We start from the raw sequence: 40,466 nt of genomic DNA on the forward strand, positions 1-40,466 counted from the left end.
TCATCAAGTGCAAGCACTCATGTTACCGTTCGACTTGCATGTGTTAAGCCTGCCGCCAGCGTTCAATCTGAGCCATGATCAAACTCTTCAATTTAAAGTTTGATGCTCAATAACTGTCTCTGACATATTCAAATGAATCTTCAGTGTCACTTATCAAGACTTAATTTTTTAGTCCGTAGACTTTTAATTTTTCGTCTCGCAAGTGCCCACACAGATTGTCTGTTTCTTCTTTTTAAAGAGCTGACAGCTTTTTAATTTACTTCACAATTTCTTGCTTCAGTTTGCTGTCTCAAGGGCTGCGTATACTACGCTACACCTTTTCATTCGTCAAGATCTTTTTTTAAAATTTTTGACCTTGCTTACTAACACTACTTTTGTCTGCTTATCGCTGACGCCGTGTCAGTGGATGCGCATTATAGGGCGTTAAAAAAAACGTGCAAGTGATTATTGCAATATTTTCTACTGTTTGTCTTTTTTTTACACAAGATGAGCTAAAAACAATCTAAAATTGACATTTTATAGTAATTTTTCCTTTGGAGCATTTAATCTGTTGGTAATATTTTCTACTATATAAAGTGACCAAATTGGGTAATTTCAGCAAAATTTACTCAATGCTTTTTACTTTTGCACATCCAACTATAATCTTACCTTGTTATAAACAAGCCCATTTATTCCTAATGACGGTCTTCATTATTGCTAGCATGTCCCCAATTTTTGAATATTTTATTAGAATGGCAGTCGAAAGCGATGTGAGTCATCATATAATTGGTATACTTTTATTTGGATTTGCTATTAACTCTCTATATTGCTTTTCTCTTATACTCCATTATTCGCGATCGCTTAATTAACAATGTGCCAAACTTCTTTTATAAAAGATTTGTTACTTATATTGTTTTTAATTGGCGTCAAAACTTTTATTGACACTGATTAGTGGTTTTGACCTCCACTTTTATCGGTATTGTTTCTTATATATATTGGGATGGATTTATTCTGATATCGGGTTATTTAGTTAATCTGTCTGGTTTTCTAAAAATGATATTCATTAAGCTCAATGCTGATTCCAATCTATCAGCTACGACAACATAGTAGCACATTGATTAGTTTGACTATTATAGTGATACTTATTTTACGGTTACCGATAATTATCCCCAAAATATCAAATCAGTGTGCAATACTGGCGTTTTGTAATAATTATTACCGCCACTATTTTTGTCATTTTCGGATATTGTTTTTACTTAAATCAAATAGACAACATAGTTGTCATTTTAATTAGTGCAGCATTTTTAGGTTTAATGTTTACGCCACTTATAATCAAAAAAACAACAGCGTTTAAAATAAACGCTGTTGTTTTGTTATGCTTCTGCTTTAATCTTTTGCGGTAAATCCGCTAAACTATCAATTAACCAATCAGCCTGAGCTAAAGCCTCTTCGGTTATTACATCACCGGTTTTAACTAATACGGTTTTTTTAACCCCTGCTCGTTTACCGGATAATAAATCAGAAACTCGGTCACCAACCATATAGGAATTTGCAATATCAATATTTAGCTCTTTAGCGGCGGTTTGGATCATGCCTGGACTTGGTTTTCGACATTCACAATCATCAACTAACGGATCATGTGGACAATAATAAATACCATCTAAATCCACACCACGGTCTTGTAGTGACCAATCCATCCATTCGGTTAACGTATTGAATTGCTCATCAGTAAATATATTTCTGGCAATACCTGATTGGTTAGTGGTGATAACAAGTAAAAAACCCATCTTTTTGAGCTCTTGCATCGCTTCAATAACACCATCAATAAAGTGAAACTTATCAATCGTGTGCACATAATTATAATCTATATTAATGGTACCATCACGATCTAAAAATATAGCTGGTTTCATGTTTAATTATCTTCCTTTTATAGGCGTGTCTATCTTACTTTATATAGGATATTATTGATTGACTTAGATGTCTAGACGTCTTAATATTTAACTATTCATATTTTTTAGTTTATATCATGATAAAACTCGAACACATCTCAAAAACTTTTGAGCATAATAATACCACGATTCATGCTTTAAAGGACATCTCACTATATGTTCCTAAAGGTAAAATTTATGGTGTTATCGGCAAGTCAGGGGCTGGTAAAAGTACATTAATACGCTGTGTAAACCTGTTAGAAAATCCAACCAGTGGGAAAATATTTTTTGATAACCAAGAGATCACTCATCTCTCTAATCGAAAATTGATTGAAGTACGTCGCAAAATCAGCATGATCTTTCAGCATTTTAATCTATTATCGTCAAGAACGGTATTTGATAACATCGCTTTTCCACTTGAATTAAATAAAACCCCTAAAGCGGTAATTAAACAAAAGGTAAAAGCGCTTATTGAGCTGGTTGGTTTAAGTGATAAGGCTGATGTCTACCCAGCTAATTTATCTGGCGGACAAAAACAGCGTGTTGCCATTGCCAGAGCGTTAGCCAGTGATCCGAAAGTATTATTATGTGATGAAGCCACCAGCGCACTTGATCCGGAAACAACACGCTCTATTTTGGCATTATTAAAAGATATCAATCAAAAATTGGGGTTAACCATTTTATTAATCACGCATGAAATGGATGTGGTTAAACAGATATGTGACCAAGTGGCAGTAATTAGTAACGGCGAATTAGTTGAGCAATCTTCAGTCGGTGAAATGTTTTCACATGCAAAAACCGATATTGCAAGACAATTTATTCAATCAACCTTACACCTTACTATTCCTGATGACTATTTGGTAAGACTTACGCCTGAACATAAAGAAGGACTCAATCCACTGGTTCGTTTGGAATTTTCCGGCGTATCGGTTGATTTACCTTTATTGTCGCAAATAGCAAAAGAATTCCAAGTTGATAGTAATATTATTAGTGCTCAGATGGATTATGCCGGTGGTGTTAAGTTTGGTTTAATGTTAACAGAAATGAAAGGAACACAGAAAAGTACAGCAGCTGCAATTGCGTTTTTAGAAAATAATAATACCAAAGTTGAGGTTTTAGGCTATGTTTGATTTTATTCCTTCATTTAAACCATTTGAATCACTATTTCGCTATTTAGCTCAACATGGCTTCTGGGCAGATTTTGTTGCTTTTTGTTCTTCATTTAATGGCTTTAACGAAGCAATGCTATTTAAAATGGCTCAAGCGACAGATGAAACTATTTATATGGTCATCTTATCGGGTTTTTGGGGTACTGTAATCGGATTACCCATCGGTATATTGCTTTATACTACCCGAAAAGGGCAAATATTAGATTCTTATATAGCAAATAGTCTTATTTCATTTATAACCAATGTTTTCCGTTCTATACCTTTTATTATATTAATTGTATGGATTATTCCTTTTACAACAATTTTAATGGGAACATTTATAGGTAAACAAGCGGCTATTGTTCCACTAAGTATAGGTGTTTCGCCATTGATTGCTCGAATGATTGAAAATGCTTTACTTGATGTACCCAAAGGATTAATTGAAGCCTCTCGTTCTATGGGCGCAACACCATTACAAATAGTCTATAAAGTTTTATTGCCTGAAGCATTACCGGTGATTGTAAATAGTATGACCATTACACTCATTACATTAACTGGTTATATTGCTATGGCCGGAGCAGTCGGAGCTGGAGGATTAGGTCAACTTGCTATTCAATATGGTTATAACGGTTATAAACCTGCTATAATGAATACCGTTTTGATTATCTTAATTATGATTGTCTTTATAATACAATTTATTGGCAATAATATTGTTAAACGCGTTACCCATCATTAATTTTGGAGAAAATTTATGTCTATAAAAAAATTGGCACTGATCACTACATTGGCAAGTGCATTTTTCCTAACTGGTTGTGATAATAACAAAACGACTGTAACTGAGAATAAACCTGAAGAACCCGCGAAAGTAACTACGCTTAAAGTTGGTGTAATTTCAGGTCCAGAACAAGAAGTGGCAGAGGTTGTTAAACAACAAGCTAAAGATCTCTATAATCTTGATGTTGAACTTGTCATTTTTAATGATTATGTTACGCCAAACCAAGCATTAAATGATGGATTAATTGATGTTAACGCTTTTCAACATAAACCTTATCTAGATGAACAAATCAAAGAAAGAGGCTATAAATTATCTGTTGTTGGTAACTCATTTGTTTATCCAATTGCCAGTTATTCACACAAGTTAAAACCAATTGATGAGAGCAGTGAAACAGGCGAAGGGGTAAAAGTGACTTCACCTCGTGGCGAAACATTCTTTATTCCTGCTAAATCAACAATTGCTATCCCTAATGATCCTACCAATTTAGGTCGAGCATTACTTTTATTACAACATGAAGGTTTAATTACTGTTGATAAAGAGAAAGGCTTATTACCAACTGTACTTGATATTACTAGTAACCCATATGAGTATAAAATTGTAGAACTTGAAGCACCAATGCTTCCTCGTTCACTTGATGATGCACAGATCGATCTTGCCATTATTAATAATGCATTTGCTGGACAAGCAAATTTAACACCAAGTAAAGATGGTGTTTTTGTTGAAGATAAAGAGTCTCCATATGTTAACATCATCGTATCGCGTGAAGCTGATAAAGATAATGAAAACGTGAAAAACTTTGTTAAAGCTTACCAAACTGATGCCGTAGCACAAAAAGCTGACCAAATTTTTAATGGTGGCGCCATTCGTGGTTGGTAATACAATACTAACAAACTAAAATTTACCCCATTCCGTCGACACTGGTCGACGGAAACCCTTAAAGTAATTAACTAATGAATCAAAAATGACATATCAATTTGAACCAATTGCTGTCATCCGCTCACCTTACCGAGAAAAATTTGCTGTGCCACGACAAGCCAATTTGGTCAAGGCTGCCCAAGGTGAATTACATTTACTTGCACCCTATAACGATCCACTTAGTGTCAAAGGATTAGAACAGTTTTCTCACTTATGGCTTCTGTTTCATTTCCATCATATTGACCCCAGCAAAAAGCGATTAACGGTACGTCCGCCACGTTTAGGCGGAAATAAAAGTTTAGGGGTATTTGCAACAAGATCTCCATTTAGACCTAATAATATTGGTCTTTCAGTTGTCGAATTGCTTGATATCGTTATTAAAAAAAATCAGGTGATTTTGACAGTAAGCGGATTAGATCTGGTAGATGGTACCCCAATAATTGATATAAAACCCTACTTACCTTACTGTGACAGTCTTCCTGATGCAAAAGCGGGCTACGCGCAAATGACTCCCGAACAGAAGCTTAAGGTTTCATTCTCAACCCAAGCTAGCTTATTTTTGCAATCCCAACAACAAGACTATCCACAACTAACCGAACTTATTGAACAAGTCATATCTCAAGATCCTAGGCCAGCCTATAAACAAAAAAATAGTTATGAACAAACCTATGCTATCTCATTATATGATTTTAATATTAAATGGAAGGTAACCGGTTGCTTAGCTAGCATTGAAGAGATACAAATTGTTAGTCGCTAAAATTTATTTATTAGAACAACAAAATTAGCCAATAATCTGTTTTTTCACTATATTTTTAATTAAAAAAAACTTTACAAATTATCTACGCGAGACCGATAATTTTAGTTGGTAAATTGTTTCGATTCTGTTAAATTGATTACGGGTTTAATTCCCTATATTTCACTTAGCCACTAAAATCTTAATAATTTTAGTGGCATTTTTATTTAGTTCAATGATAATTGGAATGTTTCTTATTTCGCAATTGTCCAATATCTATCGCATCAAACAGATAATGTTTGCCACAATAATCACAATGAATATCAATCTTGCCACCATCTTCATTTAAGATCTCATCGATTTCAGTGGCCGGTAAAGTCATTAAACTATCTTCACAACGTTGTCGTGAACAACCACATTTAAAGATAATTTGATGCGTTTCAAACAGACGAACATCTTCTTGATTATAAAGACGATACAAAATTTCATCCGTAGGGAGTTGAAATAACTCATCACCGGTGATAGTTTCAGTTAAAGCACTTAAGTGCTCAAATGAGGCTTGAATATTCTCATTTGCTGGCAACACTTGCAATAAAATTCCAGCAGCCATGGGCTGATTGTTATACACGCCAGTTTTAACAAATAAACGAGTTGGCAGTTGTTCAGACTGCATAAAATAATTTTCAATACAGCCAATTAACGTCTCTTTTTCTAATCCAACAATACCTTGATAACGCTCACCTTTTTTAGGTGTTATGGTAATGACAATATAACCGTTGCCAACCATTTGTTTAAGTGTGGCATTATCGGCTATTTCACCATTTACACGCGCGACTCCACGTAATTCTTGTTGGTTGTTGCCATTGACGACCGCTAACGTTAATGGGCCATCACCTTGTAACTGCACAGCAATATCACCGTCAAATTTCAACGTCGCGGTTAATAAGCTAGTTGCGACTAATAATTCACCTAATAAATTCTGTACCGCAATAGGATAATTATGGTTTTCTAAAATAGATTGGTATGTTTTTTCAAGTCGGGTAATTTCTCCACGAACGGGATGATTATCAAATAAAAACCGATTTAAGGTATCCATATTAATTGCCTTGTTGTCTATCATATTTAAATTTAATTAGTGTACGCCGCTCTTTTTTATCTGGACGTCGATCCGGATGCGGCATGGTTAGTGCATTAAGTTTTCGTGCCTGAGCAATATTTTCACGCTTGGTGATACTTTCTAGGGTCTCTTGGTAAAGGTATTCCGCCTCCCTTGCCGTTCGACGTTGATCACTAATGGCTAAAACGCGAATTGTCTTTTGTTCATTGCCCTGTCGCAGTGTTATCATTGCGCCAACCTCAACAATTTTGCTTGGCTTTGCTCGTTGACCATTATAATGGACTTTTCCACCATCAATCATATCGCGAGCAATAGAACGCGTTTTATAAAACCTTGCACCCCATAACCATTTATCTAATCTTACTAGATACATCGTTTCCTCATTTAAAACTTAATACATTTCATAACTGATATAAGGATAGATTTATTAAAATCAATGTAATGAATAGATCAATCATCGTCATTAGTCAACAAAGTTCTTAATAACCTAAATGTTGCAATTTTAACACATTAATCAGTATGACAATTTACTGATTCGAAAAAATTAGGTTAATTCTGCATTGATTAACTCATTAAGTTGTTTTTCAATAATCGACTAGTCCACATTTAAGATAAAACGACAGCAATTGGCGATAATTGTCTACTTGATAACTCAAATGGTTTAAAGCTGCCACTATTTTCTGCTAGCCGTAGGCAATTTGGCCAGTCATAAAATAAAAAATTGATTACTGAGTTATAAAAATGCTACCTATTGGCCAAAACCAGAGCGGATAATTCACTGTCATTAATTTAATCATTCATTATAGTAATTTAATTAACATAATAAAGTTATCATAAATTTGCCTAACAAAGCCAATAATTAATTGAGCAGCATTAATCACGACTTGTTTATCAGTGATTACCCATCAATTATCAATTCATAACTTATGAAATTAACCAACGGATGATTTATTTTGCCAATTGAAATAGAATAGAACTTAGTTTTGATAGCCTAACTGATTTGTAACACAAAATAGCTGATAGCAGTTAACAACCAAAAAATCGAAATGGATAAAATTAGATAAGGTTTTTGTCGCCTCACGAATAAGCGATATAGAGATAGATGATGGATTAGAATTGCTATTTCCATCCCTGATTTTGAATAAAATCACTCTTCATTTTGATATAAATAATTTGTTGTTAAACCAATTTTAACGTTAATATATAATCAAAACTAATTGTAACATCAGAATAACAAACTATCTAAATTATTCCTCATTTGTTGACTAGAGTGAACATGTGTTATTCTTTTTTATTGACTATATAAATAGGAAAAAATCGAGATGAAACAGATCCCAATGACTGTAAAGGGAGCCGAATTATTACGTGCAGAACTTGAAGAACTTAAAAATGTCAAAAGACCTCAAATTACTGCTGCCATTGCTGAAGCTAGAGCTCACGGCGATTTAAAAGAAAACGCCGAATACCACGCTGCCAGAGAACAACAAGGTTTTTGTGAAGGTCGTATTCAAGAAATCGAAGGCAAATTATCTCAAGCGCAAATTATTGATATTACCAAAGTCAAAAATACTGGACGCATTATCTTTGGCGCAACCGTAACCGTAATCAATATCGATACCGATGAAGAAACAACTTATCGCATTGTTGGTGACGATGAAGCAGATTATAAGCAGAATTTAATTTCGGTTAACTCACCTATCGCTCGAGGGCTTATTGGTAAAGAAGATGGTGATACCGTACAAATTAAAACGCCGGGCGGTGATGTTGAATTTGATATTGTTAAAGTTGAATATATCTAATAAAACTCACGACTAAAACAGGGCTATTGCCCTGTTTTTATTTTGGTAAAGTGATTTTTTTCTCATCACTCGGTCTAAATATGGTAAAAATAGATCCGACTTGTTGAACGGCTAACGCTTTTGTTTCGCGGATGATAGCTTCACAAATTAGCTTTTTGGTCTCACGATCTTCGGCAGATATTTTAACTTTAATTAGTTCATGGAAATTTAAGGCATTTTCAATTTCAGCTAAAACGCCTTCGGTAAATCCATTAGCACCAATCATCACTATCGGTTTTAAATGATGAGCTTCACTTTTTAAGTACTGTTTTTGTTTATTTGATAAATTCATTAATTTTTTATCACATTAAGTTGTAATTTTGCTATTCTACCCTTATATATATTTGTAATCAATTGAAGTGACCTCTATACACTAAGGATTTATTCGCTGTGAGTAACAAAAAACGCTCAGCAAGCTCTACTCGTTGGCTAAATGAACATTTTAAAGATCGTTTTGTGCAACAAGCACAAAAAAAAGGCCTGCGTTCTCGAGCATGGTTTAAATTAGAAGAGATACAAAAAAGTGACAAACTATTCAAACCGGGCATTACTGTCGTCGATCTCGGGGCTGCACCGGGCGGATGGTCACAATATGTTGCATCACTCATTGGTAATAAAGGACGAATTATTGCTTGTGACCTATTACCAATGGATCCCATTGTTGGCGTTGACTTCTTGCAAGGTGATTTTCGGGATGAAGCGGTACTAAATGCCTTACTTGAACGGGTTGGCGAAGAAAAAGTACAAGTCGTCATGTCTGACATGGCTCCCAATATGAGTGGGCAACCTGCCGTTGACATACCAAGAGCAATGTATTTAGTTGAACTTGCATTAGATATGTGTAAAGACGTTCTTGCACCTAATGGGAGTTTTATCGTCAAAGTATTTCAAGGCGAAGGCTTTGAAGAGTATTTAAAAACGGTGAGATCACTGTTTAAAACAGTCAAAATTCGCAAGCCTGAAGCTTCTCGAGCAAGGTCTCGAGAAGTATATATAGTCGCAATGGGGATGAAGTAGCCAGCCGGACAATTTTGTAGTACCATACTTGGTTAATTTTAGTCGTAACTGTTAATTTTATGAGAGGTTTTTCTTTTGAACGACATGGTAAAGAATTTACTGATCTGGGGTGTTATCGCGGTTGTATTGATTGCTGTATTTAACCAATTCAGCACGCTATCCAATAGCGGACCTCAAGTCGATTATACCAAATTTAATTCGGATGTAACGAGCGGTAAGCTTAAAGAAGTACGTATTAACGGCCGCGAAATTGTTGCCACAACGAAAGGTAATGGTAATTATATTACTTACATCCCTTATCTGGATGAAAAGCTAGTTGATAATTTGGTGCTTAATGATATAGCTGTATATGGCAGCCCTGATGAAAAACCAAGCTTATTAGTGAGCATTCTGATTTCTTGGTTCCCGATTATCTTGCTACTTGGTTTTTGGTTCTTTGTCATGCGCCAAATGCAAGGTGGTGGTAAAGGTGGTCCAATGTCAGTGGGCAAAAGTAAAGCCAAAATGCTAACCCCAGACCAAGTTAAGACTAAATTTACCGATGTAGCTGGCAGTGAAGAAGCCAAACAAGAAGTTACCGAAGTTGTCGATTTTTTACGTGATCCAGGTAAATACCAAAAATTAGGTGGTCGCATTCCAAAAGGTATTTTAATGGTAGGACCTCCGGGTACTGGTAAAACATTACTTGCTAAAGCTATCGCAGGTGAGGCGAATGTGCCTTTCTTTAGCATTTCAGGTTCTGATTTTGTTGAAATGTTTGTTGGTGTGGGTGCCTCTCGTGTCCGTGACCTATTTGAACAAGCTCGCAAACATTCACCATGTATAATCTTTATCGATGAGATTGATGCTGTCGGCCGTAAACGTGGTGCAGGTTCAATGGGTGGTCATGACGAACGAGAGCAAACTCTTAACCAAATGTTAGTTGAAATGGATGGTTTTGAAGCAAATAGTGGTATCATCATTATTGCCGCAACCAACCGTGTTGATATCTTAGATCCTGCATTACTTCGACCTGGTCGTTTTGATCGCCAAGTCCAAATTGGCTTACCTGATATGAAAGGTCGTGAACAAATTTTAGCCGTTCACGTGCGCAAAGTGCCACTTGGTACTGATGTCAATTTATCTGTTCTTGCTCGTGGTACACCGGGTTATTCTGGTGCTGAGCTGGCAAACTTAGTGAATGAAGCCGCACTATTTGCCGCACGTCGTAATAAGCGTGTTGTCACAATGGACGAATTTGAAGAAGCCAAAGATAAGATCAACATGGGTACAGAACGACGTTCTTTAACCATGACTCAAGAACAACTTATTTCAACTGCTTATCATGAAGCTGGGCATGCAATTGTTGGTTATTTGATGCCAGATCACGATCCAATCCATAAAGTCACTATCATCCCACGTGGGCGAGCATTAGGGGTTACCTTCTTCTTACCTGAAGGAGATCGTGTTAGCGAAAGCCGAGAAAAATTAGAAGGGGATATTGCCACTCTATATGGTGGACGTCTTGCCGAAGAGCTTATTTATGGTGTTGATAAAATATCAACTGGTGCATCTAACGATATCAAAGTTGCCACCCAATATGCCAGAGCGATGGTCACTCAATGGGGCTTTTCTGATCGTTTAGGTCCACTTTTTTATGAGATGGATGATAATGCATCTTATGGTCGACCGAAAGATATTTCAGATGAAACTGCCCGAATCATTGATGAAGAAGTGAAAAAAATTATCGATCGTAATTTTGAACGTGCACGCAAAATTTTAACTGACAATATGGACGTACTTCATGCCATGAAAGATGCATTAATGAAATACGAAACCATCGGAGCAAAACAAGTTGCTGATTTAATCGCTCGTAGACCAATTAGCGCACCAGATGATTGGACTGAAAGTGATGAACAAGCAGCCAAAGAGATTCCAAATGAGGGAAGTGATATACCAACTCAATCAGAAGATTAATGATGACTAAATCTTAAACGCGCTACGGCGCGTTTTTTATCATCAAAAATCAATTAATTTTCAAAAGAAAATCAAATAGCAACAGCAATACGTCATCATCTCAATAGCGTACTTAGCAAGAACAATATAGATAAAATAAGGCCTAAAATCATGGAAATTCGTTTTCAAAATCACGTAATGGATCTCTCATTTCCGCAAGTAATGGGAATTGTTAATATGACCCCGGATTCTTTTTCTGACGGCGGTAATTACAACAATCTTGATGATGCAATGCGCCGGGTTGATCATATGATTCAAGCCGGCGCAACCTTTATTGATGTAGGTGGGGAATCAACTCGCCCCGGCGCTGCAGAAGTATCAACCAACGAAGAGCTTGACCGAGTAATTCCGTTAGTTGAAAAAATCGCTCGCTACTTTGATGTCTGGATCTCAGTTGACACGTCAAAACCGGAAGTTATTACTGAATCGGCCAAAGCTGGAGCACATTTAATTAATGATATCCGTGCATTAACTTTACCAGGCGCACTACAAGCAGCGCAAAAAACGGAATTACCGGTAGGTATCATGCATATGCAAGGTGATCCGAAAACCATGCAAAATGCGCCCCATTATCAGCAAGATATCTATCAAGAAGTCGATTCATTTTTTGCAGAACATATCAAACGATGTGTGGCAGCTGGTATTGCTCGTGAAAAAATCATCCTCGATCCAGGTTTTGGCTTTGGTAAAACTTTAGCCCACAACTATCGTCTATTGGCTACACTGGAAAAATTCCATCACTTCAATTTGCCTATTTTGGTTGGCATGTCAAGAAAATCGATGGTAGGACAAGTGCTAAATGTACCACCAAAAGAGCGTGTACTAGGCAGTGTTTCTTGTGCGGTCATTGCAGCAATGAAAGGAGCGCAAATTATCCGTGTTCATGATGTCAAAGAAACCTTTGATGCTATGCGAATAGTCCAAGCAACCTTAGCAGAGCAAGGTTAATTTTTGGCGGGGTTAACTTCATTTTTTACTATTATTAAATCAATAATTTAGCCGTTAAAGATTAACTAAAAACGGCTAAATATCTAGATTGATTCAACTACTCAGAAGAAACTATGTTTAAAAAAGGAACTATGTTTAAAAATAGTTTTATCATTCAAGTGTTGCAATATACTCCTCTAAGTGTGATTTAATTACAGTTACATGAGGACCATAAATAACTTGAACACCTTGTCCATTAATAATTACGCCTTTTGCTCCGGTTGATTTTAAGATTTCTTTGTCCACCAATTGATTATCTTGTACCGAAATTCTTAATCTTGTTGCGCAACAATCAACATAAGTAATGTTTTCTTTACCACCTAATCCTTCTAAGATAACACTTGAGAGATCACCGTTATTTTTATTTTTCTTGGCATTTTCAACATCTTTTCTAGTATATAATTTGGTTTCTTCACTATCATCTTCTCGACCAGGGGTTTTAAAATTGAATTTTTTGATCAAGAATCTAAAGGTGAAGTAATAGATTGGGAATAATGGAAGACCAATGAGAATAACATTAATCCAATGCGTTTTACTATTTCCTTGTAAAACACCAAATAATACGAAATCAATTAAACTACCAGAGAAGGTTTGTCCCACGCCAACATCAAAAATGTGACACAACATGAAAGATAAACCAGCATAAATACAATGAATAACATAAAGTAAAGGACCAGCAAAGAGGAAAGAAAACTCAATTGGTTCAGTGATCCCGGTCAAAATGGCAGTTAAGGTTGCTGAAACAAGAAGACCTAACACCATTTTACGATTTTGTGGTTTAGCGGTATGGTAAATAGCTAATGCTGCACCCGGAATACCAAATAAATAAAATGGAAACTTACCTGCCATAAAACGAGTTGCTTCAACTGAAAATTCGGTAGTATTTGGACTAGCGAGTTGAGCAAAGAAAATATTTTGCGCACCAGCAACAAGAGTGCCATCAATCATCGCTGTACCACCAACCCCTGTTTGCCAGAATGGCATATAAAATACATGATGCAAACCAAATGGAATTAGAGCACGTTCAATAAATCCATAAATAAAGGTACCTGCATAACCTGATTCATTAACTAAGCGGCCTAATAACAAAATTCCATGTTGGATTGATGGCCAAATATAAAACATGACAATACCGACAAATAAATACACGAACGCGGTAATAATAGGCACAAAACGAGAGCCGCCAAAGAATGATAATATAGCAGGTAATTCAATTCGATAATAACGGTTATGTAAAGCAGCTACGCCTAACCCGACTATAACACCACCAAAAACGCCCATTTGTAACGTCTGGATGCCAACCGCATCGCCTAAAGAACCGTCAGGCAGTGCACCTTCTTTTAACAGTCCTTTTAACTCTAATAGTGCATGAATAGTTGAATGCATAATAAAGAAGCCAACAGCACCAGATATTGCAGCAACTTCTTTTTCTTGTTTGGCCATTCCCATCGCAACGCCAATAGCGAACAAAATAGGAAGATTAGAAAATACAACACTACCAGCATTTTTCATTATGGTTAAAAATGCATGAAGCAGGGTTCCTTCACCTAAAATGCCCTGTAACCCATAAGAGACAATGGTTGTTTCATTAGTAAATGAAGCTCCTATGCCCAACATTAATCCAGCCACGGGAAGGAGTGCAATGGGTAACATAAAAGAGCGTCCAACCCGTTGCAATACACTAAAAAAAGTACTTTTCATTGTAGTTAATCCTATTTTTTTTATTAAAAGACAACGTGAACAACTTAAATAATTCACAAAATTAATTTTATATGTAAAGTGATTTTAATTAAAGAGATCTAGTTCACATAATTTTAATAAAAAATTAATTTTTAGCGCTTTATTAACGGCAGATATCGTGAAAAATGAATTATAAATTATCTTGTTTGATATATTTTGTGAATTAAGACCTTTATCACATTATTGCAATAAAGGTCTTATAAACTAGGATAGGTTTCGTAACTCATTGATGGTCTGCTTATAAGATTTATCTTTATTAAACAATCCAGCAGTTCCAAGTATGAAATATTCAACGTAAGGAGATAATTGTTTGATAATATCAGGGCTTATCGCGCCATCAATAGCGATAGTCGTATTTAGATTTCTATCTTTAATCATAGAATTTAAGCGCTTAATTCTATTGATAGAATTAGCGATAAAAGGTTGTCCAGCAAACCCTGGATTAACTGACATTATCAATACAACATCAATGAGATCTAAAACATCTTCTAATACTACTAATGGCGTACCGGGATTAATGGCAACACCAACCTTTTTACCTGTTGATTTAATTTGATTTAGTGTGCGATGTACATGCATTAATGTTTCCACATGCACATAAATAATATCACAGCCAAGTTGGGCAAATTTTTCAATGTATGGCGTTGGATTGGTTACCATCAAATGCACATCATAAGGAATTTTGCTTAATTTGCTTACCGCTTTAATATCTTCTATACCTAATGCGAAATTTGGCACGAAATTACCATCCATCACATCAATGTGAAACATATCGACGCCAGCTTCCTCTAACGAGTTTAGTTCGGACTCCAACTTAGAAAAGTCAACGCACATAAGCGAAGGACAAAATTTACTCATGAAACTCTCCTTTTTGAATAGCATCGATTTGATCTATTCTAGTTTGATGACGTCCACCTTCGAATTTTGCCATTAACCACTGATCAACAATCATTTTGGCTAACTCACTACCTACCACACGAGAACCAAATGCAAGAATGTTGGTATTATTATGTTCACGAGATAATTTTGCCGAATATGGATCGCTACAAACAACAGCTCTTATTCCTTGGCATTTATTTGCTGCAATAGAAATACCAATGCCGGTTCCACATATTAAGATGCCTAAATCAGCTTCCTTTGAATTAATGGCTTTTGCCACTCGGTTAGCATAAATCGGATAATCGGTTCTTTCTGTGGATGGTGCGCCAAGATCAATCACTGTAATATTTTTACTTTCCAAATATTCAATAATATCCTTCTTCAAAATATATCCTACATGATCATAACCAATTGCAATTTTCATATATTTTCTCTCCATTGACTAAAAATAAATCGATTTACTTCACTTTTCATGATATTAACGTTAATTTATTTTTTTGTAAAGTTTGCGAAAAATAAAAAATTTGCTTTTTACCATGTGCTTAAATTGAAATTGGGTTAAAATTACACCAAAAATGTTACGGAGTAAAAATGTGAAACAGCTAAATGATCCTGAAAATTCTAATGCATTAGCAATAGGAGCAATGATTCGTATTTCACTTTCAAGTTTGAGTAATACAGAACAACGAATTATTGAATGGATGATGACTAAAGGTAATTTAAAGCCAAGAACTAGTATTAAAGAAGTGGCCGAAGCATTATCTGTTTCAGAACCATTATTGGTAAAAGTTTCCAAAAAGTTAGGCTATTCAGGTTTTAGAGAAATTCGAAGTGCATTGCTTTCCTATTTTGATGCCTTACCTTTTGATAAAGAACAAGAACTATCCGAAAAAGATAATGTCGAAAATATTATTGAGAAAGTGTTTAATAACTCTGTGCAAGCATTAAAAGAGGCTCAATCTATTGTTGATGCTAAAATTATTTCCAAAGCTGCAGAATGGATTTTTCATGCTAATCGGATCGTTATTCTGGGTGTAGGTGGTTCAGCAATTGTTGGTGAAGATTTTGAGCATAAATTATTGAGAATAGGAATTCACAGCCATACTTATAGTGATAATCATTTGATGGTGATGGTAGCGAGCCAATTAAAAGAAAACGATGTGGTTATTGCTATCTCTCAATCAGGAAACACCGCAGAAATATGTAATGCAATATTGGTTGCTAAAAAGAATCAGGCGAAGATTATTTGTATTACCAATAATCACCAATCAGAATTGGCTGAAATTTCTGACTTATCTATCTTTAGCCCAGCTAAAAATGGACCGTTACTCGGCCAAAATGCTGCCGCTCGAATTATCCAACTCACTTTGTTAGATACACTATTTATCGCAATTGTGGTTTTGGATCATGAAAAATCCAAAGTCCATTTGGAGCGGAGTATTGATGTCGTTAAGCCATTACATAAAAAAACGCTATCTAATGAATGAGATAATTTTTAAATAATTAAATATGAAAATTTTGTTAGTTTACCCTTTCCTCAATATTTTTAATTGTGATTAGCCTGCATAAAAAATATTGAGGGATCTATACCATCACGATTGCTAATCACCGATTCTTTACCATAAATAACTAATTCTAACCCACAAGATAAACTTAGGTCTACCAAGGTGAATTCGACAATTTCTAATAACTAGCAGATTAGCTCGTCAGATTTTATCATTTAATAAATTAAAACCACTAAAGCCAAGCAGTACGGTTTTAGTGGTTTTTTTAATAAAGATGGTAAAATTTTATTCAATAAAGAGCGCGATAAATATAAACAGGCCGATATAGTTATTATTCATAAAGGCTTTAAAACAATTGGTTCTATCTCGATCTTTGATTAACCATTGTTGATAAATAAATAGCAATAAGGCGATGATTAAACCAATATAATAAAATTGATGGAAATGGTTGTTTATGCCGATAAATGTTAGGCAAATTAAAGTTAAAGTTTGTAATAATCCAATAATAAACTTGTCGTAACGACCAAATAGGATGGCTGTAGATTTTATACCAATTTTCAAATCATCATCCCGATCAACCATGGCATATTCGGTGTCGTAGGCGATTGTCCAACAAATATTAGCAAAACAGAGTAACCAACAAGTTAAAGGAAATTGTGCAATCGTGGCCGCATACGCCATAGGTATTCCCCAACTAAAGGCGATGCCTAGCGTCACTTGCGGTAAATGGGTATAACGTTTCATAAATGGGTAGGTCATTGCGGTAATTAAGGCAAATCCAGCAATTAACCACGTTAATTTATCTAAAGTAAGCAATAAACCCAGTGCAATTACTAGTAACACAAATAAGGTGTATAAGGCATTTTTTTCGCTCAATGCACCACGAGCGAGAGGACGATTTTTAGTGCGTTCGACTTTTCCATCAAAATGCCGGTCAGCATAATCATTAATCACACAACCAGCAGAGCGCATAACAATCACGCCAAGTACAAATACGCTAACGACATGAACCGATGGAGTCGCGGTAGCAAGCCAAATCGCCCACAATGTTGGCCAAAGTAGTAATAAGGAACCAATTGGCTTGTCTAATCGCATCAGTTGTACATAAGCTAGCATAGGTAGTCATTATTATGAATCATAATAGACGAATTATACCTGTTCCCTTAAAAGCTGCAATCCACAGCGTTCTCTGAGCATATTACGTTATCAAATAAATGAGCTATTAATTTGCTATGCAACAAAGTTTATAGTATTTGCAAATAATGTTCGGCAATTATTGCCAATGCTTGGTAAAACGGGCTGATTTGGTTTTGTTTTAGACTATCTAAATAAACTGGCGCCCAAGTTAGTAGATGTTCGGTCAGTAATTGTTTAGCTGCTTGAAATTGATGTTTTTCAAGCAGTATTGCATAAGCCATTAACATTAAACCGAACTGATCTTCCGGCTCATTCATCCCTGTATTAAGGATTAAACCTTGTTGTTGTAAGAATGCCCGGTAGCGTTCTTGTGATTCACCCATGAGTAATTTATCTTGATCCAAATAGACCGATCCCCATGGTGGGGCGATCATACTTCCTTGACCTTCAAATAGTAGCGAGAATTGATATTCTATTTCAGGATGAGCTATCTGATTTTTTAATATTTGGCACTGTTCTGTCATTAAGGGCTGATTTGACCAATTGGTTAACTTATCGACTTGTAATAACCCTTCAAGCAAGGAATTTATCTGCTCACTTTTGGGAGGATAATAAAAAAAAGCACCTAATAGTTTCGCCAAAGTGATAGATGTCAGATTATCCAAATTATTCAATTCATTATTCGTCATTGCATTAATATTGTATAAAGTATTACACCATTAAATGGTTATCATCCACAAATTATAAAAGGTAATACGTTCACAAATTTCGGCAACAAATACGCCAATAAACACCAATAGATAAAGTATTTTTGGATGGCGTCTGCACAAAATCGTTAATAAAAGTAATACCATAGCGGCAATCAACAATCCACATTGGGTAACGCTCAAGTCATGTTGGTTGTTCGCCAGTTCTGGTGCGATGTTAGTCATTAATTCTAAGTAAGGTCTTTTTACTAGCAGGATCACCGAGCTACCCATAAAAAAAGCACAATAACCAATTCGATATAGACCTAACCAAGTGACCGCAATACCGCCTAGCACTAACATTGCAGTATACATTTGTATTGCAGTATAGTAGGTATTCCATGTTTTGATCGTTGGTAACATATAGGTTTGTACGATTGACCACACAAGTAAAAGGCTTAATATGACCAATATAGTGGCTAATAAAGCGTTTAAACCAGGAATGCGGTTAATTTTTTGACATAATGGTTTGATGATTTTTAATTTTGTACTTTCCGGGTATAGAACAAAATGGTTAAGTATGACAAAGGCAAAAGCGATACCAAATGATAAGCAAAAGGTAAATATTTCGTTACTCATTGGTGAACGCCCTATGCCAAAAATGACATTCAATGCGCGTAATGGTTGCCCTAAATGTAATGAGGCAACGCCCATGCCAATCATCATAAAGATGAGCGATACTGCATAGATTTTTCGCGTAATGGCTAATTTAGTTGGCGAACGAGAAACAAGATAAAATAATCCGCTTAATAGGATCATTCCTGCTGATAGTTGGCCAATTACCGTGAAAAATACCAGTGGTAGTTCCTGCATTTTAGACCTCCTCTGGGTTAAGTATGGAACCAAGCGATTCAGCGGTTACTTTAGCTTGTGCATGTGGTTTTATCACAATACTTGGTTTGGTTAATTCTGAGCTTGGTAACGGTGCAATATCACACTCATGGCCATAAAGCTCACGCAATTTACCAATTTCATCAAAATCCAAAGCTCGCTGAGGACAAGACTCAACACAGACTGGTTTTAAACCTTGCGAGACACGTTCATAACAACCATCACATTTGGACATAACCCGTTTTTGATGATCATAATGTGGTGCACCATAAGGGCAACGCATTTCACAATAGCGGCAACCGATACAGATATCTTGATTGACAACGACTAAGCCATCTTCTTGACGTTTATGCATGGCACCGGTTGGGCAACCTTGTACACAGGTTGGTTCTTGGCAATGGTTGCATGAGACCGATAAATAATAGATAAAAGTATCATTTTGCCAACATCCATCGACTTGTTGCCAAGTGCCGCCACCATATTCATAGACACGCCGGAAATTAATCCCTAGCGCATTATCTTTTTCATCTTTACAGCTTACTTGGCAAGTTTTACAACCGGTACATTTGGCTGAATTAATATAGAATCCATATTGCATTTTAATCATCTCCCTTACGATGCCGACGGCATTACCGCTAATGGTTTCATTTCAACCAAATTGGTGTGCTGAGGATTAGATTTGGCTAGTACTGATGGTCGCAACGAGGTTAAACGATTAATACAGCCTCCAATATCAATACCTGCCGCATTGGTTTTGGCCCATAATCCCTGTGGAATGGCAATAATCCCGGGTAATATACGTGGCGTGACTTTAGCTGGAATATAAAGCCGCCCACGATCGTTAAAAACTTCAACCAGTTGACCATGTTTTATTTGCCTTTTTTCAGCATCTAATGGATTAATCCAGATACTACTTGCCACCGCTTCTTTAAGTTGCGGAAGATTACTATAACTGGAGTGACAATGCCCTTTGATATGAAAACCAATCAATTGTAATGGATATTTTTGCTGTTTTTGGATATTTTCACTACCCTCTATCGCGGGCAAATAAGCCGGTATCGGGTAAAGAATATCACCTTCATCAAACTCCCACTGCTCGGCAATTTGGGCTAATGCTGCTGAATAGATTTCAATTTTGCCAGAAGGTGTATTTAGTCGATTTTTTTGAGGATCATCTCGAAATGCTTTTAAACCAATATGGGCATCACTATTAGCTAATTTACGATCTACAACTCCCATACCATCAGTATCAGCAAAAGTTGGTAAATTTGGATCGAGTTTTCGCATTTTTTCATAGCTATAGGCGATCCAATCATCTTGGCTTCGCCCTTCGGTAAATTTGTCTTTAACACCCATTTTTGCAGATAGTTCCGTCAATACCTCATAAGCAGGGCGATTTTCCCAAAGTGGTTTAATGGCACGTTGCATACGGATAACATAATGATAAGCACCCGATGCATATGAGTTATTGATTAAATCGTTACTCTCCACTGATGAGACATCTGGTAACAATAAATCGGCATATTTTGCCGAAGCAGTCATATGCGTATCCCATACTAAAATAAATTCACACTTTGATTCATCCTGTAGAATTTGATGAGTTCGGTTGAGATCGGAATGTTGATTACCAATGACGTTGCTAGCATAACTCCAAAGGAATTTGATACCAACATCTAATTTATCTTTACCTTTTATATAAGCATTTTTGGCGGTCATGCTGAGCGGTTCTTCGATCGCTTTAGTCCATAAAAAGAAGGGAATACTAGTTTTAATTGGGTTAACCATATTTAAGCCAGGTACTGGATAGATAATACTTTCCCCCCAAGTTCCAATATTGGTCCCTTGCTTACCAAATTGACCGGTAATGATAGGTAAGATCATAATCGCTCTTGTAGTATGCTCACCATTTTGCCAACGTTGTGGTCCCCAACCTTGGGAAATCCATGCTGCTTTGGCATTGACAATATCTAACGCCAATTTTCGAATCTGATCGGCCGCAATCCCAGTTTTTTTACTCGCCCACTCTGGGGTTTTAGGTATTCCATCATCACCCAATCCTAATATATAAGATTTATAGTCACTAAAAAGTGGCGCTTCATCAGGTAAAGTTTCGGCACTCCAACCAACACAATATTTGCTTAACATCGCCTCATCAATACGATCTTTTTCAAATAAAGCATAAATAATTCCAGCGACCAATGCAGCATCTGTTCCTGGGATAATCGGCATCCATTCAGCATTAAATCCTACCACACTTTCACTACGGCGTGGATCGATAATGATGACTCTAGCTTTACTTTGCGCTAACGCATTAAACATTTCGTTAACTTGGCCACCACCAGACATGCGGGTTTCTGCAATATTGTGGCCAAACATGACAACCAAATCGGAGTGCTTAATTTGATCTAGCAACGAAGCTTTAGCATTACCATAAATAAATGGTTGCATCGCGGTAATCTGCCCACTGGAATAATCACCATGATAATTTAGATGACCGCCGATTGTGCTTAAAAAGCGCTTACAAGCACTACGCCCCGAGATATTTGCACCAGTAGTACCTGTACCATATTGATAATAAATGGCCTCATTACCATATTTATCAATTGTGTATTTAAGTTTATCAGCTAATAAATTAATCGCCTCTTCCCATGAAATTCGCTTAAATTTACCTTCACCGCGTTTACCAATTCTCAGCATTGGATATTTTAATCGTTCAGGATCATAAGTACGCCAGCGAACAGCACGTCCACGGAGACAAGGACGAATTTGATGTTTTCCAAAAACAGCATCATTAATTCCATCTTCAGATGATATTTTGGTGATAATGTCGTTTTTAACATGTACTTTTAATGGGCAACGACTGCCACAATTGACTAAACAAGCACTATAAAAAATCTTTTCTTCGTTAGTCGAATTAGCTAGCGGCACTTTATTATCATCTGTCTCAGGCGTTGCATAAGCAAAAGGTAATTGTACATTACTGGCTAATGCTGCCACCCCACTTATTGCTAATGATTTTTGTAAAAAATCACGTCGAGTTATCTTATTTCCTGAACTGCTCATCCTATTCCATTATCTCTATCTGGGAGGTGTTTATCATAATACTAAAGTTAAGATTATAATACAGAAATACGATTAAAATCGAACTTAACTTAAAATAAATTAACCAAATAAGAATTATTATCAATTACAAATTTATTTTGCTTGCTATTATAAATTTAATTTCATGCATCTTAAAGAAAGACTGGTATAATACGACCATTTATTCGAATAAATAGAAAAGTTATGTCACAATCCACTTATAATGCTGTTGATATTGAAGTCTTAAAAGGACTCGATCCTGTTCGCCATCGACCAGGTATGTATACTGATACTGCTCGCCCAAATCATTTGGGGCAAGAGGTTATTGATAACAGTGTCGATGAAGCTATTGCGGGACATGCTCGCCAAGTTAAAGTCACCCTTTATGAAGATAATTCACTTGAGGTTATTGACGATGGGCGTGGTATGCCAGTTGATATTCATCCTGAAGAGGGTGTACCGGCTATTGAGCTTTTGCTTTGTCGTTTACATGCTGGCGGTAAGTTTTCTAATAAAAATTATCAATTTTCTGGCGGTTTGCATGGCGTGGGTATCTCAGTGGTTAATGCGTTATCCAAACGAGTGGAAGTTACCGTAAACCGTGATGGACAAGTTTATCAAATTGCTTTTGAAAACGGTTATAAAGTAGAGGATTTGCAGGTAATTGGTACCTGTGGTCGTCGTAATACCGGTACCAAAGTACGTTTTTGGCCGGATGAAAAGTATTTTGATTCACCACGATTTTCTGTGCCACGCCTAACTCATTTGCTCAAAGCGAAAGCAGTACTCTGTCCTGGATTGGAAATTATTTTCAAAGACAAAATTAATAACACTGAGCAACGCTGGTGTTATCAAGATGGCTTAAAAGATTATTTAATGGAGTCAGTTAGTGGATATACTCTATTACCAGAAGAGCCATTTACCGGTAATCATACCGGCGAAACAGAAGCGGTCGAATGGGCATTACTTTGGTTACCGGAAGGTGGCGAACTGTTAACCGAAAGTTACGTTAACTTGATTCCAACGGTGCAAGGTGGTACTCATGTGAATGGTTTACGCCAAGGCCTACTTGATGCGATGCGGGAGTTTTGTGAGTTCCGTAATTTACTGCCTCGTGGGTTAAAGCTAACCGCTGATGATATTTGGGAACGTTGTGCTTATGTGTTATCAGTGAAAATGCAAGAACCGCAATTTGCTGGTCAAACTAAAGAACGTTTATCATCAAGACAAAGCGCAGCATTTGTTTCGGCGATTGTTAAAGATGCTTTTAGCCTTTGGTTGAATCAGCATGTACAAATTGCTGAATTATTAGCTGAAATGGTAATTTCCAGTGCACAAAAACGGTTACGCGCATCGAAAAAAGTCATTCGTAAAAAATTGACCAGTGGTCCGGCCTTACCGGGTAAATTGGCCGATTGTTCGTCACAAGATTTAAGTCGTACTGAACTATTTTTAGTCGAAGGTGATTCTGCTGGAGGTTCAGCTAAACAGGCTCGCGATCGTGAATATCAAGCGATTATGCCGTTGAAAGGTAAAATTTTAAATACTTGGGAAGTCTCTTCTGACGAAGTTTTGGGCTCTCAAGAGATTCATGATATTTCTGTTGCGATTGGTATCGATCCTGATAGTGATGATTTGAGTCAATTACGTTACGGTAAAATCTGTATTTTAGCTGATGCTGACTCAGATGGATTGCATATTGCCACATTACTTTGTGCATTGTTTGTTCGTCACTTTCGGGCGATGGTGGAACATGGTCATATTTTTGTTGCTATGCCGCCACTTTACCGTATTGATTTAGGTAAAGAAGTATATTACGCCCTAGATGAAGAAGAAAAAGAAGGCATTTTAGATCAACTGAAACGTAAAAAAGGCAAACCGAATGTTCAACGTTTCAAAGGGTTAGGTGAAATGAATCCATTACAATTGCGTGAAACAACGATGGATCCTAATACCCGCAGATTAGTGCAGTTATCACTTGATAGTGCAGAAGAAACCATGGCATTGATGGATATGTTGTTGGCGAAAAAGCGCGCCGAAGATCGCCGAGAGTGGTTACAAGAAAAAGGTGACCAAGTTGAACTTGATGTCTAATATACAGAATAATTTAGAGGAACAATAATGAGTGAAATAACTCATGACGGAGTAGAAGTTCAGTCGCTACGAACATTTACCGAAAGCGCCTATTTAAACTACTCAATGTATGTCATTATGGATCGCGCATTACCTTTTATTGGTGATGGCTTAAAACCTGTGCAGCGCCGCATTGTTTATGCCATGTCTGAATTAGGGCTAAATGCGCAAGCTAAATTCAAAAAATCCGCACGTACTGTCGGTGATGTGTTAGGTAAATATCACCCGCATGGTGATAGTGCTTGTTATGAAGCCATGGTGTTAATGGCACAACCATTCTCTTATCGTTATCCGCTAGTTGATGGCCAAGGAAACTGGGGGGCACCTGATGATCCTAAATCATTTGCCGCAATGCGTTATACCGAATCACGTCTATCAAAATATGCAGAATTATTATTAGGCGAATTAGGCCAAGGTACCGTTGACTATATCCCAAATTTTGATGGTACTTTGCAAGAGCCGAAAATGTTGCCAGCGCGATTACCAAATATTTTATTAAATGGCACCACCGGTATTGCTGTTGGTATGGCAACCGATATTCCGCCACATAATATTCGAGAAGTGGCCAATGCCGCCATCATGTTGGCTGATAATCCGAAAGCAACGCTTAGCGAAGTGATGGCTCACATACCGGGGCCGGATTATCCAACCGAAGCCGAAATTATCACCTCACCAGACGATATAGCTAAGATTTATCAAACTGGACGTGGCTCAATCCGCATGCGTGCAGTATGGAAAAAAGAAGATGGTGATATTGTTATTACTGATTTACCACATCAAGTTTCTGGTGCAAAAATCTTAGAGCAGATTGCCTCGCAAATGCGGGCGAAAAAATTGCCGTTAATTGAAGATTTACGTGATGAGTCTGATCATGAAAACCCAACTCGATTGGTGATTGTGCCAAGGTCTAATCGCGTGGATCTAGAGCAAGTAATGAATCATCTCTTTGCCACTACCGATCTTGAAAAAAGCTATCGCGTTAATATGAACATGATTGGACTAGATAATCGTCCATCCGTTAAGGGATTGCTCGAAATATTAACCGAATGGTTAGAATATCGACGTTTAACAGTAACACGACGTCTAAATTATCGCTTAGATAAAATACTTAAAAGATTACATATTTTAGATGGTTTATTAATTGCGTTTTTAAATATTGATGAAGTGATTGAAATCATTCGTCATGAGGATGATCCAAAAGCCGAATTAATTAAACGATTTGCCTTAAGCGAAACCCAAGCGGAAGCTATTTTAGAGTTAAAACTTCGCCATTTAGCCAAATTGGAAGAGATGCGCATCAAAGGCGAGCAAGCGGATCTGGCTAAAGAACGAGATCAACTGCAAGCTCTACTTGCTTCACCAAGAAAGTTAAGTAATTTAATCAAAAAAGAGTTACAAGCCGACGCTGAAAAGTATGGCGATGAACGCCGTTCGCCAATTGTAGAGCGCAGTGAAGCCAAAGCAATTACCGAGCAAGAATTAACACCTTCTGAACCCGTCACTATTGTATTATCAGAAATGGGATGGGTGAGAGCGGCTAAAGGCCATGATATTGATCCAGTTGGGTTAAGTTATAAAGCAGGTGATAGCTTCAAAGCGGCAGCAAAAGGTAAAAGTAACCAACCGGTTGTCTTTATCGATTCAACCGGACGCAGTTACGCTATTGAACCAAATACGTTGCCATCCGCCCGCGGACAAGGTGAACCGCTTACCGGTAAATTGACCTTACCGGCTGGCGCAACCGTTGAACATGTTTTAATGTCAACCAATGAAGACCAAAAATATTTACTTGCCTCAAGTGCTGGTTACGGCTTTATTTGTCAATTTAGTGATTTAATCGCGCGTAACCGCAACGGTAAAGCCATAATTAATTTATCTAACAATGCCAAAGTGCTTGCACCGATAGAAATTATATCTGAAGAGAGCTTGCTTTTATCAATTAGCCAAGCAGGTAGAATGCTTATCTTCCCGGTAAAAGATTTACCAGAATTATCTAAAGGTAAGGGAAATAAAATTATTTCACTCTCTGGCAGTGATGATAGCCTCGCTTATATGATGCTAATAACACCTGAGACATCGTTAACATTATATGTTGGTAAACGCAAACTCACGCTTTCCTCGGCTGATTTACAAAACTTTAGAGCTGAGCGTGCCCGTAAAGGGACATCATTACCGCGCGGATTGCAAAAAATCGATCGAATTGAGGTGAACGAATAATATGTCTTTGATCTGGTCCATTATTTTCGGATTAATACTAAGTTCAGTATTAAAATCGGGATGGGGATTTATAATTGGACTATTTATTGGTCCAATGCTATATCAAGCATTGGGCAATAAATTGACTGAAAAAAGGACACAATCAAATCCAACTCTGTACTTAACTATTGCATTTGAAGTATTGGGACATTTAAGTAAAGCAAAAGGCGTTGTTACTCAAGATGATATTAATCTTGCTCGGCAATTTATGGATCGGCTACAACTCGATACCACCAGTCGCCAATTAGCCCAACAGTCATTTAATCGTGGTAAAGCGAGTGATTACCCACTTCGATCGCGCTTGCGAGAACTCTTCTTCCAATATCGTTTTAGGCGGAATGTATTAAATATTTTTTGTGAACAACTCATCCAAGCGGCATTAGTCGATGGCAATTTAGATGAAAAAGAGTCACAAATTTTGTTCATTGTTGCCGATGAATTTCATATTCCTCGTCAACAAATGGTTATTTATATTCAGATGATGATGGGAAGTTTTCATTTTCGTCAAGGGTATTATGATAATCAACAAAATAGTCAGTACCAACAAAATAATCAGTATAATCAAAGTAATCATAATGGCGGTTATCAAAGTAATTCTCGACAGACAGATTTACAAAATGCTTATAAAATTTTAGGAATAGATTCATCCACTGATATTCCTGAAATTAAACGCGCTTATCGTAAATTAATGAATGAACATCATCCCGACAAGTTAGTATCAAAAGGCTTGCCAAAAGAGATGCTAGAGGCAGCCAAAAAACGGGCTCAAGAGATTCAAGCCGCTTATGACCTTATAAAAGCATCACGTGGATTCAAATAGAGATAATTGCTATGATGCATTGGCGCTCAATTATAAGAATTATCGGATTATTAATATCACTGTTGTCGGTATTTATGCTAATACCGGCACTGGTTGCATTAATTTATCGTGATGGTGCCGGTGCAATTTTTGTCCGTTCTTTTTTTGCAGCGTTAATTTTAGGTGGATTATTGTGGTTTCCTAATCGAAATCAACGCCACGAATTGAGCACCCGAGAAGGCTTTTTTATCGTGGTATTATTTTGGGTAGTATTAGGTACTATTGGTGCATTCCCATTCTTGTTTGATAATCATATCAATCTTAATTTAACCACTGCATTTTTTGAGTCTTTTTCAGGGTTAACCACCACTGGTGCAACAACCATTGTTAATTTAGATCATTTGCCAAAAGCACTACTATTTTATCGTCAATTGTTACAATGGCTTGGGGGGATGGGGATTATCGTACTTGCGGTTGCTATTTTACCATTATTAGGTGTTGGGGGCATGCAGCTCTATCGTGCCGAAATCCCTGGTCCACAAAAAGATAGTAAAATGCGCCCGCGTATTGCTGAAACAGCGAAAACACTATGGTCTATCTATATTTTACTTACCACCTTATGCGCAATAAGTTTGTGGTTTGCAGGAATGGATATCTTTGATGCAATTTCCCATAGCTTTTCAACGATATCAATGGGTGGATTTTCAACCCATGATAGCAATTTGGCCTATTTTAATAGTCCGACAATTAACTATATTGTTACCCTTTTCCTTATTTTGTCTGGTTGTAATTTTGCTCTACATTTTGCCGCATTAAATGGCATTTCACTCAAAGTATATTGGCACGATCAAGAGTTTAGAACGTTTATTTTTATCCTTCTTACTTTAATTGCTATCTGTGCCTTTGTTATCTACTTTTATCAGCCACAACGAAACCTAAGTATTGATAAAATTGTATTACAAGTGGTGTCGGTTTCTGCAACCGTCGGCTTTACCGTTGATGATATTAATACTTGGCCATCCTCATTACCGATTTTTCTATTATGTGCTTCGTTTATTGGTGGCTGTGCTGGTTCAACTGGCGGGGGATTAAAAGTCGTCCGTGTACTACTGTTATTTATGCAAGGCTCGCGGGAATTGAAACGGCTTATTCACCCGAATGCGATTTATACATTAAAATTAAATCATCGAGTGGTACCAGAACGGATTATTGAGGCTGTTTGGGGCTTCTTTTCTGCCTATGCATTAGTATTTTTAGTCAGTCTATTTATCATTATGACATCAGGCATTGACGCAACTGACTCCTTTTATATTGTTGCTTCATCACTCAACAATTTAGGGGTTGGTCTGGGGAGTGTCAGTGATAATTTTGCTCATGTCAGTGATATGGTGAAATGGGTCATGGTTGTTGATATGTTATTTGGGCGACTGGAAATATTTACATTGTTGGTTCTGTTTACGCCAACATTCTGGCGAAGTTAACTTTCCTCACCTAATTAAGTGTTAATTTGAAGAAATTTCACAAAATAGTTAAAAATTTAAATATTTTATTGATTATTTGCTCAATTACCGCCAGAATTATCAAGCAGCATGTGCTGTATTCATTAGAGGTAATCACCTGACATATGGAATGGATCATGGATCCTACAATTTGGATTGGTTTATCCACTCTGGTTGTACTTGAAATCGTCCTTGGCATTGATAACATTGTTTTTATTGCCATTCTTGCCGAGAAACTTCCACCCCAAGAACGAGATAAAGCACGTATTACCGGCCTCGCTTTTGCATTAATCACACGAATTTTATTATTAATGATAACTGGTTGGTTAGTTACTCTTAACACACCACTATTCTCAAAATTTGGTATTACTTTCAATGCGCACCAACTAATTATGTTTGTTGGGGGATTATTTTTGCTTTTCAAAGCAACCATGGAACTCAATGAACGCCTTGAAGGTTCTGCCCGTGAAGAAGGAAAACCGAAAAAAACCTCCCATTTTTGGACAGTAGTTGCCCAAATTGTGGTACTTGATGCAGTATTCTCTTTAGACTCAGTAATTACCGCTGTAGGTATGGTTAAAGATATTCCTGTGATGATTATTGCAGTTTGTATTGCTATTGGCATTATGATGGTTGCCAGTGGGCCTTTAGCTCATTTTGTTAACTCTCATCCAACGATAGTTATTTTATGTTTAAGCTTTTTATTAATGATTGGCTTTAGTTTGGTTGCCGAAGGTTTTGGTTTTATTATACCTAAAGGCTATCTCTATGCCGCTATTGGCTTCTCAATTATGATCGAGTTCTTCAACCAATTAGCCATATTTAATCGCCGAAAAGCATTAAACAAAAAACCGTTACGTGAACGTACCGCCGAAGCAATTTTACATCTACTTAAGGGCGATGTCGAAGAAGACCCCGATACTCACAATATTGATGTTGTCTCGGATAATAATAAAAAGACATCAGTATTTAATCATCAAGAATTAAATATGGTTGAACGGGTATTAGGTTTAGCGCAACGTTCAGTTAGTAGTATTATGACTTCTCGATTAGACGTAGATATGGTCAATATCAATGATGATCGCGAGGTGATATTAAAAGAGATATTTGATAATCCTCATTCACGTCTAGTAGTGACAGATAATGCCTCAATTGATGAACCATTAGGGATTATTCAAGTTAATGATCTTTTAAAAGATGTTCTACAAAATAAACAACCTATTGATATTAGTACTTTAATAAAACAGCCATTAATCTTTCCGGAAACTGTCTCTTTACTTGTTGCTCTGGAACAATTCAAAAAAGCCAAAACCCATTTTGCGTTTGTGGTTGATGAATTTGGTTCAATGCAAGGTGTTGTGTCAGTAACTGATATTATTGAAACCATTGCCGGCGATTTTCCAACCGAAGAAGAGGAAATCGATGCCAAACATGATATTCAATGTATCGATGATAACAGTTGGCTGGCTAATGGCTATATTCCAGTTGAGGAATTAGTCAGATTCGTTCCGATTCCAATAGATGATAAGCGGGAATTTCATACTCTTGCTGGATTATTGATGGAAAAAGCGCAACATTTACTTAATGTCGGGGAAACTATCCAGATTGGCGATTATTTATTTGAAGTTGCCGAAGTTGAGAGTCATCGTATTTTAAAAGTAAAAATTACTAAAAATAAATTAGATATATAAAACAATTAGCTTAGTGATATTTTAACTATTTGAAAGGTAAGTTATAAAAATTATCTATCTATTATTCGAGGCTATTCTTAATATGAATAACGCTTGACCAAAATAAATTACTGGCAATAATAGCGCTGTGTTTTGTCGTTTTTTGAGATATGAAGTGATAACTTTGTATCTTTTTTATTTTTACCACAAATTAACCTAGGTAAAAATAACGATTATATTGATTATTATCAACCTAAATTGGGCTTTAACATATGAATTCACTATTCGAAAAAATTTTTCAACTCAAAGAGAAGAAAACCACCATCAGTACTGAGGTTATAGCAGGCTGTACCACCTTTTTAACCATGGTTTACATTATCTTTGTTAACCCTTCTATTCTATCTGCAACTGGCATGGACAAATCAGCGGTCTTTGTTCTAACGTGTGTAGTAACCGCTTTAGCTACTATTTTAATGGGGCTATTTGCTAATCTACCGATTGCCTTAGCGCCAGCGATGGGGCTTAATGTATTCTTTGCTTATGGAATATGTGGTGCGATGGGCTACTCTTGGCAAGTCGGTATGGGGGCGATATTTTGGGGTTCATTAGCCTTTTTTGCATTATCATTATTTAAAGTTCGTCATTGGTTGATTGAACATATTCCACAGTGTTTGCGAGCGGGCATCAGTGCGGGTATTGGATTATTTATTGCTTTTATGGGATTCCAGAATATGGGCATTGTGGTCGGCTCACAAGCCACATTACTAACCTTAGGCAATATCTTATCACTTAAAGTATTATTAGGTTCGCTTGGATTTTTTATCATTATTATTCTTGCATCACGCAATTTCCATGCCGCGGTATTAGTTTCAATTCTTGTGGTTACCTTACTTGCGCTATGGCTTGATCCAAATATTAGTTATCAAGGAATTGCATCTGCTCCACCAAGTGTTAGCAGTGTTGTTGGTCATGTTGACCTAGCTGGCTCACTTAATATTGGTATTATGGGAGTTATCTTTTCAGTTATGATTGTCAGTCTGTTTGACTCTTCAGGCACAATTTTAGCTTTAACCGACAAAGCAGGACTTTCTGACGAAAAAGGGCGTTTTCCTAAAATGCGTCAAGCGTTGTTAATCGATAGTTTCAGCTCTTCACTAGGTGGATTATTTGGGACTTCATCAGTATTAACTTACATTGAAAGTTCCGCAGGCATTTCAGTTGGTGGACGTACTGGCTTAACAGCAGTGGTAGTTGGCCTATTATTTTTAATGATGACTTTCTTATCACCTTTAGCGCATTTAGTACCACCTTATGCCACTTCGGGTGCACTAATTTTTGTTGGTATCTTAATGGTATCAAGTTTAATGAAAGTTAACTGGTCTGATTTAACTGATGCAACGCCAGCATTTATCACTGCATTAATGATGCCGTTTGCTTTTGCAATTACTGAAGGGGTTGCACTTGGCTTTATCTCTTATGTAATATTAAAAACATTTACTGGTAAATTTAAAGAGTTAAATCTTTGTGTGATTGTTTTTGCACTACTGTTTGCTTTAAAATTCATCTTTATCGATCATCATTAATTTCATCAAACTATTTCTACCATTAACATGGTAGAAATAGCTTCTTCCCCCCATAAAATTATTTCATCTTAAATTTGAAACAGACTACAACAATCATTTCACCTACTTTAAACCCTTTATAGAATTTGATCTGCGTCACAAAAAACAAAAAACATAAAATCGCTACAAAATTTAGTAATTGTTGTTGTTGTTAAAACTCATGCATATTGATTACCCGATTTAGCAACGTTTAGTTATCCAGAAAACTTACTAACCATTATATAGATTTTAAGTTAATTAATGGTATTTAGAGGTACATTATGAGTCAATATTATGAAAAAATAGAAAGAGTTAAATACGAAGGAACACAAACTAATAATCCTTTTGCGTTCAGGCATTACAATCCAGAGCAGATAATTTTGGGAAAAACAATGGCTGAGCACTTACGTTTTTCTATCTGTTATTGGCATACTTTTTGTTGGGCTGGAACAGATATGTTTGGTTCTGGTTCATTTAACTATCCATGGCAATCCAGCACTGATCCATTAAGTAACGCAAAAGCTAAAGCTGATGTTGCCTTTGAATTTTTTAATAAAATGAATGTTCCTTTTTATGCATTTCATGATGTCGATGTTGCGCCAGAAGGTAATTCAATTCAAGAATACATCTCTAATTTATCAATGATGACGGATATCTTGTTACAAAAACAACAAGAAACCGGTGTTAATTTATTATGGGGAACCGCTAACTGTTTTACAAATCCAAGATATGCAGCTGGTGCGGCAACTAATCCTGATCCGGAAGTTTTCGCCTGTGCGGCCACTCAAGTTGTCCATGCAATGAATGCTACTCATAAGTTAGGTGGTCAAAATTATGTACTGTGGGGTGGTCGAGAAGGTTATGAAACACTATTAAATACCAACTTACGTCAAGAACGTGAACAACTTGGTAAATTTATGCAATTAGTTGTCGAAAACAAATATAAAATTGGTTTTAACGGCACTTTACTCATTGAGCCAAAACCACAAGAGCCAACCAAACATCAATATGATTACGATGTCGCAACCATTTACGGCTTTTTAAAACAATTTGGCTTAGAGAAAGAAATCAAGGTCAATATTGAGGCAAATCATGCAACACTTGCCGGCCATTCATTTCAACATGAAGTAGCTTCAGCTATTGCCTTAGATATATTTGGTTCACTTGATGCTAATCGAGGAGATCCGCAACTGGGTTGGGATACCGATCAATTTCCAAATAGTGTCGAGGAAAACACACTGGTTATGTATGAAATTTTAAAAAGTGGCGGATTTACTACTGGTGGACTTAACTTTGATGCCAAAATAAGAAGACAAAGCCTTGATAAATACGATGTATTCCATGGCCATATTGGTGCCATCGACACCATGGCATTGTCATTAAAATGTGCAGCTAAAATGATTGAAGATAAGCTATTAAATCAAAAAGTAGCTGAGCGTTATGCCGATTGGGACAAAAATTTAGGTAAAGACATTTTACAAGGGAATATGTCGCTACAAGAAATTGCTCAATATAGCCTAGTAAATAATCTGCAACCTAAAGCTAGTAGCGGTGCACAAGAGCAATTAGAAAATATTATTAATAAAGCTATTTTTGGCTAAAAAAATCATTGTGTATTTACCTATCAGAACTATTATATTTATAGTTATGATAGCTGCATAATGGAGGCAGATATGTATATTGGTATTGATTTAGGCACTTCCGGTGTCAAAGTAATTTTAATGGATGAAAAACAACGTATTGTGGCATCAAATACTAAGCCACTCACAGTATCGCGTCCTCATCCATTATGGTCCGAACAAGATCCTGAGCAATGGTGGCAAGCAGCAGATTCAGCAATACAAGAACTTAGTCATAAGCATGACTTAACCCAAGTCAAAGCAATTGGCCTAAGTGGACAAATGCATGGTGCTGTATTATTAGATAGTTCATCTCAAGTATTAAGACCAGCAATTTTGTGGAATGATGGTCGTTGCGATATTGAATGTCATGAGTTAGAACAATTAGTGCCAAATTCTAGAAAAATTACAGGCAACTTAATGATGGCTGGTTTTACGGCACCGAAAATTAAATGGGTACAAAAACACGAGCCAGAAACGTTTGCCAAAATAGATATAGTACTGTTACCAAAGGATTATTTACGCTTTAAAATCACAGGTGAATATGCATCTGATATGTCTGATTCAGCTGGCAGCATGTGGTTAGATGTTGAAAAACGAGATTGGAACGATCTGTTATTAAAAGCTTGCGGTTTAAATCGACAACATATGCCAACCCTATTTGAGGGTAATCAAATAACTGGTTATGTTACTGATGATATTGCTAAACGCTGGAATATCAATCCAATTCCAGTTATTGCCGGTGGTGGCGATAATGCGGCAGGTGCTATCGGTGTTGGGCTTTATCGATCTGGACAAGCAATGCTTTCACTAGGTACTTCAGGGGTTTATTTCGCGGTCACCGATCGTTTTATCAGCCAGCCTGAACAAGCAATTCATAGCTTTTGTCATGCATTACCTAATCGCTGGCATCTTATGTCAGTGATGTTAAGTTGTGCTTCATGTCTAGATTGGGGATGTCAGTTGTTAGGTATTAAAGATGTTGCTACCTTATTCAGTTTGATTGAGGAACAACCATCTGACGATAAACCACCAGTCTACTTTTTACCGTACCTATCTGGTGAGAGAACACCACATAATAACCCTGAAGCCAAAGGCGTATTTTTTGGTCTAACTTATCAACATAACAAGGTAGATCTAGCAAATGCAATATTATTGGGCGTCAGCTATGCGCTTGCCGATGGTATTGATGTTGTTCATCAAACAGGAACTTCACCGGATAAAATCCTGATTATTGGTGGCGGTGCCCGTAGTGGCTATTGGCGGCAATTGATCAGTGATATTTCAGGTTACCATATTGAATATTGTGAAGGGAGCGAAGTGGGACCTGCTTTAGGAGCAGCGAAACTGGCACAAATTGCCTGTAATCCCAATACTCACTTAGAGGTGCTGTTACCACCATTACCAATGGTTCAAACCCACCAACCCGATATGAAAAAACATGCAGAATTCCAACAACAACGTTCAATTTTTAGAAAAATTTATCAACAATTAAAACCATTAATGTCTTGATATTTAACTAGCAGAATTTCATATCTATATGATTTTCTGCTTTTTTATGGTTTTATTTTAAACAAATTACAGTAAATTAAGGTTTGTATATTTACTTCTAAAATCCTTAGGTGTCATTGCATAGAACTTTTTAAATAAAAAGTAAAAATACTGAACCGATGGATAGCCACACTGCTGAGAAATAGCCTGAATAGACAATGATGATTCAATTAGTAGATATTTAGCACGATTAAATTTCTCTTCATGAATGACCGTGTGAATAGTTTTACCTAATGATGTTTTAAAGCGAAGTTCTAAATTGGAACGAGATATTTGCAATTCCGAAGTTACTTGATCTACTTTAATGCCTTTACAAGCATAATCACGGATATAATGAATAGCTTGTATAACATAAGGGTCTTGTATTGAACGGTAATCCGTCGAACGACGTTCAATGACTTTTTTTGGTGAAATTAACCGTGGCGAGGTAGCAACCTTCCCTTTATTGAATATTTTTTGCAGCAGTTTAGCTGCTTCAAATCCCATCTCCTCAGTACCTTGTTTAACGGTAGATAAGGAAACCATCGACAGATCATTAATTACTTCTTCATTATCTATACCAATTAAACATAACTCTTCAGGTATTTTTATTTCAACTCTGTCACAAGCTTGTAAAATATGATGGGCTCTAGCATCATTTACGGCAATAATACCGGTGTTAACAGGTAAGGATAATAACCATTTAGAGAGTTTATCTAAGCTATCTTGCCAATTATCAAGTGATGTCGAGGTTCCTTGATAAATAAATCCTTCATAACCCTTTTGGCTTACAATTTGCGAAAAAAATTGTTCTCTTACAGCTGCCCAACGACAAGATCGATTCAATGGTAAACCATAAAAGGCAAATTTATTAATTCCTTTCGAACATAAATGATTAAAAGCACTCTCTATAATGGCAAAATTATCCGCGGCAACATACGGCACTTTAGGATAATTTGAATCATGGTGATGCGAACTACCTACGCCAATTATTGGTATATCTACATCAGCGAGCAAATCTTGAATATCTGGATCATCAAAATTAGCAATAATACCATCGCAATCAAAATAGAAAGGTGTATTAGTATCATAGCGCATCGTTTCGGAAATATAGATATTCCAGTGAATATTATTCGCTTTTAAAAAATTCCCGATACCTTTTAGTATTTGCCGATCATAAATATTATTTGCATTAAATAGCAAAACAACTCGGTAACTCTTATTCTGCATCTCGATCATTATCACTTACTAACATATTTAACTTATTAGCATTAATTTGTAGTCTATTTATTAGAATAAACTAGTGTTACATAAAATATCAATTTGTATAGTGCAAATAACTATCATATTCAGCCTAAATTTTCTCAACAACGTTTGCTCAAGACGCTATCAAAATTAAGAGAAAAACTCATTTTTATATTACATCTGAAGACCATATAAATTATTATTAAATAACATAAAGATCTTATGCTGATACTTGACATTATAGCTATTGAGGTCTAGAATCTTGCGACCCAAAACTTATATAAATAGGCTTTGGGCTACAGTTATTAATTACGTATCTAAAAAGCAATTTTAAATTTATTTTAATTAATCAGGAGCTTATTAATGGCAACAATTAATCAGCTGGTACGCAAACCAAGAGCACTAAAGGAAGCGAAAAGTAACGTTCCTGCACTTGAAGCATGCCCGCAAAAACGAGGTGTTTGTACACGTGTTTACACTACTACACCTAAAAAACCAAACTCAGCATTACGTAAAGTATGCCGTGTACGTTTAACCAACGGTTTTGAAGTTACTTCTTATATCGGTGGTGAAGGTCATAACTTGCAAGAACATAGCGTGATTTTAATCCGCGGTGGTCGTGTTAAAGATTTACCTGGTGTTCGTTATCACACTGTTCGTGGTGCATTAGACTGCGCAGGTGTTAAAGATCGCAAACAAAGCCGTTCTAAATACGGTGTGAAACGACCTAAAGCTTAATGGAACTCCGTTAAGTAAGGCCAAACTATAATAATTCCATTTAACTCATTTGAGTTTTGGGTAAACCTGAAAATTTATAACATATAAACGGAGTATTCCAATGCCACGTCGTCATGTTGTCGGTCAAAGAAAAATTTTACCTGATCCGAAATTCGGTTCAGATTTGCTGGCGAAATTTGTAAATATTTTAATGATAGATGGTAAGAAATCTATCGCAGAATCAATCGTATATTCAGCTCTTGATAAATTAGCTGAGCGTAGTGGAAAAGACCACTTAGCAGCTTTCGAAGTTGCATTAGATAACGTAAGACCAACTGTAGAAGTTAAGTCTCGTCGCGTTGGTGGTTCTACATACCAAGTTCCTGTTGAAGTGCGTCCTGTCCGTCGTAATGCACTTGCAATGCGTTGGATTGTAGATGCTGCACGTAAACGTGGCGATAAATCAATGGCATTACGCCTAGCGAATGAACTTATGGATGCTTTTGAAAACAAAGGTACCGCTGTGAAAAAACGCGAAGATGTTCATCGTATGGCTGAAGCTAATAGAGCGTTTGCACACTATCGTTGGTAATTTAAGCGCTTATATAAGACGCTTGAAATTAGACTGATAATTAATAGTTATTATCAGTCCCCCCAAAAGATATTTTATAAGCAAACGATTCTAAATAGAGGATTAATATGGCTCGTACAACCCCTATAGCACGCTACCGTAATATCGGTATCAGTGCACATATTGACGCAGGTAAAACGACGACTACTGAACGTATTTTATTTTACACTGGCGTAAGTCACAAAATTGGTGAGGTTCATGATGGCGCAGCTACCATGGACTGGATGGAACAAGAACAAGAACGTGGTATTACTATCACGTCTGCAGCGACTACAGCTTTCTGGTCTGGTATGGGTCAACAATATGAACCACACCGAATCAATATCATCGACACCCCAGGACACGTTGACTTCACAATCGAAGTTGAACGTTCTATGCGTGTTTTAGATGGTGCGGTAATGGTTTACTGTGCGGTTGGTGGTGTTCAACCTCAATCAGAAACAGTATGGCGTCAAGCAAACAAATATAAAGTTCCACGTATTGCTTTCGTAAACAAAATGGACCGTATGGGTGCTAACTTCTTACGTGTTGTTGATCAAATCAAAACACGTTTAGCGGCAGTACCAGTTCCATTAGTACTACCTATCGGTGCGGAAGAAGGCTTTACTGGTGTAGTTGATTTACTTAAACGTAAAGCAATTAACTGGAATGATGCTGATCAAGGCGTTACTTTCACTTATGAAGATGTTCCTGCGGATATGGTTGAGCAAGTCGAAGAGTGGCGTGCAAACCTAATGGAAGCTGCAGCTGAAGCAAATGAAGAGTTAATGGAAAAATACCTTGGTGGTGAAGAGTTAAGCGAAGAAGAAGTCAAAGCAGCGTTACGTGAACGCGTACTTGCTAACGAAATCATCTTAGTAACTTGTGGTAGTGCCTTTAAAAATAAAGGTGTTCAATTCATGCTTGATGCGGTAATTGAATACTTACCAGCACCAACAGATGTTCCTGCGATCAAAGGTGAATTACCTAATGGTGAAGCAGCTGAGCGTCACTCAAGTGATGACGAACCATTCTCATCACTAGCATTTAAAATTGCAACTGACCCATTTGTTGGTAACTTAACATTCTTCCGTGTTTACTCTGGTGTTGTAAACTCAGGTGATACTGTTCTTAACTCTGTTAAAGATAAAAAAGAACGTTTTGGTCGTATCGTTCAGATGCACGCTAACAAACGTGAAGAAATTAAAGAAGTTCGCGCGGGTGACATTGCTGCGGCAATCGGTCTTAAAGATGTAACTACTGGTGATACTCTTTGTGCTGAAAGCGCACCAATCATTCTTGAAAGAATGGAATTCCCTGAACCAGTAATTTCAGTTGCAGTTGAACCAAAAACCAAAGCTGACCAAGAAAAAATGGGGCTTGCTTTAGGTCGACTAGCACAAGAAGATCCTTCATTCCGTGTTCACACCGATGAAGAATCAGGTCAAACAATTATTTCTGGTATGGGTGAGCTTCACTTAGAAATCATCGTTGACCGTATGAAACGTGAATTTAAAGTGGAAGCAAATGTTGGTAAACCACAAGTTGCTTACCGTGAAACCATTCGCAATGAAGTTGAACAAGAAGGTAAATTTGTTCGTCAGTCTGGTGGTCGTGGTCAATATGGTCATGTATGGTTAAGAATTAAACCATTAGAAGCTGGTGGCGAAGGCTACAAATTCAACAATGAAATTGTTGGTGGTGTGGTTCCTAAAGAATACATCCCAGCAGTTGATAAAGGTTGTCAGGAACAAATGAAAAACGGTGTTCTTGCTGGCTACCCAATTGTTGATGTTGAAGTCACTATCTATGATGGTTCTTACCATGATGTTGACTCATCAGAAATGGCATTTAAAATTGCCGGTTCAATGGCATTTAAAGATGGCTTCATGAAAGCTAAACCTGTGCTTTTAGAACCGATCATGAAAGTAGAAGTCGAAACTCCTGAAGATTATATGGGTGACGTAATCGGTGACTTAAACCGTCGTCGTGGTATGATCGAAGGAATGGAAGATACTGCAACTGGTAAAACAGTTAAAGCACAAGTTCCACTTTCAGAAATGTTTGGTTATGCAACTGACCTTCGTTCACAAACCCAAGGTCGTGCTTCTTACTCAATGGAGTTCTTGAAGTACAATGAAGCGCCAACCAATATTGCAACTGCAATTATTGAAGCTCGTAAAGCGAAATAATTATTTATATAAATAAAGTAACACTTCCCTAATAATAACTAGGGAAGTGATTTAATAAAGGAACATTAAGATGTCTAAAGAAAAATTTGAACGTACAAAACCCCACGTTAACGTTGTTACAATCGGCCACGTTGACCATGGTAAAACAACTTTAACTGCAGCTATTACTTCTGTACTATCTAAAAAATACGGTGGTCAAGCTCGTGCATTCGATCAAATCGATAATGCACCAGAAGAAAAAGCT

Annotated in this window: 35 protein-coding genes and 1 rRNA gene; 22 read left to right on the forward strand and 14 right to left on the reverse strand. The window is 36.8% G+C overall.

The features are described 5' to 3' along the window. A 16S ribosomal RNA gene (locus DKK79_RS12455) occupies nt 1–94 on the reverse strand; the annotation flags it as partial. A 517-nt stretch (nt 95–611) separates the two neighbouring features. On the opposite strand from DKK79_RS12455, the gene DKK79_RS15005 reads away from it, so the two are divergent. After that, complete coding sequence (locus DKK79_RS15005) at nt 612–848, forward strand: DUF4184 family protein (protein ID WP_110424367.1); 237 nt, start codon at nt 612–614, stop codon at nt 846–848. 504 nt (nt 849–1,352) lie between these two features. Here DKK79_RS15005 and gmhB read toward each other — a convergent pair. Beyond that, nucleotides 1,353–1,889 carry a D-glycero-beta-D-manno-heptose 1,7-bisphosphate 7-phosphatase gene (gene gmhB, locus DKK79_RS12465; RefSeq protein ID WP_034884786.1) on the reverse strand — a complete coding sequence of 179 codons (537 nt, stop codon included), beginning with the start codon at nt 1,887–1,889 and terminating at the stop codon, nt 1,353–1,355. Between the two features lie 116 nt (nt 1,890–2,005). Here gmhB and metN point away from each other — a divergent pair, with 116 nt between their 5' ends. The 4 genes from metN (at nt 2,006) to tsaA (ending at nt 5,502) form a co-directional block, all read left to right on the forward strand. Beyond that, entirely contained in the window at nt 2,006–3,037 is a 1,032-nt protein-coding gene (gene metN, locus DKK79_RS12470; RefSeq protein ID WP_110424368.1) for a methionine ABC transporter ATP-binding protein MetN, read from the forward strand. A gap of 112 nt (nt 3,038–3,149) precedes the next feature. Then, a complete protein-coding gene (locus DKK79_RS12475; protein ID WP_110424390.1) occupies nt 3,150–3,791 on the forward strand; it encodes a methionine ABC transporter permease in 642 nt (213 codons plus the stop codon). 15 nt (nt 3,792–3,806) lie between these two features. Beyond that, the gene (gene metQ, locus DKK79_RS12480; RefSeq protein ID WP_110424369.1) at nt 3,807–4,706 is read left to right on the forward strand and encodes a methionine ABC transporter substrate-binding lipoprotein MetQ; all 900 of its coding nucleotides are present in this window, start codon (nt 3,807–3,809) and stop codon (nt 4,704–4,706) included. Between the two features lie 85 nt (nt 4,707–4,791). Then, nucleotides 4,792–5,502: a tRNA (N6-threonylcarbamoyladenosine(37)-N6)-methyltransferase TrmO gene (gene tsaA, locus DKK79_RS12485; RefSeq protein ID WP_110424370.1), complete on the forward strand. Its 711-nt coding sequence runs from the start codon at nt 4,792–4,794 to the stop codon at nt 5,500–5,502. A 208-nt stretch (nt 5,503–5,710) separates the two neighbouring features. Here the strand turns inward: tsaA and hslO are convergent, their stop codons facing one another. Both hslO and hslR read right to left on the reverse strand, forming a co-directional pair. After that, nucleotides 5,711–6,598: an Hsp33 family molecular chaperone HslO gene (gene hslO, locus DKK79_RS12490; RefSeq protein ID WP_110424371.1), complete on the reverse strand. Its 888-nt coding sequence runs from the start codon at nt 6,596–6,598 to the stop codon at nt 5,711–5,713. After that, the gene (hslR, locus tag DKK79_RS12495) at nt 6,576–6,968 is read right to left on the reverse strand and encodes a ribosome-associated heat shock protein Hsp15 (RefSeq protein ID WP_110424372.1); all 393 of its coding nucleotides are present in this window, start codon (nt 6,966–6,968) and stop codon (nt 6,576–6,578) included. The genes hslO and hslR overlap by 23 nt, the downstream gene beginning before the upstream one ends. A 949-nt stretch (nt 6,969–7,917) precedes the next feature. Here hslR and greA point away from each other — a divergent pair. Next, nucleotides 7,918–8,394 carry a transcription elongation factor GreA gene (gene greA, locus DKK79_RS12500; RefSeq protein ID WP_110424373.1) on the forward strand — a complete coding sequence of 159 codons (477 nt, stop codon included), beginning with the start codon at nt 7,918–7,920 and terminating at the stop codon, nt 8,392–8,394. 37 nt (nt 8,395–8,431) lie between these two features. Here greA and yhbY read toward each other — a convergent pair whose 3' ends face one another. Then, nucleotides 8,432–8,725 carry a ribosome assembly RNA-binding protein YhbY gene (gene yhbY, locus DKK79_RS12505; protein WP_110424374.1) on the reverse strand — a complete coding sequence of 98 codons (294 nt, stop codon included), beginning with the start codon at nt 8,723–8,725 and terminating at the stop codon, nt 8,432–8,434. Between the two features lie 98 nt (nt 8,726–8,823). Between yhbY and rlmE the strand changes: the two genes are divergently transcribed. The 3 genes from rlmE to folP all read left to right on the forward strand — a co-directional run bounded on the left by rlmE (nt 8,824) and on the right by folP (nt 12,393). After that, on the forward strand, nt 8,824–9,450 hold the full coding sequence (gene rlmE, locus DKK79_RS12510; protein WP_110424375.1) for a 23S rRNA (uridine(2552)-2'-O)-methyltransferase RlmE: 627 nt from the start codon (nt 8,824–8,826) through the stop codon (nt 9,448–9,450). Between the two features lie 75 nt (nt 9,451–9,525). Next, complete coding sequence (gene ftsH, locus DKK79_RS12515; protein ID WP_110424376.1) at nt 9,526–11,406, forward strand: ATP-dependent zinc metalloprotease FtsH; 1,881 nt, start codon at nt 9,526–9,528, stop codon at nt 11,404–11,406. Between the two features lie 150 nt (nt 11,407–11,556). Next, nucleotides 11,557–12,393: a dihydropteroate synthase gene (folP, locus tag DKK79_RS12520; protein ID WP_110424377.1), complete on the forward strand. Its 837-nt coding sequence runs from the start codon at nt 11,557–11,559 to the stop codon at nt 12,391–12,393. A gap of 150 nt (nt 12,394–12,543) precedes the next feature. On the opposite strand, the gene DKK79_RS12525 is transcribed toward folP, so the two are convergent. The 3 genes from DKK79_RS12525 to rpiB form a co-directional block, all read right to left on the reverse strand. Beyond that, the gene (locus DKK79_RS12525) at nt 12,544–14,133 is read right to left on the reverse strand and encodes a PTS transporter subunit EIIC (protein WP_034883812.1); all 1,590 of its coding nucleotides are present in this window, start codon (nt 14,131–14,133) and stop codon (nt 12,544–12,546) included. A 243-nt stretch (nt 14,134–14,376) separates the two neighbouring features. Beyond that, entirely contained in the window at nt 14,377–15,030 is a 654-nt protein-coding gene (gene rpe / locus DKK79_RS12530) for a ribulose-phosphate 3-epimerase (protein WP_110424378.1), read from the reverse strand. After that, nucleotides 15,023–15,475, reverse strand: coding sequence for a ribose 5-phosphate isomerase B (rpiB, locus tag DKK79_RS12535; RefSeq protein WP_110424379.1), 453 nt, complete (start codon nt 15,473–15,475; stop codon nt 15,023–15,025). Before rpiB ends, rpe begins: the two co-directional genes overlap by 8 nt. 169 nt (nt 15,476–15,644) lie before the next feature. Here rpiB and DKK79_RS12540 point away from each other — a divergent pair, with 169 nt between their 5' ends. Next, nucleotides 15,645–16,538 (forward strand): SIS domain-containing protein, encoded by an 894-nt coding sequence (locus DKK79_RS12540; RefSeq protein ID WP_220019274.1) that lies wholly within the window; start codon nt 15,645–15,647, stop codon nt 16,536–16,538. 303 nt (nt 16,539–16,841) lie between these two features. Here the strand turns inward: DKK79_RS12540 and ubiA are convergent, their stop codons facing one another. From ubiA to DKK79_RS12565, 5 genes are all read right to left on the reverse strand, one after another. Continuing rightward, the gene (gene ubiA / locus DKK79_RS12545; RefSeq protein ID WP_110424381.1) at nt 16,842–17,672 is read right to left on the reverse strand and encodes a 4-hydroxybenzoate octaprenyltransferase; all 831 of its coding nucleotides are present in this window, start codon (nt 17,670–17,672) and stop codon (nt 16,842–16,844) included. Nucleotides 17,673–17,800: 128 nt separating this feature from the next. Beyond that, a complete protein-coding gene (locus tag DKK79_RS12550) occupies nt 17,801–18,382 on the reverse strand; it encodes a TorD/DmsD family molecular chaperone (RefSeq protein ID WP_220019278.1) in 582 nt (193 codons plus the stop codon). Nucleotides 18,383–18,412: 30 nt separating this feature from the next. Further along, nucleotides 18,413–19,252 carry a dimethyl sulfoxide reductase anchor subunit family protein gene (locus tag DKK79_RS12555; protein WP_034883807.1) on the reverse strand — a complete coding sequence of 280 codons (840 nt, stop codon included), beginning with the start codon at nt 19,250–19,252 and terminating at the stop codon, nt 18,413–18,415. 1 nt (nt 19,253) lies between these two features. Continuing rightward, the gene (locus tag DKK79_RS12560; RefSeq protein WP_034883806.1) at nt 19,254–19,868 is read right to left on the reverse strand and encodes a DMSO/selenate family reductase complex B subunit; all 615 of its coding nucleotides are present in this window, start codon (nt 19,866–19,868) and stop codon (nt 19,254–19,256) included. Nucleotides 19,869–19,882: 14 nt separating this feature from the next. Beyond that, on the reverse strand, nt 19,883–22,333 hold the full coding sequence (locus tag DKK79_RS12565) for a DMSO/selenate family reductase complex A subunit (RefSeq protein ID WP_110424383.1): 2,451 nt from the start codon (nt 22,331–22,333) through the stop codon (nt 19,883–19,885). 222 nt (nt 22,334–22,555) lie between these two features. Between DKK79_RS12565 and parE the strand changes: the two genes are divergently transcribed. The 8 genes from parE to xylB all read left to right on the forward strand — a co-directional run bounded on the left by parE (nt 22,556) and on the right by xylB (nt 35,440). Next, a complete protein-coding gene (gene parE, locus DKK79_RS12570) occupies nt 22,556–24,445 on the forward strand; it encodes a DNA topoisomerase IV subunit B (protein ID WP_110424384.1) in 1,890 nt (629 codons plus the stop codon). 27 nt (nt 24,446–24,472) lie between these two features. Beyond that, a complete protein-coding gene (parC, locus tag DKK79_RS12575; RefSeq protein ID WP_110424385.1) occupies nt 24,473–26,701 on the forward strand; it encodes a DNA topoisomerase IV subunit A in 2,229 nt (742 codons plus the stop codon). A 1-nt stretch (nt 26,702) separates the two neighbouring features. Continuing rightward, nucleotides 26,703–27,560 (forward strand): co-chaperone DjlA, encoded by an 858-nt coding sequence (gene djlA / locus DKK79_RS12580; RefSeq protein ID WP_110424386.1) that lies wholly within the window; start codon nt 26,703–26,705, stop codon nt 27,558–27,560. Nucleotides 27,561–27,574: 14 nt separating this feature from the next. Further along, complete coding sequence (locus DKK79_RS12585) at nt 27,575–29,020, forward strand: TrkH family potassium uptake protein (protein ID WP_110424392.1); 1,446 nt, start codon at nt 27,575–27,577, stop codon at nt 29,018–29,020. 143 nt (nt 29,021–29,163) lie between these two features. Continuing rightward, entirely contained in the window at nt 29,164–30,729 is a 1,566-nt protein-coding gene (locus DKK79_RS12590) for a TerC family protein (protein ID WP_110424387.1), read from the forward strand. 251 nt (nt 30,730–30,980) lie between these two features. Further along, nucleotides 30,981–32,291, forward strand: coding sequence for an NCS2 family permease (locus tag DKK79_RS12595; protein WP_034883797.1), 1,311 nt, complete (start codon nt 30,981–30,983; stop codon nt 32,289–32,291). A gap of 299 nt (nt 32,292–32,590) precedes the next feature. Further along, the gene (xylA, locus tag DKK79_RS12600) at nt 32,591–33,910 is read left to right on the forward strand and encodes a xylose isomerase (protein WP_034883795.1); all 1,320 of its coding nucleotides are present in this window, start codon (nt 32,591–32,593) and stop codon (nt 33,908–33,910) included. 72 nt (nt 33,911–33,982) lie between these two features. Beyond that, entirely contained in the window at nt 33,983–35,440 is a 1,458-nt protein-coding gene (xylB, locus tag DKK79_RS12605) for a xylulokinase (protein ID WP_110424388.1), read from the forward strand. A gap of 66 nt (nt 35,441–35,506) precedes the next feature. On the opposite strand, the gene DKK79_RS12610 is transcribed toward xylB, so the two are convergent. Next, on the reverse strand, nt 35,507–36,688 hold the full coding sequence (locus tag DKK79_RS12610) for a XylR family transcriptional regulator (RefSeq protein ID WP_110424389.1): 1,182 nt from the start codon (nt 36,686–36,688) through the stop codon (nt 35,507–35,509). A gap of 378 nt (nt 36,689–37,066) precedes the next feature. On the opposite strand from DKK79_RS12610, the gene rpsL reads away from it, so the two are divergent. From rpsL to DKK79_RS12630, 4 genes are all read left to right on the forward strand, one after another. Next, nucleotides 37,067–37,441 (forward strand): 30S ribosomal protein S12, encoded by a 375-nt coding sequence (gene rpsL, locus DKK79_RS12615; protein WP_034883792.1) that lies wholly within the window; start codon nt 37,067–37,069, stop codon nt 37,439–37,441. Nucleotides 37,442–37,541: 100 nt separating this feature from the next. Continuing rightward, nucleotides 37,542–38,012, forward strand: a complete 471-nt coding sequence (gene rpsG, locus DKK79_RS12620) for a 30S ribosomal protein S7 (protein ID WP_034883788.1) — start codon at nt 37,542–37,544, stop codon at nt 38,010–38,012. Between the two features lie 107 nt (nt 38,013–38,119). After that, nucleotides 38,120–40,222, forward strand: a complete 2,103-nt coding sequence (gene fusA / locus DKK79_RS12625; protein ID WP_034883786.1) for an elongation factor G — start codon at nt 38,120–38,122, stop codon at nt 40,220–40,222. A 70-nt stretch (nt 40,223–40,292) separates the two neighbouring features. After that, a partial coding sequence (locus tag DKK79_RS12630; protein WP_258363466.1) for a GTP-binding protein occupies nt 40,293–40,466 on the forward strand: 174 nt, incomplete at its 3' end.

The organism is Gilliamella apicola (assembly GCF_003202915.1).
GTDB classification, from domain to species: Bacteria; Pseudomonadota; Gammaproteobacteria; order Enterobacterales; family Orbaceae; genus Gilliamella; species Gilliamella apicola_Q.

Coding starts and splice junctions, on each gene's coding strand:
- DKK79_RS12595 (WP_034883797.1), top strand. CDS start 30,981: ATGAATTCACTATTCGAAAAAATTTTTCAACTCAAAGAGAAGAAAACC.
- tsaA (WP_110424370.1), top strand. CDS start 4,792: ATGACATATCAATTTGAACCAATTGCTGTCATCCGCTCACCTTACCGA.
- ubiA (WP_110424381.1), bottom strand. CDS start 17,672: ATGCTAGCTTATGTACAACTGATGCGATTAGACAAGCCAATTGGTTCC.
- folP (WP_110424377.1), top strand. CDS start 11,557: ATGGAAATTCGTTTTCAAAATCACGTAATGGATCTCTCATTTCCGCAA.
- xylA (WP_034883795.1), top strand. CDS start 32,591: ATGAGTCAATATTATGAAAAAATAGAAAGAGTTAAATACGAAGGAACA.
- greA (WP_110424373.1), top strand. CDS start 7,918: ATGAAACAGATCCCAATGACTGTAAAGGGAGCCGAATTATTACGTGCA.
- metQ (WP_110424369.1), top strand. CDS start 3,807: ATGTCTATAAAAAAATTGGCACTGATCACTACATTGGCAAGTGCATTT.
- DKK79_RS12565 (WP_110424383.1), bottom strand. CDS start 22,333: ATGAGCAGTTCAGGAAATAAGATAACTCGACGTGATTTTTTACAAAAA.
- DKK79_RS12550 (WP_220019278.1), bottom strand. CDS start 18,382: ATGACGAATAATGAATTGAATAATTTGGATAATCTGACATCTATCACT.
- hslR (WP_110424372.1), bottom strand. CDS start 6,968: ATGTATCTAGTAAGATTAGATAAATGGTTATGGGGTGCAAGGTTTTAT.
- metN (WP_110424368.1), top strand. CDS start 2,006: ATGATAAAACTCGAACACATCTCAAAAACTTTTGAGCATAATAATACC.
- rpe (WP_110424378.1), bottom strand. CDS start 15,030: ATGAGTAAATTTTGTCCTTCGCTTATGTGCGTTGACTTTTCTAAGTTG.
- djlA (WP_110424386.1), top strand. CDS start 26,703: ATGTCTTTGATCTGGTCCATTATTTTCGGATTAATACTAAGTTCAGTA.
- DKK79_RS15005 (WP_110424367.1), top strand. CDS start 612: ATGCTTTTTACTTTTGCACATCCAACTATAATCTTACCTTGTTATAAA.
- gmhB (WP_034884786.1), bottom strand. CDS start 1,889: ATGAAACCAGCTATATTTTTAGATCGTGATGGTACCATTAATATAGAT.
- xylB (WP_110424388.1), top strand. CDS start 33,983: ATGTATATTGGTATTGATTTAGGCACTTCCGGTGTCAAAGTAATTTTA.
- DKK79_RS12590 (WP_110424387.1), top strand. CDS start 29,164: ATGGAATGGATCATGGATCCTACAATTTGGATTGGTTTATCCACTCTG.
- DKK79_RS12585 (WP_110424392.1), top strand. CDS start 27,575: ATGCATTGGCGCTCAATTATAAGAATTATCGGATTATTAATATCACTG.
- DKK79_RS12560 (WP_034883806.1), bottom strand. CDS start 19,868: ATGCAATATGGATTCTATATTAATTCAGCCAAATGTACCGGTTGTAAA.
- hslO (WP_110424371.1), bottom strand. CDS start 6,598: ATGATAGACAACAAGGCAATTAATATGGATACCTTAAATCGGTTTTTA.
- DKK79_RS12555 (WP_034883807.1), bottom strand. CDS start 19,252: ATGCAGGAACTACCACTGGTATTTTTCACGGTAATTGGCCAACTATCA.
- DKK79_RS12525 (WP_034883812.1), bottom strand. CDS start 14,133: ATGAAAAGTACTTTTTTTAGTGTATTGCAACGGGTTGGACGCTCTTTT.
- fusA (WP_034883786.1), top strand. CDS start 38,120: ATGGCTCGTACAACCCCTATAGCACGCTACCGTAATATCGGTATCAGT.
- parC (WP_110424385.1), top strand. CDS start 24,473: ATGAGTGAAATAACTCATGACGGAGTAGAAGTTCAGTCGCTACGAACA.
- DKK79_RS12475 (WP_110424390.1), top strand. CDS start 3,150: ATGCTATTTAAAATGGCTCAAGCGACAGATGAAACTATTTATATGGTC.
- rpsL (WP_034883792.1), top strand. CDS start 37,067: ATGGCAACAATTAATCAGCTGGTACGCAAACCAAGAGCACTAAAGGAA.
- parE (WP_110424384.1), top strand. CDS start 22,556: ATGTCACAATCCACTTATAATGCTGTTGATATTGAAGTCTTAAAAGGA.
- rpiB (WP_110424379.1), bottom strand. CDS start 15,475: ATGAAAATTGCAATTGGTTATGATCATGTAGGATATATTTTGAAGAAG.
- rpsG (WP_034883788.1), top strand. CDS start 37,542: ATGCCACGTCGTCATGTTGTCGGTCAAAGAAAAATTTTACCTGATCCG.
- DKK79_RS12610 (WP_110424389.1), bottom strand. CDS start 36,688: ATGCAGAATAAGAGTTACCGAGTTGTTTTGCTATTTAATGCAAATAAT.
- yhbY (WP_110424374.1), bottom strand. CDS start 8,725: ATGAATTTATCAAATAAACAAAAACAGTACTTAAAAAGTGAAGCTCAT.